Annotated in this window: 52 protein-coding genes and 2 pseudogenes; 23 read left to right on the forward strand and 31 right to left on the reverse strand. The window is 63.9% G+C overall.

From position 1 onward, the window contains the following. Nucleotides 1–227 precede the first annotated feature (227 nt). The 8 genes from AB4Y40_RS36475 to AB4Y40_RS36510 all read right to left on the reverse strand — a co-directional run bounded on the left by AB4Y40_RS36475 (nt 228) and on the right by AB4Y40_RS36510 (nt 10,283). Nucleotides 228–1,427 carry a porin gene (locus AB4Y40_RS36475; RefSeq protein ID WP_368691991.1) on the reverse strand — a complete coding sequence of 400 codons (1,200 nt, stop codon included), beginning with the start codon at nt 1,425–1,427 and terminating at the stop codon, nt 228–230. Between the two features lie 118 nt (nt 1,428–1,545). Then, the gene (araD, locus tag AB4Y40_RS36480) at nt 1,546–3,297 is read right to left on the reverse strand and encodes an L-arabinonate dehydratase (RefSeq protein WP_368691992.1); all 1,752 of its coding nucleotides are present in this window, start codon (nt 3,295–3,297) and stop codon (nt 1,546–1,548) included. Nucleotides 3,298–3,341: 44 nt separating this feature from the next. Next, nucleotides 3,342–4,268 (reverse strand): ABC transporter permease, encoded by a 927-nt coding sequence (locus tag AB4Y40_RS36485; RefSeq protein ID WP_368691993.1) that lies wholly within the window; start codon nt 4,266–4,268, stop codon nt 3,342–3,344. Then, nucleotides 4,268–5,149 (reverse strand): ABC transporter permease, encoded by an 882-nt coding sequence (locus tag AB4Y40_RS36490; protein ID WP_368691994.1) that lies wholly within the window; start codon nt 5,147–5,149, stop codon nt 4,268–4,270. Before AB4Y40_RS36490 ends, AB4Y40_RS36485 begins: the two co-directional genes overlap by 1 nt. Continuing rightward, on the reverse strand, nt 5,146–6,237 hold the full coding sequence (locus tag AB4Y40_RS36495) for an ABC transporter ATP-binding protein (protein ID WP_368691995.1): 1,092 nt from the start codon (nt 6,235–6,237) through the stop codon (nt 5,146–5,148). Before AB4Y40_RS36495 ends, AB4Y40_RS36490 begins: the two co-directional genes overlap by 4 nt. Before the next feature lie 109 nt (nt 6,238–6,346). Beyond that, nucleotides 6,347–7,447, reverse strand: a complete 1,101-nt coding sequence (locus tag AB4Y40_RS36500) for an ABC transporter substrate-binding protein (protein ID WP_368692062.1) — start codon at nt 7,445–7,447, stop codon at nt 6,347–6,349. Between the two features lie 277 nt (nt 7,448–7,724). Continuing rightward, the gene (locus AB4Y40_RS36505) at nt 7,725–9,305 is read right to left on the reverse strand and encodes an aldehyde dehydrogenase (NADP(+)) (protein WP_368691996.1); all 1,581 of its coding nucleotides are present in this window, start codon (nt 9,303–9,305) and stop codon (nt 7,725–7,727) included. A 30-nt stretch (nt 9,306–9,335) separates the two neighbouring features. Continuing rightward, nucleotides 9,336–10,283 (reverse strand): dihydrodipicolinate synthase family protein, encoded by a 948-nt coding sequence (locus AB4Y40_RS36510; RefSeq protein WP_368691997.1) that lies wholly within the window; start codon nt 10,281–10,283, stop codon nt 9,336–9,338. A 314-nt stretch (nt 10,284–10,597) separates the two neighbouring features. Between AB4Y40_RS36510 and AB4Y40_RS36515 the strand changes: the two genes are divergently transcribed. From AB4Y40_RS36515 to AB4Y40_RS36530, 4 genes are all read left to right on the forward strand, one after another. Continuing rightward, nucleotides 10,598–11,347 (forward strand): gluconate 2-dehydrogenase subunit 3 family protein, encoded by a 750-nt coding sequence (locus AB4Y40_RS36515; protein WP_368691998.1) that lies wholly within the window; start codon nt 10,598–10,600, stop codon nt 11,345–11,347. Then, complete coding sequence (locus AB4Y40_RS36520) at nt 11,348–13,123, forward strand: GMC family oxidoreductase (protein WP_368691999.1); 1,776 nt, start codon at nt 11,348–11,350, stop codon at nt 13,121–13,123. It abuts the gene before it with no gap. A 74-nt stretch (nt 13,124–13,197) separates the two neighbouring features. Further along, nucleotides 13,198–14,469 (forward strand): c-type cytochrome, encoded by a 1,272-nt coding sequence (locus AB4Y40_RS36525; protein ID WP_368692063.1) that lies wholly within the window; start codon nt 13,198–13,200, stop codon nt 14,467–14,469. A 129-nt stretch (nt 14,470–14,598) separates the two neighbouring features. Then, complete coding sequence (locus AB4Y40_RS36530) at nt 14,599–15,792, forward strand: porin (protein WP_368692064.1); 1,194 nt, start codon at nt 14,599–14,601, stop codon at nt 15,790–15,792. Nucleotides 15,793–15,884: 92 nt separating this feature from the next. Here AB4Y40_RS36530 and AB4Y40_RS36535 read toward each other — a convergent pair whose 3' ends face one another. Next, nucleotides 15,885–16,103 (reverse strand): hypothetical protein, encoded by a 219-nt coding sequence (locus AB4Y40_RS36535; RefSeq protein WP_028207581.1) that lies wholly within the window; start codon nt 16,101–16,103, stop codon nt 15,885–15,887. Between the two features lie 87 nt (nt 16,104–16,190). Then, nucleotides 16,191–16,997: a helix-turn-helix domain-containing protein gene (locus tag AB4Y40_RS36540; protein WP_368692000.1), complete on the reverse strand. Its 807-nt coding sequence runs from the start codon at nt 16,995–16,997 to the stop codon at nt 16,191–16,193. A 116-nt stretch (nt 16,998–17,113) separates the two neighbouring features. Between AB4Y40_RS36540 and AB4Y40_RS36545 the strand changes: the two genes are divergently transcribed. Continuing rightward, nucleotides 17,114–18,064 carry a DMT family transporter gene (locus AB4Y40_RS36545; protein WP_368692001.1) on the forward strand — a complete coding sequence of 317 codons (951 nt, stop codon included), beginning with the start codon at nt 17,114–17,116 and terminating at the stop codon, nt 18,062–18,064. A 36-nt stretch (nt 18,065–18,100) separates the two neighbouring features. Here the strand turns inward: AB4Y40_RS36545 and AB4Y40_RS36550 are convergent, their stop codons facing one another. Both AB4Y40_RS36550 and AB4Y40_RS36555 read right to left on the reverse strand, forming a co-directional pair. Continuing rightward, nucleotides 18,101–19,099: a fatty acid desaturase gene (locus AB4Y40_RS36550; RefSeq protein WP_368692002.1), complete on the reverse strand. Its 999-nt coding sequence runs from the start codon at nt 19,097–19,099 to the stop codon at nt 18,101–18,103. A gap of 41 nt (nt 19,100–19,140) precedes the next feature. Then, on the reverse strand, nt 19,141–20,184 hold the full coding sequence (locus AB4Y40_RS36555) for a sugar ABC transporter substrate-binding protein (protein WP_368692003.1): 1,044 nt from the start codon (nt 20,182–20,184) through the stop codon (nt 19,141–19,143). A 138-nt stretch (nt 20,185–20,322) separates the two neighbouring features. Here AB4Y40_RS36555 and AB4Y40_RS36560 point away from each other — a divergent pair, with 138 nt between their 5' ends. The 5 genes from AB4Y40_RS36560 to AB4Y40_RS36580 all read left to right on the forward strand — a co-directional run bounded on the left by AB4Y40_RS36560 (nt 20,323) and on the right by AB4Y40_RS36580 (nt 24,872). Further along, nucleotides 20,323–21,351 carry a LacI family DNA-binding transcriptional regulator gene (locus AB4Y40_RS36560; protein WP_368692004.1) on the forward strand — a complete coding sequence of 343 codons (1,029 nt, stop codon included), beginning with the start codon at nt 20,323–20,325 and terminating at the stop codon, nt 21,349–21,351. A 75-nt stretch (nt 21,352–21,426) separates the two neighbouring features. Then, complete coding sequence (locus AB4Y40_RS36565; protein WP_368692005.1) at nt 21,427–22,014, forward strand: flavin reductase family protein; 588 nt, start codon at nt 21,427–21,429, stop codon at nt 22,012–22,014. A gap of 119 nt (nt 22,015–22,133) precedes the next feature. Continuing rightward, complete coding sequence (locus AB4Y40_RS36570; protein ID WP_368692006.1) at nt 22,134–23,147, forward strand: SLAC1 anion channel family protein; 1,014 nt, start codon at nt 22,134–22,136, stop codon at nt 23,145–23,147. Between the two features lie 58 nt (nt 23,148–23,205). Beyond that, a complete protein-coding gene (locus AB4Y40_RS36575; RefSeq protein ID WP_368692007.1) occupies nt 23,206–23,841 on the forward strand; it encodes a TetR family transcriptional regulator C-terminal domain-containing protein in 636 nt (211 codons plus the stop codon). A gap of 47 nt (nt 23,842–23,888) precedes the next feature. Then, nucleotides 23,889–24,872, forward strand: a complete 984-nt coding sequence (locus AB4Y40_RS36580) for an MDR family oxidoreductase (protein WP_368692008.1) — start codon at nt 23,889–23,891, stop codon at nt 24,870–24,872. 44 nt (nt 24,873–24,916) lie between these two features. On the opposite strand, the gene AB4Y40_RS36585 is transcribed toward AB4Y40_RS36580, so the two are convergent. Continuing rightward, nucleotides 24,917–25,783, reverse strand: a complete 867-nt coding sequence (locus AB4Y40_RS36585; protein ID WP_368692009.1) for a helix-turn-helix domain-containing protein — start codon at nt 25,781–25,783, stop codon at nt 24,917–24,919. Nucleotides 25,784–25,987: 204 nt separating this feature from the next. On the opposite strand from AB4Y40_RS36585, the gene AB4Y40_RS36590 reads away from it, so the two are divergent. Next, complete coding sequence (locus tag AB4Y40_RS36590; protein ID WP_368692010.1) at nt 25,988–26,875, forward strand: NAD(P)H-binding protein; 888 nt, start codon at nt 25,988–25,990, stop codon at nt 26,873–26,875. A 74-nt stretch (nt 26,876–26,949) separates the two neighbouring features. Here the strand turns inward: AB4Y40_RS36590 and AB4Y40_RS36595 are convergent, their stop codons facing one another. After that, entirely contained in the window at nt 26,950–28,653 is a 1,704-nt protein-coding gene (locus AB4Y40_RS36595; RefSeq protein ID WP_368692011.1) for a hypothetical protein, read from the reverse strand. Nucleotides 28,654–29,021: 368 nt separating this feature from the next. Here AB4Y40_RS36595 and pstS point away from each other — a divergent pair, with 368 nt between their 5' ends. Next, nucleotides 29,022–30,038 (forward strand): phosphate ABC transporter substrate-binding protein PstS, encoded by a 1,017-nt coding sequence (gene pstS, locus AB4Y40_RS36600; RefSeq protein ID WP_368692065.1) that lies wholly within the window; start codon nt 29,022–29,024, stop codon nt 30,036–30,038. Nucleotides 30,039–30,092: 54 nt separating this feature from the next. Here the strand turns inward: pstS and AB4Y40_RS36605 are convergent, their stop codons facing one another. Together AB4Y40_RS36605 and AB4Y40_RS36610 are read right to left on the reverse strand one after the other, a co-directional pair. Continuing rightward, complete coding sequence (locus AB4Y40_RS36605; RefSeq protein WP_035514793.1) at nt 30,093–30,320, reverse strand: hypothetical protein; 228 nt, start codon at nt 30,318–30,320, stop codon at nt 30,093–30,095. Nucleotides 30,321–30,395: 75 nt separating this feature from the next. Beyond that, entirely contained in the window at nt 30,396–30,668 is a 273-nt protein-coding gene (locus AB4Y40_RS36610) for a hypothetical protein (RefSeq protein WP_368692012.1), read from the reverse strand. 388 nt (nt 30,669–31,056) lie between these two features. On the opposite strand from AB4Y40_RS36610, the gene AB4Y40_RS36615 reads away from it, so the two are divergent. Next, nucleotides 31,057–31,944, forward strand: a complete 888-nt coding sequence (locus tag AB4Y40_RS36615) for a class I SAM-dependent methyltransferase (protein ID WP_368692013.1) — start codon at nt 31,057–31,059, stop codon at nt 31,942–31,944. Nucleotides 31,945–31,979: 35 nt separating this feature from the next. Next, on the forward strand, nt 31,980–33,149 hold the full coding sequence (locus AB4Y40_RS36620; RefSeq protein ID WP_368692014.1) for a GNAT family N-acetyltransferase: 1,170 nt from the start codon (nt 31,980–31,982) through the stop codon (nt 33,147–33,149). 24 nt (nt 33,150–33,173) lie between these two features. Here AB4Y40_RS36620 and AB4Y40_RS36625 read toward each other — a convergent pair whose 3' ends face one another. From AB4Y40_RS36625 to AB4Y40_RS36650, 6 genes are all read right to left on the reverse strand, one after another. Beyond that, entirely contained in the window at nt 33,174–34,526 is a 1,353-nt protein-coding gene (locus AB4Y40_RS36625; protein ID WP_368692015.1) for an MFS transporter, read from the reverse strand. A gap of 157 nt (nt 34,527–34,683) precedes the next feature. After that, entirely contained in the window at nt 34,684–34,968 is a 285-nt protein-coding gene (locus tag AB4Y40_RS36630) for a hypothetical protein (RefSeq protein ID WP_368692066.1), read from the reverse strand. A gap of 237 nt (nt 34,969–35,205) precedes the next feature. After that, nucleotides 35,206–35,436: a hypothetical protein gene (locus tag AB4Y40_RS36635; protein WP_368692016.1), complete on the reverse strand. Its 231-nt coding sequence runs from the start codon at nt 35,434–35,436 to the stop codon at nt 35,206–35,208. A gap of 205 nt (nt 35,437–35,641) precedes the next feature. After that, nucleotides 35,642–36,445 carry an alpha/beta fold hydrolase gene (locus AB4Y40_RS36640; protein WP_368692017.1) on the reverse strand — a complete coding sequence of 268 codons (804 nt, stop codon included), beginning with the start codon at nt 36,443–36,445 and terminating at the stop codon, nt 35,642–35,644. 4 nt (nt 36,446–36,449) lie between these two features. Further along, nucleotides 36,450–37,670 (reverse strand): pyridoxal phosphate-dependent aminotransferase, encoded by a 1,221-nt coding sequence (locus AB4Y40_RS36645; RefSeq protein WP_368692018.1) that lies wholly within the window; start codon nt 37,668–37,670, stop codon nt 36,450–36,452. Further along, nucleotides 37,667–38,326 (reverse strand): RraA family protein, encoded by a 660-nt coding sequence (locus AB4Y40_RS36650; RefSeq protein ID WP_368692019.1) that lies wholly within the window; start codon nt 38,324–38,326, stop codon nt 37,667–37,669. Before AB4Y40_RS36650 ends, AB4Y40_RS36645 begins: the two co-directional genes overlap by 4 nt. Nucleotides 38,327–38,452: 126 nt before the next feature. Between AB4Y40_RS36650 and AB4Y40_RS36655 the strand changes: the two genes are divergently transcribed. The 3 genes and pseudogenes from AB4Y40_RS36655 to AB4Y40_RS36665 form a co-directional block, all read left to right on the forward strand. Beyond that, on the forward strand, nt 38,453–39,385 hold the full coding sequence (locus tag AB4Y40_RS36655) for a LysR substrate-binding domain-containing protein (protein ID WP_368692020.1): 933 nt from the start codon (nt 38,453–38,455) through the stop codon (nt 39,383–39,385). 131 nt (nt 39,386–39,516) lie between these two features. Further along, complete coding sequence (locus AB4Y40_RS36660; RefSeq protein ID WP_368692021.1) at nt 39,517–41,463, forward strand: putative bifunctional diguanylate cyclase/phosphodiesterase; 1,947 nt, start codon at nt 39,517–39,519, stop codon at nt 41,461–41,463. Between the two features lie 41 nt (nt 41,464–41,504). Further along, nucleotides 41,505–41,720, forward strand: a pseudogene (locus AB4Y40_RS36665) (hypothetical protein); the annotation flags it as partial. A 14-nt stretch (nt 41,721–41,734) separates the two neighbouring features. On the opposite strand, the gene AB4Y40_RS36670 reads toward AB4Y40_RS36665, so the two are convergent. Next, complete coding sequence (locus tag AB4Y40_RS36670; RefSeq protein WP_342924842.1) at nt 41,735–42,148, reverse strand: hypothetical protein; 414 nt, start codon at nt 42,146–42,148, stop codon at nt 41,735–41,737. Nucleotides 42,149–42,465: 317 nt separating this feature from the next. Here AB4Y40_RS36670 and AB4Y40_RS36675 point away from each other — a divergent pair, with 317 nt between their 5' ends. After that, nucleotides 42,466–42,636: a hypothetical protein gene (locus tag AB4Y40_RS36675; protein ID WP_368692022.1), complete on the forward strand. Its 171-nt coding sequence runs from the start codon at nt 42,466–42,468 to the stop codon at nt 42,634–42,636. An 8-nt stretch (nt 42,637–42,644) separates the two neighbouring features. On the opposite strand, the gene AB4Y40_RS36680 is transcribed toward AB4Y40_RS36675, so the two are convergent. Together AB4Y40_RS36680 and AB4Y40_RS36685 are read right to left on the reverse strand one after the other, a co-directional pair. Continuing rightward, entirely contained in the window at nt 42,645–43,028 is a 384-nt protein-coding gene (locus tag AB4Y40_RS36680) for a DUF2158 domain-containing protein (RefSeq protein ID WP_368692023.1), read from the reverse strand. Further along, nucleotides 43,025–43,855 (reverse strand): hypothetical protein, encoded by an 831-nt coding sequence (locus AB4Y40_RS36685; protein WP_368692067.1) that lies wholly within the window; start codon nt 43,853–43,855, stop codon nt 43,025–43,027. The genes AB4Y40_RS36680 and AB4Y40_RS36685 overlap by 4 nt, the downstream gene beginning before the upstream one ends. 205 nt (nt 43,856–44,060) lie before the next feature. Between AB4Y40_RS36685 and AB4Y40_RS36690 the strand changes: the two genes are divergently transcribed. Further along, a complete protein-coding gene (locus AB4Y40_RS36690) occupies nt 44,061–44,996 on the forward strand; it encodes a metallophosphoesterase (protein ID WP_133189457.1) in 936 nt (311 codons plus the stop codon). An 86-nt stretch (nt 44,997–45,082) separates the two neighbouring features. Next, nucleotides 45,083–45,379 carry a cupredoxin family copper-binding protein gene (locus AB4Y40_RS36695; RefSeq protein WP_069266367.1) on the forward strand — a complete coding sequence of 99 codons (297 nt, stop codon included), beginning with the start codon at nt 45,083–45,085 and terminating at the stop codon, nt 45,377–45,379. Between the two features lie 77 nt (nt 45,380–45,456). On the opposite strand, the gene AB4Y40_RS36700 is transcribed toward AB4Y40_RS36695, so the two are convergent. Next, nucleotides 45,457–47,724 carry an alpha/beta hydrolase domain-containing protein gene (locus AB4Y40_RS36700; RefSeq protein ID WP_368692024.1) on the reverse strand — a complete coding sequence of 756 codons (2,268 nt, stop codon included), beginning with the start codon at nt 47,722–47,724 and terminating at the stop codon, nt 45,457–45,459. Between the two features lie 286 nt (nt 47,725–48,010). Beyond that, nucleotides 48,011–48,316 carry a hypothetical protein gene (locus AB4Y40_RS36705; RefSeq protein WP_368692025.1) on the reverse strand — a complete coding sequence of 102 codons (306 nt, stop codon included), beginning with the start codon at nt 48,314–48,316 and terminating at the stop codon, nt 48,011–48,013. Between the two features lie 295 nt (nt 48,317–48,611). On the opposite strand from AB4Y40_RS36705, the gene AB4Y40_RS36710 reads away from it, so the two are divergent. Then, nucleotides 48,612–50,072 carry an amino acid permease gene (locus AB4Y40_RS36710; RefSeq protein WP_368692026.1) on the forward strand — a complete coding sequence of 487 codons (1,461 nt, stop codon included), beginning with the start codon at nt 48,612–48,614 and terminating at the stop codon, nt 50,070–50,072. A gap of 18 nt (nt 50,073–50,090) precedes the next feature. Continuing rightward, a complete protein-coding gene (locus AB4Y40_RS36715; RefSeq protein WP_368692027.1) occupies nt 50,091–50,843 on the forward strand; it encodes a hypothetical protein in 753 nt (250 codons plus the stop codon). Nucleotides 50,844–50,895: 52 nt separating this feature from the next. Here the strand turns inward: AB4Y40_RS36715 and AB4Y40_RS36720 are convergent. From AB4Y40_RS36720 to AB4Y40_RS36735, 4 genes and pseudogenes are all read right to left on the reverse strand, one after another. Beyond that, nucleotides 50,896–51,063: pseudogene (locus AB4Y40_RS36720) on the reverse strand (porin); the annotation flags it as partial. Between the two features lie 12 nt (nt 51,064–51,075). Then, entirely contained in the window at nt 51,076–51,978 is a 903-nt protein-coding gene (locus AB4Y40_RS36725; RefSeq protein ID WP_368692028.1) for a DMT family transporter, read from the reverse strand. Then, nucleotides 51,975–52,898 carry a GNAT family N-acetyltransferase gene (locus tag AB4Y40_RS36730; protein WP_368692029.1) on the reverse strand — a complete coding sequence of 308 codons (924 nt, stop codon included), beginning with the start codon at nt 52,896–52,898 and terminating at the stop codon, nt 51,975–51,977. The genes AB4Y40_RS36725 and AB4Y40_RS36730 overlap by 4 nt, the downstream gene beginning before the upstream one ends. 119 nt (nt 52,899–53,017) lie before the next feature. Next, nucleotides 53,018–54,307, reverse strand: a complete 1,290-nt coding sequence (locus tag AB4Y40_RS36735) for an MFS transporter (RefSeq protein ID WP_368692030.1) — start codon at nt 54,305–54,307, stop codon at nt 53,018–53,020. A 575-nt stretch (nt 54,308–54,882) separates the two neighbouring features. On the opposite strand from AB4Y40_RS36735, the gene AB4Y40_RS36740 reads away from it, so the two are divergent. Then, nucleotides 54,883–56,466: a methyl-accepting chemotaxis protein gene (locus AB4Y40_RS36740; protein ID WP_368692031.1), complete on the forward strand. Its 1,584-nt coding sequence runs from the start codon at nt 54,883–54,885 to the stop codon at nt 56,464–56,466. Nucleotides 56,467–56,601: the final 135 nt, after the last annotated feature.

Raw genomic sequence — 56,601 nt, forward strand, 5'->3', positions numbered from 1 at the left:
GACCTTTACGGCTGCCGGGACTCTGTGTTGGCTCTGACAAAGTGGTGTCCATCACTTCGAAAATGATGGACATCACTTTGATGCCGATCCCTGCAGCCGTCTACGACGGCCGCCGCGAGCCGCTTACTGTTCTACTACCTCTGCCCGCAAAAAAAACGGCGGCGCCGGTTATCAACCCGGCACCGCCGAACATACTGCTTTCGGAGCGTGAAGACTTCGATATGTGCTTAGAAGCGGTGAATGATACCGATCGCGCCCGCCACCTGGCTGCGCGACGAAGACGGCGCGCTGTTCTGGCCATCGCCGATGTCGGCAGTCGCGTTGATGATGTTGCCCGCGCCGTTCGTGCCAAGCGTCTGACCGCCTGCGCGCTGGTACGCCTCGACGAAGTACAGACCCGTGCGCTTCGACAGCGTGTAGTACTGCGACAGGTTGTACTGTGCGTACGAAGCCGAGCTCTGGATGCCGTTGGCCTTGGTCGCGCGCGTGTAGGCGAAACCAGCCGCGAGATCGAGCGTGGTGATCGGCTTGTAGTGCAGCACGACGCCGCCCGTGTTCCAGATTTGCGTGTCGTGGAAGGACGAATTCGTGCCCGGAATGTACTGGACGTTCGAGTAAGCCACCGAAATGTCCCACTGCGAGCTGAACTGGTAGCCAGCCGTCACCGCCAGGCGCTGCTGCGACTGTGTCGTCCGGAAGCCGTTCGTGAGAGCCGACACGCCCGGCTCGCCAGCGCTGTTCGCCGTCGAGTTATCACCCCACGCGCCGCCGCCAGGCGTCGAATTGTGGAGGCGTTCGAAGCCTACGGCGATGCCTGCCGGACCGTGCAGATATTGCGCGGCAAGGCTCCACGTCTGGCCTGCGCCGGTGCTGCCCGCCACGCCGCCCAGTGCATACATGCCGCTCACGGTCAGGCCCGCGATGTTCGGCGACGTATAGACCATCGAATTGTTGATGCGATAGATGGTGTCCATCGAATCGATATCGCCCGGGTGCGCGCCGTATGCGCCGGTCAGCCACGTGGTCGGGCTGTACGGCGAGAGCAGCGTGTAGTACGGGGCGTACTGGCGGCCGGCCGTCAGCGTGCCGTAGTTCGCGTTCGTGACACCCACCAACGCCTGGCGGCTGAACATCAGGTTCGTGGTCTGCTGTGCGCCCGTTGCCGAATTGAAGCCTTCTTCGAGGGTGAAGATCGCGCGCGTGCCGCCGCCCAGATCTTCGCCGCCCTTCAAGCCGAAGCGCGACCCGGCCCAGATGCCCTGCGCCATCTTGACGACCGAACGTCCGCCAGAAGTCTTGCCCAGCGAGGTGGAACTGCTTTGATAACCAATACCGTTATCGACGATACCGTACAGCGTGACGCTGCTTTGCGCGTGAGCGCCCAGCGCGGCGAGTCCAAGCGCGGAAGCGAGGATAGTTTTTTTCATCAGTCGTCCTATCTTTAGTCGTTGTGGTTTGCTACTCGTTAAAACCCTGGTTGCTACATTGCCTCCTGCCCGGCAGGGAGCGCAGCGCCCCTGAAGCGCTCCCTGGCGACGTGTCTCCTTAGTGAATCTCGGGCTCGCCGCCCGCGCTGGCGCACGAGCCGCCCGCGCCGTCACGCTGCATGAAGTCGAACTCGCAGCCGTTGTTGGCCTGCATGACGTGCATCTGGTACATCGCGCCGTAGCCGCGCTTGAAGCGCGCTTCCGGTGCGACCCACGCGGCCTTGCGGCGCGCCATTTCCTCGTCCGGAATCAGCACGTTCAGGCGCCGCTCCGGCACGTTCAGCTCGATCAGGTCGCCGTCCTGCACGAGCGCGAGCGGACCGCCGATGAACGATTCCGGCGCCACGTGCAACACGCACGCGCCATAGCTCGTGCCGCTCATGCGAGCGTCGGAAATACGCAACATGTCGCGCACGCCCTTCTGCAGAATCTTCTGCGGAATCGGTAGCTGGCCCCACTCGGGCATGCCGGGCGCGCCGACCGGTCCCGCGTGCTGGAGCACGATCACGCTGTTCTCGTCGCAGTCGAGGTCTTCGCTGTCGATGCGCGCAGCCATGTCGTTGTAGTCCTTGAACACCACGGCCTTGCCCGTGTGCACGTGCAGGTGCTTTTCCGCCGCGCCCGGCTTGATCACGGCGCCGTCCGGCGCGAGATTGCCGCGCAGCACGGCGAGGCCCGTATCCGGCATGAGCGGCTTCGCGCGGCGATAGATCACCTCTTCGCTGTAGATCTCGGCGTCGGCGATGTTCTCGCCGAGCGTCTTGCCGTTCACGGTCATCTGCGTGCCGTCGATCAGCTCGCCGAGTTCCTTGAGCATCGCGCGCAGGCCGCCGGCGTAGTAGAAGTCCTCCATGAGGTACTTGCCGGTCGGGCGGATATTCGCGAGCACCGGCGTGCGGCGCGCGATTTCATCGTACTGTGCGAGCGTGAGATCGACACCGGCGCGGCGCGCCAGCGCGATCATGTGGACGATCGCGTTGGTCGAGCCCGACAGCGCGAGACACGTGGTCACGGCGTTGTCGACCGACTTGCGCGTGATGATGTCCGACGGCTTCAGGTCTTCCCACACCATCTCGACGATGCGCATGCCCGTCTTCGCCGACATCTGCGCATGGCGCGAGTCCGGCGCGGGAATCGAGGCGAAGCCCGGCAGCGTGAAGCCCAGCGCTTCCGCGGCACTCGTCATCGTCGATGCCGTGCCCATCGTCATGCAGTGGCCCGGCGAGCGTGCGATGCCGCCCTCCACGCCCTTCCAGTCCTCGTCGGTAATCTTGCCCGCGCGCAGGTCGGCCCAGTACTTCCAGGTGTCCGAGCCCGAACCGAGCGTCACGCCGTTCCAGTTGCCGTTGAGCATCGGGCCCGCCGGCAGGAAGATGGTCGGCAGGTCCATCGAGATCGCGCCCATCAGCAGCGCCGGCGTGGTCTTGTCGCAGCCGCCCATCAGCACGACGCCGTCGGCCGGGTACGAACGGATCGTCTCTTCCGCTTCCATGGCGAGGAAGTTGCGATAGAGCATCGTGGTGGGCTTCTGGAACGGCTCGGAAAGCGTCTGCACCGGCAACTCGATCGGGAAACCACCCGCCTGCCAGATGCCGCGCTTGACCTCTTCCACGCGCTGCTTGAAGTGCGTATGGCAGGGGTTGATCTCGCTCCACGTATTGAGGATGGCGATCACCGGTTTGCCCGCGTACTCCTCGCGGCTGTACCCCATCTGCGCGGAGCGCGAGCGATGGCCGAACGACCGCAGGTCGTTCACGCCATACCAGCGGTGGCTGCGCAGTTCTTCGGGGGTCTTTCGCTTCTTGCTCATCTTGCGTTGCTCCAGGTGTTTCCAGTAAAGCCGCCGGCTTCGCGCTAGCGTTGTTCCTTCACGCGCGACACGAGCTGTGTCGGGCTGACGAATTGCAGGGCGACCAGCACCCACGCAAGCGTGATGGCCATGTAGATCATGGCCATCGCGTCGATGGATTGCGGCGCACGCACGCCCGTCGAGAAGACGGCGTAGTACAGCGCAACCACCAGCGTTTGCGTGTCGGGTCCGGCGGTAAAGAAAGTGAGTTCGAACATGCCGATCGTGCGCACCAGCACGAGCAGCCCGGCCGCCAGCATCCCCGGCACGAGGAGCGGCAGCAATACATAGCGGAAATAGCGCAGCGTGTTCGCGCCGAAAATGCGCGCGGCAGACTCGAGGTTCGGATCGATCTGCTCGATGAACGGCGTCATCACGAGGATCACGAACGGCAGTGCGGGCACCAGGTTCGCGAGGATCACGCCAGGCAGCGTGCCCGCGAGGCCGATCTGGTACATGGCAGTGGCCATCGGAATACCGTACGTGACGGGCGGCACCATGAGCGGCAGCAGGAACACGAGCATGGCAATGCGCTTGCCTGGGAACTGCGCGCGCGCCAGCGCATAGGCGGCAGGCACGCCCAGCGCGATGGAGAGCAGCACGACCGAGCCGACCACTTCGAACGTCACCCACAGCACGCTCGACAACTGGAAGTCGCGCCACGCCTGCGCATACCAGTGCAGCGTGAAGCCTTGCGGCAGCGGCGTGCCGAACCAGCGCGTGGCGATGGAGTTCACGCCCACGGTAGCGATCAGCAGCACCACGTTGAGCAGGAAGAACGCCACGCCGCCCCAGACGAACACTTTCCAGAGCACATCGGGCAGGCGCGAAGCGGGCCTGGCCTGCTCGACGTTGGCGGCGGGTGCGGAACGTTGCTCGCTCGTCGTCGCTTCCGTGCCGAGGCCGGCCGCGTTGCGTTGATGTGCGGTCATCAACCTTTCCCTCCGCTCACCGGGCCCGAGTAGAAGAAGCGCTTGGCGCTCAACATCGCGGCCACGACGATCAACTGCACGAAGCCCATCACGATGGCGATGGTCGAGGCGAGCGAGTAGTCATAGCTCTCGAACGCCGCCTCCGCTGCCGCAATGGAGATCACGCGCGTGGGACCCGCGGGCGCGCCGAGCAGCACGGCGGAAGGGAACACCGAATACGCCTGCACGAACGACAGGCACGCGGCCATCGTGAGACCGGGCGCGAGCAGCGGCAGATAGATTTGCCGGAACTGCTGCCACGGGCCTGCACCAAGCGTGGCCGCCGCACGCGCGAGCGTCGGGTCGATGCCGGTCACGTACGAGAGCGTGAGCAGAAACGCGAACGGGAAACCCGAAACGATCAACGAGATCAGCACGCCCCAATAGTTGTGCGTGAGCCGGATCTCTTCGTTCGTATACAGATGCAGTGCGTGCAGAGCCTGCGGGAACCAGCCGTTCGGGCCGAAGTAGCTGAGCATGCCGTCGGCGATCAGCACCGTGCCGAGCGTGACGGGGATGACGAGCAGCGTGGTCACGAGCTTCTGGTACGGCGACTTGCGGCGCAGCGCGAAGGCCACCGGCAGCGAGAGCCCGACGTTGACGATGGTCGCGGGCACCGCCAGCTTGAGCGTGACGAACACCGTGGGCCACAGCGAAAGGTCGTGAACGAACTGCAGGTAATTCGCGAACACGCCGCCGCCGTTCATCGGCCTGAACGACAGCACGAGGCCGTAGGCGAACGGGTAGAGGAACATCGCGATGATGAAGCCGAGCGCGGGCGTGATGAGCCAGCCGCGCGAATCGCGCGGCGCCTTGACCAGCGACGGAATGAGCGTGCTCATGACGCACGCTCCGCGTAGGCCAGCACGTGCGAAGGCGCGACGCGCAGCGTGGCGCGCTCGCCCGCTGCGAATTCGCCTTCCACGCGCGCCCACAGCTTGCCGAACGGCGCGTTGGCGAGCAGCAGCGAATCGCGGCCGCCGTATTCGACCATTTCCACTTCGACGTCGAAGGCGTTCGCATCGCCCGCGTTGGCGCGCTCGAAATCTTCGGGGCGCATGGCTACGGAAATTTCGTTGCCGCCGTTGTTGGCAGCAATATCGCCCATCGGCACGCCAGTGAGCGTGATGCCCGACGCCGACATCGCAACATGCCCGCCCTGCTCGCCCGTAATGGCGAACGGCAGCACGTTGCGAAAGCCCATGAAGCGCGCAACGTGCAGATTCGAGGGGCGGCTATACACTTCCTTCGGCGTCGCGACCTGCTGCACGACGCCCTCTCTCATCACGACGATGCGGTCCGCCATCGAAAGCGCTTCGTCCTGATCGTGGGTCACGTAAATCGTGGCGCGTTCGAGCTGCCCGTGAATGCGGCGGATTTCCGCGCGCATTTCGATGCGCAGCTTGGTGTCGAGGTTCGAGAGCGGCTCGTCCATCAGCACGAGCGGCGGCTCGATGACGATGGCGCGGGCAATCGCCACGCGCTGCTGCTGGCCGCCCGAAAGCTGGCCCGGCAGCTTGTTTTCATGGCCGACGAGCTGCACGAGCTGCAGCGCCTCGCGCGCGCGGCGCTTCGCCTCTTCGCGCGGCACGCCCTGCATTTTCAGGCCGAAGCCGACGTTTTCCAGCACCGTCATATGCGGGAACAACGCGTAATTCTGGAACACCATGCCGAAGCCGCGCTTCTCGGGCGGCAGCACGTCGATGCGCAGGTCGTCCAGCCAGATGCTGCCGCTCGTGAGCGGTTGCAGACCGGCGATGCAATTGAGCGCGGTGGATTTCCCGCAGCCCGAAGGCCCGAGCAGCGCGATGAACTCGCCGCGGCAAATCTCGAGGTCGAGGCCGCGCAGCGCGGCGAGCTGCGTCCCCTCTGCGCTGGTGAAGCTACGGCACACCGAATCGAGACGCAGACGATCGAAAGAATGCTTCATGACACGTTCCTGACCAACATCATCAACTACGTACGAATGAAACGCGGACGGCGCTCAAACCGAATGGGGTACGCAAGCACCGTCCGTCCATTGCTGATTCTTCCTCTCGTTACTGCGACTTCTGCGAACCGACTTCGCGGTCCCATTTCTGGAACGCCGCGACCATCGCCTGGGCCGAAAGCGGCTGGACATGCGGATAGGCCGCGAGCCACTTCGCGTACTCGGGACGGCCGTACTTCGCGATCACGTCCTGGCTTTCCTTCGGCGCCATCTGCAGCGTGACATCCTTCACTGCCGGGCCCGGATAGAAGTAGCCGTCGTCATAGGTCATGGCCTGCTGCTGCGGCTCGAGCATGAAGTTCATGAGCTTGAGCAGCACCGCGAGCTTCTCTTTCGAAACGCCCTTCGGCACGACCATGTAGTGGGCGTCGTTCACCCACGTCATGTTGTTGAATGCCTGCACCTTGAAGTCGGCCGGCACGATGCCGAGCGCGCGCGGGTTGATGTCCCAGCCCGTCACGGTCACCGTCATGTCGCGCGTGCCTTCGCCCAGCTCCTTCATCACCGCCGAGGTGCCGCCCGGGTAGTACGGCACGCACGAGTTCAGCTCCTTCAGGTACGCCCAGGTCTTGTCCCAGCCGTTGATCGGGTCTTGCGGGTTCTTGTCGCCGAGCAGGTACGGCAGGCCCATCAGGAACGTGCGGCCCGGACCCGAGTTGGCCGGACGTGCATAGATCAGCTTGCCGGGATTCGCCTTGCACCACGCCAGCAGTTCCTGCGGCGTTTGCGGCGGCCTGGCGACCTTGGCCGGGTTGTATTCGATCAGCGGACCGGCCGGCATGTACGACACTTCGAGGCCGTAGCCTTGCGCCAGGTCCTGCATCTTGCGCGGACCCGGCGCGTACTTGTCGAGCACGCCCGGCAGCGCGGCCTGCTGGTCGGGCAGCAGCTTCATCCACAGATTCTGTTCGATGCCGGCGGCGAGCGCGTCGGTGCCTGTCAGCACGAGATCGATGTCGGCGCGGCCGGCGGCCTGCATGGCCTTGATCTTGCCAGGCAACTGCGGTGCGGGCGCGTTGGTGTAAGTGATGTTGGAGACGAGATTCGGGTTTTTCGCCTTGAACGCTTCGGAGGCCTTCTGCGTGAGCTGCAGGTTGCCGGCCACGTCGACTATGTTCAGGGAAACGGGATCGGCCTTTGCCGCGCTCATGCCGAGCGCCGCGGCGGCCGCCACACACACGGCCAGCACGCTGGCCTTCAAGCGTCCATCGAACATCGCATCTCCTCACATCTGTTTATGGAATTTGTTCTACGCGACCCGTTGATTCTTGAATTTTCAAAGCCGGACACAGGATGCCGAACCACGCATCAAGTTGTCAAGCAACGTCAGGCTCTTTGTGAGGCTACTGTGGGCCTCTTGTCGGAATCCGCCTGGAGAAAGCGCCTGCAAGGCTTCTGCAGGCGCTTTCCCGACCGCTTTCGCGGGATTACTGCTTCACCAGTTCCCCGTCGCGCAAACGCCACAGCGCGAGCGGATTGTCGTTCTGCAGTGTGACCGGCAAAAGTTCGGCCGGCAGGTCCTGGTAGCAGACCGGACGCAGGAAGCGCTCGATCGCCATCGCGCCCACCGAAGTCGAGCGCGCGTCCGAGGTGGCCGGGAACGGGCCGCCGTGAACCATCGCATACGAGACTTCGACGCCCGTCGGGAAGCCGTTCGCGAGAATGCGGCCGGCCTTGCGCTCGAGAATCGGCAGCAGGCGCGCGGCGATCGCGTAGTCGTCGCGGTCGATGTGCAGCGTCGCCGTGAGCTGGCCTTCGAGGTGCTCCGCCACGCGCGCGAGTTCGGCTTCGTCGCGGCACGCCACGACAACCGAAGTCGGCCCGAAGATCTCGTCCGACAACGCGTGCTGGGCGAGGAACTGCTCGGCGCTCGCCTTGAAGAGGACCGGCAGCGCGTCGCAATGCGCGTCCGTCTTCGTGCCTTCGGCCAGATTCTCGATGCCCGGCAGCTGCTTGCGCGCCGCTACCGCTTCGCCATACGTCGAGGCGATGCCGGCCGTCAGCATGCTTTGCGAGGGCTTCTGCGTGAGCGCGGCGCTCGCCGCCTTCACGAAGCGGTCGAGTTCCGGCGAGTCGATCGCGAGCACGAGGCCCGGGTTCGTGCAGAACTGGCCCACGCCCAGCGTGAGCGAATCGACAAAGCCTTGCGCGAGCGCGTCGCTGCGTGCGGCCAGCGCCGCGGGCAGCACGAACATCGGGTTGATGCTGCTCATTTCGGCGTAGACCGGAATCGGCTCGGGGCGCGCGGCCGCGATGTGCGAAAGCGCGAGACCGCCGCGGCGCGAACCCGTGAAGCCCACGGCCTTGATGGCCGGGTGCGCCACGAGCGTTTCGCCCGCTTCGTTGCCGCCGCCGAAGACGAGCGAGAACACGCCTTCGGGCAGGCCGACGTCAGCCACGGCCTGCTGGATCGCGCGGCCCACGAGTTCCGAGGTGCCCGGATGCGCCAGGTGCGCCTTCACGACGACCGGGCAGCCGGCGGCCAGCGCCGAAGCCGTATCGCCGCCCGCCACCGAAAACGCCAGCGGGAAGTTGCTCGCGCCGAACACGGCCACCGGGCCGAGCGGGACGCGATGCGCGCGCAGGTCCGAGCGCGGCAGCGGCTTGCGCTCGGGCAGCGCCGAGTCGAGCACGGCGCCGCACCAGCGGCCGTCGCGCACGAGCGATGCGAAAAGACGCAGCTGGCCGACCGTGCGGCCGCGCTCACCTTCGAGGCGCGCCTTGGGCAGCGCCGATTCGAGATGCGCGCGCTCGATCAGCGCGTCGCCGATACCGAGAATGCGTTCGGCGATCGCTTCGAGCAGGCGCGCACGCGTTTCGTGCGGCGCGGCGCGGAAGGCGTCGAACGCCTGCGCCGCGAGTTCACAGGCGCGCGCGACTTCGGCCTTGCCGCCGAGGCCGAACGACGGCTCGATCTCCTTGCCGAGCGCGGGCGCGAAGGCGCGCATCTCGCCCGCCTCGCCGCGCACCGCTTGCGCGCCGAGCAGCATGGCTCCAGTAATCTGCATGTTCGCTCCGTTCAATTGCTATCTGCAGGTTTACGCGTTAGCGGTCTGGGCCGAGGCGGCCAGCTTCTGCTCGAACGCGAGCAGCGCCTTGGCCGCGTCGCCGATCGCCGGCAGCGCCTCAGCGGGCGACTGCGAGAGCAGCGGCAGGATCGGACCCATGTCGGCAATGCCCGAGAGCGTCACGGCGTCATGCAGCACGCGGATGAGCGAGATGTTGTCGCGCAGCGTTTCGAGCGGCATGAAGGCATCGTAGAGGCGCTGGGCTTCTTCCGCACGGCCCTCCTTCGCGGCCTTCAGGAGCGCCATGATGGCGCTCGAAGCGATACAGCCCGAGCCTGTGGTCCAGGCAGCCAGACCGAAGTCGCGCACGTGGACCAGCGCCGGACGCTCGCCCATGCCCGAGACGACCTTCGAGGCCGGCACGCGTTCCAGCAGGCGGCGCAGATACGGATCGTTCGCCGGGTCCTTGCGCACGATGGCGTACTTCACCGCAATGAGCGTGCCGCGGTCGATCAGGCGCACGAGCGTGTCGACGTCGACATAGTCTTCGCTCTTGATATAGAGCGTGAGCGGAATGCCGGCGGTGTCGGCGATACGCGCGAGACCGGCTTCGACGCCTGCGGGCGTGGTGAAGCCGGAGAGCGGCAGCACCATGGCCGTCTTGTATTGCGTTTGCGCGAGGATGCGCGCCTGGTCGAGCATCTTGCCGTAGTCGGGACCGATGGCCGGGATCACGCGCGTTTCGGGCGCGGTCAGGTCGGCGAGCATGTCAAGCAACTCACGGAATTCGCTCACGGCGACGTGGTACAGGTTCGCATTGCCGCCGTACAGCAGCGTGCGGATACCGCCTGCTTCCATATGGCGGATCAGCTTGCGGTTCTGTTCGACGTCGAGGGAGAAGTCGGGGCGGCGTGCGAGCGGCGGCACTGCCATCACAGTCGAGGCGAATTCGCTCTCGACAATCGGGGACACGTTCATGAGGCCTCGTGCTTGGGATGGAGGGTTGTCAATACCGTGCACAGTAGCACCGGCCCACCGTAGTTGTCAAACAACTTGTTCCATTTGTTAGGGTTTGTTCGGAGGGTATGACAACCGCGGTCCGCCCGCCCTTGCGCGCCCGGCACCGGCCCCGTAAAGGAATATTGTAGAATCGCGCTCCAATCGTGGAACCGGTTCCATTTACCATCTCCGTTCCGTTCCGTGCCGCTGCGGCGGATGTCACGCGCAGCGCACAGGATGGCTACGCGGACACGGCCGAACCACACCGCGCCGAACTCATACAGAATCCCACAATGTCTGAATCTCCTCTCACGACACGCCGCGGGTTCCTGCGCACGGCAGCGGTGCTCGTGCCCGCCGGCGCGCTGGCGGGCTGCGAGGGCGGCAAGCAGCCGTCAAGCGAAACCACTGCGGCCGGCAGCGCCGCCTCTGCGCCCAACGCCAGGCCAGAAGCCGCGCAGGCCGTCGCCTACAAGCCGCGCTTCTTCGACGCGCGCGAGTGGGCCTTCGTCGAAGCCGCCACCGACCGTCTGATTCCCGCCGATTCCGAAGGCCCCGGCGCGCTGGAAACCGGCGTGCCCGAATTCATCGACCGGCAGATGGACACGCCCTACGCCCACGGCGCGCTCTGGTACATGCAGGGGCCGTTCCAGCAAGGCGTGCCCGAACTCGGCTATCAGTTGAAGCTCGTGCCGCGCGACATCTACCGGCTCGGCATCAAGGCCGTGAACGCGTACTGCACGAAGGCCTACGGCAAGGACTTCGACGCGCTCGACGCCAGCACGCGCGACAGCGTGCTGGCCGCGCTCGAAGCGGGCAAGGTCGAACTGGACGGCGTGCCGGCCTCCGTGTTCTTCGGCCAGTTGCTGCAGAACACGCGCGAAGGCTACTTCTGCGACCCGATCCACGGCGGCAACCGCAACATGGCCGCGTGGAAGATGATCGGCTTCCCCGGCGCCCGCGCCGACTTCATGGATTTCGTGAACCAGAACGGCAAGCCCTATCCGTACGGCCCGGTCTCGATCAACGGGGAGCGTACGTAAATGGCAATCAAGAAACCTCACGTCGATGCCGTCGTGGTCGGCTTCGGCTGGACCGGCGCGATCCTCTCGAAGGAACTGACCGAAGCGGGTCTGAAGGTGGTGGCGCTCGAGCGCGGCGAGTATCGCGACACCTACCCGGACGGCGCGTACCCCAACACCATCGACGAGCTCACGTACAACATCCGCAAGAAGCTCTTTCTCGACCTTTCGAAGACCACTGTCTCGATCCGCCACGGCGTGAACGACACGGCCCTGCCCTACCGCCAGCTCGCCGCGTTTCTGCCCGGTGAAGGCGTAGGCGGCGCGGGCCTGCACTGGTCGGGCGTGCATTTCCGCATCACGCCCGAAGAGCTGCGCCTGAAGAGCCACTACGAAGAGCGCTACGGCAAGAAGTTCATCCCCGCAGGCATGACGATCCAGGACTACGGCGTCACCTACGACGAACTGGAGCCGCACTTCGACTTCGCGGAGAAGGTGTTCGGCACCTCGGGCCAGGCGTACAAGGTGAAGGGCAACGTGGTCGGCGACGGCAATGTGTTCGAAGCCGCGCGCAGCGACAATTTCCCGTTGCCCGCGCAACTGAATACTTATTCGGCGCAGCGCTTCTTCGACGCGTCGAAGTCTCTCGGCCTGCATCCCTACCGCCTGCCTTCGGCGAACACGTCGGGGCCCTACACGAACCCCTACGGCGTGCAGATGGGCCCGTGCAACTTCTGCGGATTTTGCAGCGGTTACGCGTGCTACATGTACTCGAAGGCTTCGCCGAATCTCAACATCCTGCCCGCGCTGAAGCAGGAAAAGCACTTCGAACTGCGCTCGAAATGCCACGTGCTGCGCGTCGAACTCGACGACACCAAAAAGCGCGCCACGGGCGTGACGTATATCGATCCGGCAGGCCAGGAAGTGTTCCAGCCTGCGGACCTCGTGATCGTCTCGGCGTTCCAGTATCACAACGTGCACCTGCTGCTGCTCTCGGGCATCGGCAAGCCCTATGACCCGGTGTCGGGCGAAGGCGTGGTGGGCCGCAACTTCGCGTACCAGAACCTCTCGACCATCACGGCGTTCTTCGACAAGGACACGTGGACGAATCCGTTCATCGGCGCGGGCGGCAACGGCGTGGCCGTGGACGACTTCAACGCCGACAACTTCGACCACGGGCCGCTCGGGTTCGTGGGCGGCTCGCCGCTCTGGGTGAACCAGGCGGGGGTGAAGCCGATCAGCGGCATCGCCACGCCCGCGGGCACGCCGAACTGGGGCGCCGGGTGGAAGAAGGCCGTGAAGGACCACTACGCGCACACCATTTCGATGGACGCGCACGGCTCCAACATGTCGTACCGCGACGTGTACCTCGACCTCGATCCGACCTATCGCGATTCGTACGGCCAGCCGCTCCTGCGCATGACCTTCGACTGGAAGGACAACGACATCAAGATGGCGCAGTACGTGACGGGCCAGATGCAGAAGATCGCCGAGGCGATGGGCCCGAAGGCCATCAACGTCTACACGCGCGAATTCGGCGTGCACTTCGACTCGCGCCGCTATCAGACCACTCACCTCGTGGGCGGTGCCGTGATGGGCACCGATCCGAACACCAGTGTCATCAACCGCTATCTGCAGAGCTGGGATGTGCCCAATGTGTTCGTGATGGGCGCCTCCGCGTTCCCGCAGGGGATCGGGTACAACCCGACCGGCCTCGTCGCCGCCCTCGCCTACTGGAGTGCGAAAGCCATTCGCAACCAGTATCTGAAGAACCCCGGCCCCCTGGTGAGCGTGTGAGGAGCCGCATGAAGAAGAATATTTTTTTGATGTGCGCGAACGTTGCGCGCGCAACTTTTACGTATGCGGCTTTCATGGCATTTTCGGCGCACGCGGCTGAGCAACCGAACGCCGCGCTCGTCGCGCATGGCGAATACCTCGCCCGCGCCGGCGACTGCATTGCCTGCCACACGACACTGGGCGGCAAGCCCTTCGCGGGCGGCCTGAAGTTCGACACGCCGATCGGCGCGATCTACTCGACCAACATTACGCCCGACGCCCGGAGCGGCATCGGCAAGTGGAGCTACGACGACTTCGCCAGGGCGGTGCGCCAGGGCGTGCGACCGAATGGCGAAACGCTCTACCCCGCGATGCCCTATCCCTCGTACGCGCGGCTCTCCGATGACGACATGAAGGCGCTCTACGCGTACTTCATGCATGGCGTCGGGCCCGTGCAGGCGCAGAACCGCGCCGTTGACATTCCATGGCCGCTCTCGATGCGCTGGCCGCTCGGCGCCTGGCGCGTGCTGTTCGCGCCGAAGGTGCAGGCGTTCGACGGCTCGCATTACAACGATGCGATCGTCGCGCGCGGCGCGTATCTCGTGCAGGGCCTCGGCCACTGCGGCGCGTGCCACACGCCGCGCGCACGCACGATGCAGGAACTCGCGCTCACCGACCTCGAAGGCGACGACTTCCTCGCAGGCGGCGGCCCGATCGACGGCTGGGTCCCCTCCAGTCTGCGCGGCAACCCGCGCACGGGCCTCGGCAACTGGAGCGAGGACGACATCGTGCAGTTCCTCAAGTCGGGCCGCAATCTGCATACGGCCGCCTTCGGCGGCATGACCGACGTGGTTCAGCACAGCATGCAGCACATGAACGACGCGGACCTGCTCGCCATCGCGCGCTACCTCAAGACGCTGCCCTCCAGCGACCCGAAGGAAACCGCGTACGCCTACGATCCCGTGGCCGCGCACAAGCTGCAAAACGGCGACGCGAGCGCACGCGGCGCAGCCGTCTATCGCGACAACTGCATGGCCTGCCACCGCAGCGACGGACGCGGCTACACGCGCGTCTTCCCGGCGCTCGGCGGCAACCCGGTCGTGCAGGGCAAGGACCCCACTTCGCTGATTCACGTGCTGCTAGCAGGCAGCGCGCTCGAAGGCACGCAATCCGCGCCGTCGTCGTTCACGATGCCGCCGTTCGGCTGGCGTCTGTCCGACCAGGAAGTGGCCGACGTGTCCACCTTCGTGCGTGCGAGCTGGGGCAACACTGGCGCGCCAGTGAGCGCCGCAGACGTCGCGAAGGTCCGCAAGACCATCACCGTGAGCACGCCGGGGCTGCCGCCTGGCGCAACGCTCAAGCGCTAACGCGCCCCGCGCAGCACTTTTCCCTCCCCGCGTTTCATGCCTGCGGTCTCGTTCGCGAGACCGCAGGCGTGTGCGCGCAAAACCAGAAATCGCTCAACAGGCGATCTTTAGACGTTGATACAACAAATGATGAGAAAACACCTGCTCGCCGCACCAGTCCTGTTCTCGCTCGCCGGCATCGCATCGGCGCAAGGCTCGGTCACGCTGTATGGCATTGCCGACGCCGGCATCACGTATCGCAGCAACGAGCGCACCGGCACCACCGGCGCTTACACGGGCCATTCGAACGTGGGCCTCTCCACCGGCAACCTCTCGGGCAGCCGCTGGGGCATCAAGGGCAAGGAAGACCTGGGCAACGGGCTCGCGGCCATCTTCCTGCTCGAAGACGGCTTCGACATCACGAACGGCACCTCGGGCCAGAGCGGGCGCCTGTTCGGCCGTCAGGCCTTCGTGGGCCTCTCGGACCAGCGTTACGGCGCGCTCACCATGGGCCGCCAGTACACCTCGCTCGACGACTTCGTCGGGCCGGTCGCGCCCGTGAACTTCATCGGCGGCTTCGGCGCGCATCCGGGCGACATCGACGACCTCGACCAGACCACGCGCGTGGACAACTCGATCAAGTACACGAGCGCGAACTACGGGGGCTTCACATTCGGCGCGCTGTACGGTTTCGGCGGCCAGGCGGGCAGCATGAAGCGCAAGAACACCTGGAGCGTGGGCGCGGGCTATACGAACGGCCCGCTGCGCATGGGCGTGGGGTATGAGCGCTCGGACAACAGCAAGACCGGCCTCGACGATCCCACCTACGGCAAGTGGCAAGGCACGTACGACGGCACGTTCAACTCGTCGATCAACGAAGGCTATGCGAGCGCGCAATCGCAACAGGTGGTGGCCGCGGGCGCGACGTGGGACTTCGGTCCCGCCGTGGTCGGCGTGAACTACAGCAACGTGCAATATCGCTCGGGCGCGAATTCGCTGTTCGCTGGCAATGCGATCTTCAATATCGCGGGCATCTTCACGCAGTGGAACGTGCAGCCGCGCACGCATCTGTTCGCGGGCTACAGCTATACGCGCGGCAGCGCCGTGGAAGGCGTGGATCAAGATGCGCAGTACCACAACGTTTCAGTGGGTGCGACTTACGATCTCTCGACGCGCTCGACGGTGTACCTGCTGGCGGGCTACCAGCATGCATCGGGCATGACGCTCGACGCCGCCGGCAATCCGGTCGCGGCAACCGCTTCGGTGTCCGACAAGGGCAACGGCCACTCGTCGGCCACGCAGTCGCAAGCCATCGTGAGCGTGGGCTTGCGTCAGAAGTTCTAGGCAAGGCAAACGCCTGATTCGTTGCTTACACAACGAAATCGCGGGTGCTCACGCCATGAGCACCCGCTTGCTTTATTCAGCCGCGCCGCCGCTCAGTGCAGCACCTCGGGCCGGTCCAGCAGACCGTAAAACTCGTCGATCGTCACGGTCGGTGCGAACTGCGAGAGTGTGGCGACGATCACGTCGTCGGTAATCGCCGATCCTGCCGCCGATTCGAGCTGAACCCCGGCCGCGGCGGCCTGGCTCTCGGCCAGCTCGAGGGCGATCGACAGGATGAAGCGTGCGTCGGTTTGGGTGAGTAGGGCTTTCATGCCCGCTCTAACGGCGCGCGCACGGGGAATCTTTAGGGTTTTGTGGGGTTTCGTGAGGGTTGGTAAGCGTTGCGCGCGACCCTATGCTCAACGCGTGCGCGCCACGAACTGCCCGGGACTCGTGCCCGTCAATCGTCGGAACATTGCGATGAAAGCCGACGACGTGGCGTACCCCAGATCCAGCGCCACGGCCTCGACGCTGCGCCCCGCATGCAGCATCGGCAGCGCGTTGACGAGGCGGATGCGCTGGCGCCATTCCGTCAACGACATGCCCAGCTCGTTTTGCGCGCGGCGCATGAGCGTGCGCTCGCTCATGTGAAATGCATCGGCAAGCTCCGCAAGCGAGCGATTGTCGGCGGGATTCTGGCGCAGCACCTGGAGGATCGCATTGAGATCGGCGTCTTCGGTGTGCGGCACGAAGCTGCCCGTGGTCGCGCAGGTCGACAGCTGATCCACGAGCACGCGCAACAGACGCGCGCGCTGCGCTTCGCCCTCCTCCTGGGCCGGCGTCACGCGCAGATGCTCGAGAATCGCGCGCACGAGCGGCGACACCATCACCGCGCAGCTCGTTGCCGGCATGCGCGTGCACAGGTCGCGGCTGATGTAGACCGAGCAATGCACGGTCTCCTGCTCGTTGAAGCCCACGTGCTCGGTGCCCGGCGCGATCCAGAGCCCGAGATGCGGCGGCGTGATGTAGTGCTCGTCCCCCGCCTTCACTTCGGTCGTGCCGCTGAACGCGTAGACGAACTCGCCCCACGGGTGGCACATCTGCGGATAGGTGGCGTGCGAAGGCATGTGCTCCATGCGGAAAAACACGGGCGTGGGCAGCACGTCGGTGAAGGGCGGCAGGCGCAGATAGCGCGCCGGGCGAGCACGGACAGGTGTTTTGGGCATGGCGGTCTGGGGCTATCGATTGTCAGTTTTGCGCTATATGCGCGCATCCCGTCGCATCAATACTACGCCCACTGCCACCAAACTTCAGCCGAATCCTTCAAATCAGTGAGCCCGCAATGAGAAAGCAAGTCGACGCAACGGCCGTGGCCATCATGCTGGCGCTCTGCCTCGCATGGGGTCTGCAACAGGTCGCGATCAAGGCGGTGGCCGGGGACATCCCGCCCATGCTGCAGATCGGGCTGCGTTCGGGCGTGGCGGCGGCACTTGTGTGGCTCTTCAACCGGCTCGTTTCGCGCGAGCGCTGGCTGCCGGGCGTGGCGCGCGGCGCGGGGCTCGTCACGGGCGGCCTGTTCGCGCTCGAATTCGTGTTTGTCGCCATGGGCCTGCGCTGGACCAACGCCTCGCACATGGCCGTGTTTCTCTATACCGCGCCGATGTTCGCGGCCATCGGGCTGCATCTGCGCCTGCCCGACGAACGCCTCGCGCGGCTGCAATGGGGCGGCATTGCGATCGCCTTCACGGGCATCGCCATCACGTTCCTCGGCCCCGCGCTGCTGGGCGCCGACATACCGGGCTCGCCGTTGTGGCTGCTCGGCGACTTCATGGGCCTTTGCGCGGGCGCGGCATGGGGGCTCACCACCGTTGTCGTGCGGACGAGCCGCCTGAGCGAGGCGCCCGCCACGCAAACGCTCTTTTACCAACTGGCGGGCGCTTTCGTCGTGCTGGTGCCGTTCGCGTTCCTGACCGGCCAGGCGCACTTTCACGGCACGCCGCTCGCGCTGGCCTCCCTCGCATTCCAGACCCTGCTTGTTTCGTTCGTGAGCTATCTCGTGTGGTTCTGGTTGCTGCGCCGCTATCTGGCCGCGCGCCTCGGCATCCTGTCGTTCATGACGCCGCTGTTCGGTGTGGCGTTCGGCGTCGCGCTGCTGCGCGAGCGCGTGGAGCCCGCGTTCCTGATTGGCTCGGCGCTCGTGCTGCTCGGCCTGCTGGTGGTGAACGCGCAAAGCTGGGTCCGCCAGGCTTTCGGCCGCCGCGCCGCCAACGCGAACGGCGCTCGGGTTTCCTGATTCGATCTCCCTCCGCGTGTTTGCGGTCCTGCGCGGCTAGGCCACCGCATCACCACGTTTGCCTACCGGCAGTTCGCGCACGACCACATACTCGGGATCGCGCTGCTGGCGCGCGAAAATCGCAAGAATCTCGCACCACGCGGGCCACAATCCCGCATAAGGCTTCGGCATTTGCGAGGCCACGGCGTTATGAAAACCGGGCAGCGCATGAAACGGCACGCTCGGAAACATGTGATGCTCGATGTGATAGTTCATGTTCCAGTAGAGAAAGCGCACCACGGGATTGAGCATCACCGTACGGCTCGACACGCGGTGATCGAGCACATTCTCCTTGAGCCCCGTGTGCTGCGTGAGCGCGCAGAGTTCGTGCAGCCAGGTGCCATAGGCGCGCGAGACGAACAGGAACAGGATCGGCAGCCAGCTATGCGCGACGATCGCCCAGGCGAACACGGCCACGTAGCACGCGAGCAGCACGCGTGAATTCGCGCACATCTTGCGGTACTCGGCCTCCGGCACCACCTCCTTCGCGCCCTGCGTGACGATGCCGAAACTGTGCAGCACGATCGCGCCAAGAAACTGGATGCCATGCGAAATGCGCAAGAAGTCCGTCACGAGCTTCACGTAGCTGAGCGGCCGCTTGAACGCCAGTTCGGGATCCTTATATGGCTCGGCGGTCAGATGCGTGAAGGTGTGGTGCCGCGCATGCAGCCAGCGGCTGTACACCTGCTCGCGCCACGACATGAAGCAGATGATCCAGTAAGCGGCTTCGTTCATCCAGCGCGTCTTGAACGCGGTCCCGTGCCCGAGTTCGTGCGCCGCGGCCTCGCTGAACGCGAACACCGTGCCGTACAGCAAGAAGGCCGGAATCGCCCACGCCGTGCCGAGCGAGTGCCACGCGAGCACGCCGGTCGCCGCGACGAGCGCGAGGAAACCGCCCACCTGAAGCAGCCCGCGCGCGTCGGTGCGAGTGGAGAACGCCTTGAGGCGCTTGCGGTCGATTTCGACCCGGTACCACGCATTCATGTCGATGTTCATTGGCCGTGCTCCGCGCGAGAGGGTCTCTTCCATGCCTGCCTTCACCGGTACGAACCCGCGTACTTCTGCACGGGCGCGAGGTTGTCGCGCGTGACGAAGCTCGGGCCGGAACTCACCGTCGAACCGGTATAAACGGGCTTGAGGTCGTACTTCGCGAGACGCGCCGCGACTTTCCTCTCGTCCTTGAGCGCGGCGACGATATGGGCCGCGTCATGGGTCTTGTCGCGCACCGCGATCGCCATGGCCGCCACCGAGAGGTAGCCCTGAAGACAGGGCTGCTGATCAATGGCGAACTGGATCTGCCCGGCCTGAATCGCCTTGAGGATGTCCGGCGAAAGATCGAACGTCGCGACATAGAGCTTGCCGGCCTTGCCCGCGTCGTTCACGCCGCGCAGCACGCCCATGGCCTGATCGGGGCCGAGCGCGAGAATCGCCTGGGTGTTGGGATGCGAACGCAGAAAGGCGGCCACCTTGCTTTCGATGACGGTCGGGTCTTCGCCGCTATCCAGCGTGGACTTCTTGTAGTCGGCGCCGATGGCGTCCGCAAAGCCCTTGCAGCGGTCCCACAGCGCCTGGATGTCCGCGCCGTGATTCACGCAGAGAAAGTCGTGAATGCCGGCCGCTTTCGCACGCTCGCCCGCGGCCTTGCCGGCTTCGTATTCGGGCTGACCGATGTGCAGGATCGCGCCGAGCTTCATGCCCGCCTCCGGGCCGCCATTGATCGTGATGAGCGGAATGTGCTTGGCTTTCACGCCTGCCAGCCCCGTCTGGATCATCTCCAGATTCGGCACGGTGGTGATGACGCCCGCGTAATTGCGCGCCGAGGCCTGCTCGAGAATGCGCACCATGTCGCCGGTGTCGCCCGTGGGCGGATTGCGGTAATCGACGGGCACGCCGAAATCTTCGCTCGCATCGCGCATGCCGTTTTTCACGGTGTTCCACCACACGTTCGAATCCGAGCCATGGCTCACCATCACGAAGCGCTCTTCGGCGCGCGCCGTATGCACCACGAATCCGCTACTGAGCGCCACTGCCGCGAGCGCGGCCGCGCACACGCGGCCCACGCGAAATCTCGTCATGTTCATGGGGATGTCTCCAGTTTTGTAGTGTCGATGCCCGTGCAGGACGCTTAGAATGTAGTTGAATGAATTTCCGCTCTCAAACGGATTCTTGAGGAGAAATCCTCAAAACGAATCCTCTAATGAAAAGCACGGAAAGCACGCATGAGCACGAGACGCAAACCCACGATGGAAGACGTCGCGAAGGCCTCGGGCGTGAGCTATTCCACGGTCGAGCGTGTGTTGAACGGGCGAGGCGGCGTGGCGCGCGACAAGGAAGCGCGCGTACTCGAATGGGCGCGCAAGCTCAAGATGGATCGGGCGCTCGACGAAGTGTCCGTGCGCTGGCTGCGCATCGCCATCGTCACGCAGAAGCCCGATTCGCCCTACTACATCGCCTTGCGTCACGGCTTCGAACTGGCGCAGAAGTCATTCGAAACCTACCGCGTGATGTGTCAGCTCACGTTCTTCGACGACCTCGAACCGAAGTCGCTCGCGCGCGTAATCGAGCGCGCCGCGCAGAAAGCGGACGCCATGATCGTCGTGGCGTACGAGCATCCCGTGGTGGTGGACGCGCTCTCGCGCGTGGCGCGCAAGATGCCGCTCGTCACGATTGCGAGCGATCTGCCCGACACGGGCCGCCTCGCTTACGTCGGTATCGACAACCGCTGCGCGGGGCGCACGGCGGGCGAACTGATGGGCCGCTTTCTGGGCGATGCGGGCGGCCAGGTCATGGTCATCGCGGGCCTGCGCACCTACCTCGGCCACGAGGAGCGCGACGGCGCATTCCGCTCGGTGCTGCGCAGCCGCTTTCCGGCCTGCGAAGTCGTGGCCACGGTGGAAAGCCGCGAAGACGCCGCCTCGACCGAACGCCTCACGCGCGACGCCTTTAAAAAGTACCCGGCATTACGCGGCATCTACAACCTTTCGGTGGGCGACGAAGGCATTGTGCGCGCGCTGAAGGCGCTCAAGCGTGAGCACGCAACCGTCCTGATCGGCCACGAACTCACCGCGATCAGCCGCTCGCTGCTCGCCGAAGGCGTGATGGACGCCGTGCTGGACCAAAGCCCATTCGTCGAAGCCGTGCGCGCCGTGGAGGTGATCCTCGCCCACTACAACCGCGGCGCAGCCGCGAGCCTGCCGTTGCAAACGCCGATGTCGATTTATCTGCAGGCGAATTTGCCGCCAGCGTGATGGCGTCTCGCCGCACGCCTGCGCTTTCTGAGGTAAAGTCGCTCGGGTTCCGACCCACAGCGATTCCAGCACCCGATGCGAACCCTCTCCACTTTCACGCCCGTGGCGCTCGAACACGCGAGCCGCCTCATCAATCACGGCCCCACGGTGCTCGTCACCAGCAGCGACGGCGAGCGCCGCAACATCATGGCGGCCGCGTGGTCGATGCCCGTGGAATTCACGCCGCCGTGCATCGCCATCGTGATCGACAAGCGAACGTTCACGCGCGAACTCATCGACGCGAGCGGCACGTTCGGCGTGATCATTCCGGGCGCCGCCGCAATCGATCTGACCTACGCCGTGGGCAACGTGAGCGGCCGCGAGACCGACAAGTTCCAGCGCTTCGAGATCGCCGCCATTACGGGCCCGACGCTCGGCTTGCCCCTGCTCGAAGCAGGTTGCTCCGCGTGGATGGAATGCCGCCTGATTCCCGAACGGCACACCGAAGACGCCTACGATACGTGCTTCGCCGAAGTGATCGCCGCCGCGGCCGACCCGCGCGCCTTCCGCAATGGCCACTGGGAACTCGACAGCAGCAACGCAGATCTGCACACGATTCACCATCTGGGCGCCGGCAATTTCGTGCGCGCCAGCGACACGATCAAGGCGCGCGAACTCGCGTAAGCGCGCCGACGCGATCAGGCCGCTATGATCGCGTGTGGCGTGAAGTCGCCACGAATATTTCGCATTGCATATATTTGAAAACATCCAGCAGCGCGTTTTCAAACGGCCAGGAGCCACGCATGAGCGATCTCGATACGCCGGCCTCATTTGGCAGCCCCAAGGCGGCCGCGCAAGCCGGACGACTCGGTTACCTGCCCGTAGCGCTGTTCGGCTCGGTCATGGGGCTTGCCGGGCTCTCGTCGGCGTGGCGGCTTGCGCACCGCATGTACGGCATGCCGCTGTGGATCGCCCAGTTGATCGGCGTGCTCGCCGTGCTGGCGTTCCTGATGATCGGTTTCGGCTACGCCGTGAAATGGGTCACCGGACCCGATGCCGTGAAAGCCGAATTCAATCATCCCATCGCGGGCAATCTCTTCGGGACCCTGTTCATCAGCCTGCTTCTGCTGCCCATCCCGCTTGCCGACGTGAGCGTGCCGTTCGCGCGCGCGATGTGGATCGTCGGCACGATCGGCATGATCGTGTTTGCGTGGTTCGTCATCATGCGCTGGCTCAGTCAGCGTCAGCAGCCGTCCCACGCCACGCCCGCGTGGATCGTGCCCGTCGTCGGGCTCATCGACATCCCGCTCGCCACGCCCGCCATCCAGATCACGGGCATAGATGGCGTCCTGATGCTCGCGCTCGCCGTGGGGCTCTTTTTCGCCGTGCCGCTCTTCACGCTGATTTTTTCGCGTCTCATGTTCGAGGAGCCCATGGCCAACAATCTGCAGCCGACGCTCCTCATTCTGCTCGCGCCGTTCGCCGTGGGCTTCTCGGCCTATGTGACCGTGACGGGCGAAGTGGACCGCTTCGCCGACGCGCTCTACATGCTCACGCTGTTCCTGCTCACGGTGCTCGTCGGCCGGTTGCGCTATCTCGCGATCACCTGCCCTTTCCGGCTCTCGTGGTGGGCCGTGAGCTTTCCGCTCGCGGGCTCGGTGAGTTGCGCCGAGCGTTACGCCGATCATGCGCCGGGCCCCGTCACGCATGGCATCGCGATCTTTCTGCTCGCGACGGTCACGCCGCTGCTGCTCCTGCTGGCCGCCCGCACGTTGTGGGGCGTGCTGCGAGGAGAACTGGAAGCGCTGGCCCACTAGCAACCCGAACACAACGGCGCGCTTGAATTTTATAGACGATCGGTCTAATATCGGCGAGATGGAACCGACCATCGCCAAACCGCGCCGCGGCAGACCGCCGAAAGACCCGCGCGCGCACGCCGACACACGCGAAACACTGCTTCGCGCCGGCATGGAAATGCTGACCGAACAGAGCTTCGCGGCCACGGGGCTGGATGCCCTGCTCAAGCGGGTGAACATTCCCAAGGGCTCGTTCTATCACTACTTCGACAGCAAGGAAGCCTTCGGGCGCGAGTTGATGACCGCGTACGACGCATACTTCTGTGCGAAGCTCGACCGTTGGCTGCAGGACGACACGCGCCCTGCCCTGGAGCGGCTCGGCGCCTTCGTCGACGACGCCAGCAAAGGCATGGCCCGCCACCGCTATACACGCGGCTGCCTCGTAGGCAACCTCGGCGTAGAAGTGGACATCCTGCCCGACGACTTCCGCGACACGCTCGAACGCATTCTGCAGGGCTGGCAAGCGCGCATCGTGGCCTGCCTGCACGAGGCCCAGCGCGAAGGCGTACTCGCAAAGCGGATCGACCTTGCGTCGCTGGCCGCTTTCTTCTGGATAGGCTGGGAAGGCGCCGTGCTGCGCGCCAGACTCGTGCGCAGCGCGGCTCCACTCGATACATTTTTTAGAGGTTTCATCGCGGGGTTGCCGCGCGCGTGAGCCCGTGGCAACGCCAGCCGTTTACTGTTTCAGGAGCAAGATCCATCATGTTCAAGGCCATTCTCGTTGATAAGGAATCCGGATCGTATGAAGCACGCATTACCGAACTCGACGACGCGCGCCTGCCGGAAGGCGACGTGCTCGTCGACGTCGGCTACAGCACGCTGAACTACAAGGACGGCCTCGCAATCACGGGCAAAGGCCCGGTCGTGCGCAGCTTTCCAATGGTTCCCGGTATCGATTTCGCGGGGACGGTCGCGCAAAGCGCGAACCCTGCCTACGCGGCGGGCGACGCGGTCGTGCTCAACGGCTGGGGCGTTGGCGAACAACATTGGGGTGGCCTGGCGCAGAAGGCGCGCGTCAAGGGCGACTGGCTCATTCCGCTGCCGGCGGGCTTCACGCCGCGGCAAACGATGGCCGTCGGCACGGCCGGATACACGGCCATGCTCTGTATTCTCGCGCTGGAACGGCACGGCATCACGCCCGCGCACGGCGACGTGCTCGTCACGGGCGCGAGCGGCGGCGTGGGCAGCTTTGCCATCGCACTGCTCACGCGCCGAGGCTATCGCGTCGTGGCGTCGACCGGCAGGCTGCAAGAGGCCGGGTATCTGAAGCAGCTCGGCGCCGTCGAAGTCATCGACCGCGCCTCGCTATCGGAGCCGGGCCGCCCGCTGCAAAAAGAACGCTGGGCAGCCGCGATCGATTCGGTTGGCGGTCACACGTTGGCCAATGTCTGCGCGAGCCTGCGTGCGGATGGAGCGGTGGCTGCCTGTGGCCTCGCACAAGGCATGGATCTTCCCGCGACGGTCGCGCCATTCATTCTGCGCGGCGTGAGCCTCCTCGGCATCAATAGCGTCACGCGTCCATTCGCGCATCGGCAGCAGGCCTGGCACGCGTTGGGAGAGACGCTCGATCTGAAGCAGCTCGACACGATTACGCGAGAGATCGGCCTGGCCGAGGCCATTGCGGCCGCGAGCGATCTGCTCGCCGGGCATGTGCGCGGACGGCTCGTGGTGGACGTCAACCGGTAACGTGCGCAGCCGCGGCGATTCAACGCTTCACGATTTCGCCGCGTTCACGAACCCTTCGCGAACGCGCGCGGCGTGACGCCGAGAAGCCGCGTCATCCAGTGCGCCATATGGCTTTGATGCGCGAACCCCGCTTCGAGCGCCACCTGGCTCAGGCTGAGCTTGCCTTCGATGAGCAGCGCCCGCGCGCGTTCGACACGCCGCCGCACGACATATTGATGCACCGGCATGCCCAGCGTTTCGCGAAACAGGGCCTTGAAATGCGGCACGCTCAGGTCGGCGAGCGCGGCGAGTTCGCCGAGCGTGAGGCGTTGATCGAGATGGCTCTCGATGTAGTCGGTCACGCGTGCCGCCTTGGGTGCCGCAAGCACGGCTGCGCCCCGGCCTTCTGATGCGCCCGTGCCGCCGAGCAGCCGTACGACCATTGCCGTGGAAATGCTCTCGGCGAATAGCGGGTCGCAAGCCGTTCCCGCATCGATCTCGGCCAGCAGCGCGCCCGCCAGCGAATTGATGCGCGGGTCGCGCAACTGGAGAGACGGCCGGATCTCGCGCTTGCCCTGCGGGTTCTCCATCTGTTCCGCAATCGATCGCACGAAGCGGTCGTCGAACCACACGCGCAGAATCGTGCAGTCCGCGTCATCGGTCCATTCGCCTTCGACCCCGGCGGGCACCACATCCGCATCGCCGTGCGCCTGAAGCCGCGCTTGACGGCGGCCGTCGCACGCGCATCGCGCACGCACCGGCGTGCCGACATGAATGCCGATGCGGTGATACCCCATCGCGGGAAAGCGATGCTGCCCCGCGCTCACACGCAGCAGTTCGGCGCCACCGCCCTGCCAGCCCAATCCGGCGCTCGAACGCAGGATGACGCTCGTTCCAGCGTGCCGGTTCGAATCTGCAGTCAGTGCGCTCATGGCAATCCTTTTCGACGCTCAAGCCGTGCGGGAATTCGTGCGATGTTTGCGGCCAGTTTACTGGATTACGGCGACGCTCGCGCACCGCGCAATGGTGGACGTATTCAATCATCCGTTTCTGCGCAACGCCATCCGTTCCTGCGCGCCATGCGGCGTGCGTCTGCCTACGATGACGCAGACCACGCACACCAGGAGAAAGCGATCATGTTCGTGATTTTTGGAGCATCGGGAAAAGCCGGGCGTGTCACCGCCGCCGCGTTGCGCCGTGCGGGCAAGCCCGTGCGCGCCGTGGTGCGCCACGCCCGCCTGGGCGAGAGTCTCGCGGCGCTGGGCTGCGAAATCGCGCTCGCCGATCTGACCGACGCGCAATCGGTTTCGGCCGCGATCAAGGGCGCTCACGCCGTCCATCTGCTATGCCCCGTTCCATCCGGTGATACGGATCCCGAAACGACCATGCGTACGATGATCGACATCGCGACCGATGCCCTGCGCGAAAACCCGCCCGCCACGCTGCTCGCCATTTCCGATTATGGCGCGGAGCTGCCGTTGAATACGGGCATCACGCGGCTCTATCACTACCTGGAAAAGCAGCTGAAACCCATTGCTACGCAATTGGTGTTGCTGCGCTCGGCGGAACATATGCAGAACTGGGCGGCGTTCATTCCCGGCGCGCTCGCAACAGGTACGCTGCCGAGCCTCCATCTGCCTTTGGAGCGCCGCTTTCCCACGGTCGCTGCGCAGGACGTCGGCGCAGCGAGCGCCGGGCTGCTGCTCGAATCGCATCAGTCCGGCGCGCCGAGAATCGTGAGCATCGAAGGACCGCAGAGGGTCAGCGTGAACGACATCGCGGCGGCACTGAGCGTTGCGAGCGGCCGCACGATCACGCCTCATGCGCTGCCGCGCGAAGCGTGGGCGCCCATGCTTCTCAAAGCCGGACTCAGCGAGAAACACGGCCGGCTCATCACCGATCTGTACGACGTTTACAACACCGGCCGCATCGACGTCGAAGCGAGCCGCAGCGAGCGGCGCTTCGGCACGACCGCGTTGAGCGACGTGTTCGGCCCACTCGTTGCGAAACTCAACAGCCAGTAGCGCGCACGCCGCGATGAGAAAAAAACGGCCGGGCGCTACGCACGCCCGGCCGTTCCCGGAAGACTATGCAGCAATCAGAACCACTTGCCGAACTGGCTGCCCGGCGCAAGCGACACCCCACGCAGCACTTCGCCGAAGCCCGCGTTGCGCAGCGTCACGAAGCGCTCGTTCGCAGCACCCGAAACCGTGGTGTTGCGCAGCACGTCGCGCACAGCGACGAGGCGATTCGGGTCCGCGCCCTGATCGCCGTTGCCGCTCACCGTCGAGGTGATCGCCCAGATCGTGACCGTGCCGTCCTGCCCGACGTGGCCCGTGATGTTACGCAGGCCGTCGGTGGCGGGCGACCACGGCAAGCTGGTCGCGCTGTTCGTGCCCATCGGATAACCGGCCACGGTGTACGAAGTCCCCAGATTCAGGCCGTTCTGGAGCGTGTAGGCGAGCTTCCATGACTTCGTTCCGGCGTTGTACACCCACTTCTGCAGGCCCGCGCCAGTCTGCTGCGCGGCGTGCGTGTACAGATCCGTACCGCCCGAATAACCATCGCCCTCGTCGGCCACATAGAGCGTATTCGCGTCGGCGAACCACAGGCCGAACGGGTACGAAAGCGTCGTCGCCGTCTTGTTCGGCGTAGCCGGGAAGCCCGCGAGCACGCATACGTTGCTCGGCAAGCCGCTGGTCGTCAACGTGGAGGCGTCGTACGCAAGCGGGTTGGACGGCAGTTTCGCGCCCGCCACCGGCACGCCTACGCCGCCCGAGGGGCACGCCTTGCCCGTGGTGTCGACGAAATACACCGTGTTCACGCCGTTGCTGCCGCTGCCCTTCGTGAAGTACACCACGTTGTTGAAGACGGTGAGCCCGCGGTAGTTGTCGTCCTTGCCCACCTTGTCGGCCTTCGCACCAAGTTGCGTGACCGAGAAGCTCGCGAGCGGCGTGGGCGTGCCCGGCGTTTGCTGCGCCTCATGCTGGTGCGTCGCCGCGATGAATTGCGCACCCGCCCCGAGAATCACGCCTGCCGGCTGCGGGTTCGATCCGTTGCCTGCGTTGCCCACCGTGTAGTAAAAGCCGTTGCCTTCGCCGTTGTCCTTGCCGTTGTTGAGCAATGCGGCGCGGCCGTTATTGCCGCTGTATGCATTCGTCTCCGTAAAGGAGAAGTGCCCTTCGGCATCGAGCCGCGCCACCGCGCGATAGAACGCCTGACCGTCCGGATTCGTCGGATCGATCGCGCCCGGCGTATTCGAGTTCGATACGTCGATCGTGTTGACCGGCGCAACGTAGCCCATGAACGTCAGGTAGCGGCCGTCGCTCGAGAGGTTGAGCGCGAGTTCGGACTTGGAGCTGAAGCTCGTCACGAGCTGGTCGTGGCCATGGCCCGGATGCAGACTGTTGGGCACTTCCAGCGTGTGCACGACCTGGCCGCCCGGCGTAATGGTGTCGAGGAAAATGCGCGCCGTGATGCCGAAGCTCGGATCGTAGAGCACGTTGTTCCAGACAGCCGGATAGGTGCCGTCCGTGGGCGCGCCGCCCGTGGGGCAGCTCGCCTGCGCGCTATTGCAATTGGGCGGCAGCGTCATGCCGGGGGTAACGTTGCCCGACACATTGTCGTAGACACTGCGGCTCACGACGAGCAGGTCCGAACCGCCGAAAAATGCGTTGGTGTCTTGCGAGGCAGCGGCTGCGCCTGCACTGGCGCAAACCAGAGCAGCGGCAATGGCAAGACGGGAAGGACGCGCGGCAAAACAGGCGCCGCAAAATGCCGGGCGAAGGGTATTGATGGCCATCTGTAGCGTCTCCGAAAGGAATTACAAGCGTTTTGTCAAGACGAACTTGGGGTCAATCCCGCTTACCGTAGCGAAAGTTTGTGAAAGATTCGTTGCAGACAATGCGGCTTCGTTCGCGCGTTTTCCTCTGCGGAAATCGATCGGCTCAGCCTGTTTTTCGATGCGGTGGATTTCGTTTGTTATCCTCATCATCTATTCGCGCATAAAGACGCAACGCTTCGTCATAAAACCGCCGCACGATAGCAGGATTCAATTTGAATCCGGCCTGTCACCATCCTGTAATTGACAGTACGCGGACCAGACAGACTCCGCGACTTCCCAGAGAACATGAATAACGGGAGAGGCTCGTGAGACCATTACGCCCCCTGATTGCCGCGCTCGTTTGCGGCGTTTTCACGTTGTCGGCCCGCGCCGACGGCGTGACCGGATGCGGCAGCACACTCGCCGCGCCCCTCTACACCCACTGGGCCACCGCCTACCAGAAGTCCGGCGGCGGCAAGGTGATCTACCGCAGCACCGGCTCCACCGACGGCATCAAGCAGATCGTCGCGCACACGGTCGACTTCGCCGGCTCCGACGCTCCGCTCACGAGCGAGCAATTGAGCAAGGACGGCTTGCGGCAGTTTCCCACCGCGATCGGCGGCGTGGTTCCGGTCGTGAATCTTCCGGGCATCAAGGCCGGGCAGTTGATGCTGAACGGCGAGGTGCTGGGCCAGATCTTTCTCGGCAAGATCCTGTACTGGGACGACCCGGCCATCGTACGGCTCAATCCGAAGATCAAGATGCCCAACACGCCGATCGCTGTCGTGCGGCGTCTCGATGGTTCGGGCACGACGCTGATCTGGACGCATTATCTCTCGCAGGTGAGCCCCGAATGGAAACGCAAGGTCGGCGAAGGCACCAGCGTTCACTGGCCGCTAGGGATAGGCGGCAACGGGAATGAAGGTGTCGCCACGTTCGTCGGCTACCTGCCCGGGGCGATTGGCTATGTCGCCTGGGACTTCACGAAACAGAATCATCTGACCTACACGGCGATGACCAACGCGGCGGGCGCGGTCGTGGAGCCGGGCATCCAGACATTCAGCGCAGCGGCCGCGAATGCGGACTGGTCAAGCTCGCTCTTTCAGGTGCTCACCAATCAGCCGGGCAAGGACGCATGGCCCGTGATGGGCGCGACCTACGTGTTGTTGCAGGCGACACCGGACGACTCGGTGCGCAACGCTGAAACGCTGAAGTTCTTCGACTGGGCGCTCATGCATGGCGAGCCGACGATCCAGGCACTGGACTATATTCCGCTGCCTGCCGTGGTCGTGACGAAAATCCGCGCGCAATGGCACGACGATAAAAGCAACGACGTCGCGCCCAAAACCGTTAGCACACAGTAGCGTCCACATACGCCGCTGGAAATCGTGGCGTCATGTCGATGCCACGCGCATGAATCAACGCTTGCCTGCTTTGCGCCGGCGGGAATCGGATTTACGGCAAAGGTCCGTCAACACCCAGCGCGCGATGATCTCCGGACGATTCGTTCCATACTGCGCGAACTTGATTTCGTTTTCGAAGTAGACGATGACGCTTCCGGCCATGACGCGGTAAGCACCCGCGTAGTTCACGCCATCCAGTTCGACGCTCAGGGGATGAGTGGTTTCGTATTCTGCAAGAGCCAAGGTAAACGCGGAAATGTCTAAATTATGACAATATCGTTTCGCGGCCCCATTGGTCAATTAAATATGCGTTTTGTTTCATATCGACGATCGCCGTCCCGATTTCAGTACATTACGGGAACCTGTCGCGCCTTTTAACGGGGCACGCATTAACGCCGCCTGACTCAGCCTGCCATACGGGCTTGCCGCGAACCACCGCTCGCCGACGGAAGCGCTCCAGGCGTTCACCCAGCGCGTCGCCATCATCTTTTCGGGTTCTGCTTCGGCATTCATCAGCCGCTTCATTGCCAGGCCAAGGCGGTGCATTGCATACCGCTTGCGGCGCGCTTCAGCATCCACTCGCGCGTTCATCGTCTCGCCTCTTCCGGTTGGGCATTGCATAGACAAAACCTGGAGACCCACCTGCACCGATACCTTGCGAAGCCGGAGCATGACTCCCGCCGAACCACGCGAGAACGCTCATTAAGGCACGGAAAAAAAGGCGGAAACATCAGGGAGAGTATTGAGGTAGTCGCCATGAAAGCGCTTTCGCCGGCCGGCGGGAAAAAGGGCACGCCACCCACGACGATCTGGCTCTCTGCTCACCACCCTACGCCGGCCATATGACACTCGTTAGTAAGCCACGAATTCCGGCCTTTTTGTCGAAATACAACCGGTGAATGGCGGCGACCTGGCGACGCACCGCGCGATCATGACGGATCGGCAACCCCTTTCCAGAAGGTTCACAGCGCATCGATCCATGCGAACAACGACACACGGCGGCCCCCGATTTGCGCTCGGACGCGCACTGAAGCAACCGTTGCTGAATGTGGTGGCCCGGTTGCCCGACGGCGTGCAGCGCGCGATGTTCATCCCGCCGATACGGCGCATCTGCATTCGCGTTCCGGTATTGCGCGCGGTGTATTCCGGCTGCCTGCGGCGCCACCCCATCGATCTCCTGTACGGCACGAACACGAGCGGACTGGTCGACTCCAACGCGCTGCAGCGCGACGCCGATCTCGCCGTCCAGCTCAGGCCATACATGGGCTCGCAGCCGACCATCATCCGCCGCGCGCTCGACACCCTCGGCGATATCACCGGCTATACGTTCATGGACATCGGTTGCGGTAAAGGCCGGCCGATGATCGTCGCCTCCGAGTATCCGTTCTCTTTGGCGCTGGGCTACGACATCAGCGCGGACCTCGTGCGAACGGCAAACGCGAACGCGGCCGTCATGGCGCGGCGCTTTCCGCAACGGCCGCCCATTCGCGCGTTGCACGCCAATGTCGCCGATCTGAAAGTGCCGGCGGGCAAGGTAGTCGTCTTCCTGTTCAATCCATTCGGGCCGGAACTGATGGCGTCGCTGCTCGAGAAACTCGAAGCGGGCCTCGCGAGCGGCACCATCGAACATCTTTTCGTCGTCTACGACAATCCCGTGTGCGGCGAAGTCTTCGACGGCTCCCGCCAGTTGCAGCGCTGGTTCGCCGGCGTATTTCCGTACGATCACGACGAAGTCGGCTTCGGACCCGAGGACCACGAGAACGTCGTCGTCTGGCAAAGCGTGCGCGGCGCGCGCCCTGACACGTTCGCGGACCGCAATCGCCGCATTACGACGAAAGACCGCCTCAGCACTTCCATTGAAGGCTGAATCACAAGCACCACGAATTCATTCAGGAGACGCAAGTGCCGACCTCCGTCGTGGCGATATACGAGTCGTCGCCGGCTGCTTCCTTCCGGTACGCGTTGCGCACGTGCGAGACCGTCGATGCGTTTCGTGCCTTCGAACCCCAATGGCGTGCGCTTTTATCCGGAGCCGAAGCGTATTCGCCTTTCATCAGTTTTGCCTACTGCGAGGCAGCCGTCGCGGCGGCGCTGACAAGCGGCGCGAAGGTCGAAGTCGCGACGGTGCACGACGCCCGTGACCTTCTGGCGCTATGGCCCGTCGTCATCACGCGCAAAGGCGCGTGGCGAACGGCCCAGGCGCTGGGCTGCGGATGCGGCGAGGAGTACGGCGGCCCGCTGATCGCCGACACCCGGCGCCCGGAACTTTACGATGCGGCGGTCCAGGCCGTCTTGCGGATTCGCGCCGACGTGCTCCACATTCCGATGCTCGAAAACGGCAGCGCGCTGCAACGTGCGCTCGACGCCGCCCCGCAGTCCTGGGTTCAGCGCGCGCTACCGCAGCGCTGGCGCGTGATGCCCGGCTATTCGATCAACCTGCGCGCCGCGCCCACATGGAACGATTTCCTCGCAACGCGGCACTCGACGCTGCGCGCCGCGCTGCGTTCGAGCGCGAAGCGGTTGCGGCGCGAAGGCGAAGTCAGTTTTGGATGGTGCAACAGCGCCGCCGACACCGAGCGCGTATTGAGGTGGCTATTCGCCAACAAACGCCAATGGGCGCTCAAGCGCGGCATCGAATCGCCCTATTTGATGGACGACCGCGTCCGCGACTTCTTCATCGAGCTTGCAAAGCGAACCGACCTGACCACCCTGCCGCTCGTCGCCTATGTGCAGGTCAACGGGCAGCCGGTGGCGGCATCGGTCAATCTCGTCGGCGCGCGCAGCGTCGAGTATTTGATCACCACCTATGACGAGGCGTTCAGCGTGTTCTCGGTGGGGAACCTGCTGATCGAATTCATCGCGCAATGGGCCCAGGCCCATGGCCGCGATTTCGATTTTCGACCGCTGCATGGCGACTACAAGGTGCGTTGGGCGGATCGCGAAACCAGGCACGAATCGCGCATCGTCGTGCTCAATGCACGCGGGCGGCTCATCGAGCTGGCGTTGTCGTGGGCCCAGGCCAGGCGCGTCTATCGAAAAGTCACGACGCTCGTGATGGCGCGCCTGAAATGAGCCAATTGCGTCCATAGACGCCGCTCACTGCCTCACCACACCGCCCTCGCCGTGCGTTTCGGTTCGTGGTGCATCGTCGAGCGTTTCCAGCGCCGGATTGTGATGGAGGACGAGCGCCGCGCCCGCGCCCACGAGCCCGGCTCCCGCCAGACATAGCAGGCCCGCGCCGAAGCCACCGGTGCTGTCCTTGATCCAGCCCATCGCGTAGGGGCCGAAAAAGCCCGCCAGATTGCCGAGCGAATTGACAGCCGCAATGCCGCCGGCCGCAGCCGCGCCCGACAGGAACGCGGCCGGCAGCGTCCAGATCACCGGCAGGCAACCGAAAATACCGAAGCCCGCGATGGAAAGCGCCAGCATCTTGAGCACGGGGTTGTCGAGTCCCGCGGCAGCCGCAATCCCGGCGGCCGCGACGGCGAGCGCAAGTGCGACGTGACGCTTGCGTTCCAGCCGGCGGTCGGAATGCCGGCCCCACAGCACCATCGAAACGACGCCCACCGCGTAGGGCAGCGCAGTCACGAAGCCCGTCTGCACATTCGTGAGTCCGAACGCCTTGACGATCTGCGGCAGGAAGAAGCTCAGGCCGTAATTGGTTGCGTTCGCACCGAAATAGATCAGCGCGACCGCCAGCACACGCGGATTGATGAGCGCCTCCAGCACGCTGAACGTGCGCACCTTCTCGCGATGACGGCGCTCCTGCGCCTGGCGATCGATGAGCCAGCGGCGCTCGTCGTCGGCGAGCCAGCGGGCGTCGGCGGGTTTGTCGGTCAGATAGAACAGCACGCAAACAGAGAGCACGAGCGCGGGTATCGCCTCGATCAGGTAGACCCACTGCCAGCCCGCCAGCCCCCCTCTGCCGTCGAGCGACAGCAGCGAGCCGGAAACCGGGCCGCCGATCACCGTCGACAAGGGAATGGCCGCCATGAAATAGCCCACCACGCGCGCGCGGTATTTGGCGGGAAACCACAGCGTCAGCAGAAAGATGATGCCGGGGAAGAAACCCGCCTCGGCGATGCCGAGCAAGATACGCAGTCCATAGAATACGTGCGCGTTCGACATGCCGGTGATGCGGGCGAGGTCCGGAATGAACGCCATCGCGCCCGCGATAATGCCCCACGTGAACATGATGCGCGCGATCCAGCGCCTTGCGCCGAAACGCTCGAGCAGGAGGTTCGACGGTACTTCGAAGAAGAAATAGGCAATGAAGAAGATCCCTGCGCCAAAGCCGAACGCGCTCGCGGAAAGATCGAGTGCCTTGTTCATCTGCAGTGCAGCAAAGCCGACGTTGACCCGATCGAGATACGCCACGAAATAGCAAACGATCAGGAACGGCACGAGCCTGGCCATCACGCGCGCCATGGTGCGGGTTTCGAGCTCCATCTCTGTCTCCTTCGGGGCCGGCTGCGCGGTGCGGTGCACCAGTCACGGGCCGGACCGTTCGTCCGTTTGGAATCGTTAAAGACTAGTCGCAAGCGGCGTGATACGAAAGGACGGTTCACATGGTGGGATATGGACCGGAAACGGCATGACAGCGTAGTTAAAGCTTCGGACAGGACAGCACTTGCAATGGCTGCGTGGCGACGCCGGGCTGGGCGCCAGGGGTCGGTGTGCCCTGCGGAGGCGTCGAAACGAGGCGCACGCTGTCTGGACCGGCGTTGGCGAGTGCGTACTTCTCTTCGCTGCCTTCGGGTTGCCAGTACGCGCGGAAAACGGGTCCATCGCTGAAAACGAGCAGCGTGCCGTGCGTGGCCTGCCCCGCGGAAACGAAATCGACCGGTTCGCCGCTGCGTAGCGCGAAGCCGCCGGCGGCGTGGCTCCCCACGAGCTTGCCGCACGGCGGCGCGGCGTCGGGTGTGGGAGTGGGGGTGGGATCTGCGCCATGTGCTGGCTGCGTCGTGAGCAACGCCACGCCGAGACAGGACGACAACGCGAGCGTAAGAGTCGTTTTCACGCGCAACCTCGTGAACTCGTCATCGGTCGTTTCGGGGCGCGCAAACCGCATTCCCGCGCGTGCAGGGGACGAATGGCGACCCAGCGCCGGGCGGCCGGACGGCAAGCCTTAGAAGTCGCCGGCGTCCTTGCCGAGCGTGTTGATATCGATCTCGAGGGCGCGGCAGACGTCGCGCACGAACTCATCCATGGCAGCCGTGCACTCGGGGCTTCCCGCCGGGAAGTCCTCGGGGTTCTTCTTGCCTTGGGCGCGGCGGATGGCGCGAATGCTCGCCTCGAGCGCGCGCGCCTCTGCCCAGATGGGAGGTTTGTCGGGATAGTCGGGATGTTTGCGCGCCATGGCTGGTATTTCGGCAATGGCTACGCGAACTTTAGGCCGCGGCAGCGAGCGAACGGTAGCACGCCCATATAGCTGAGGATGCCAAACGTTTGCGCCGTCCGCATTGCGTTGCGACGGGCCGCGCTGCTGCCATCAAGGCCGCCGTTATCCAATGCGCATCGTGAGTAACAGCGGCAGGATCGTTTCGTACGCAACGCGCGGCTCGTCAAACGCGCCGCTGAAATCCGGCAATCGCCCGCCACATTGCAACCGGGTTCGAATACATGGGAAAGTGCCCGCAATCCGCAATTTCGGCCAACACCACGCCCTGATCGCGAATGTGATCGAGGTACGACAGCGCAGCGTTCTGCTGCCCGTACATGAACATGCGCGGAAACGGCAAACCGAGGAATTTGCGCATCAAGTCGCCATTATCGGAGAGATCGACCATCGAGCGGAAAATTGGCCCCACTGCCGCGGCCCTGACCTTGTAGCGCACACTCGCGGCATAGAGGGCACTCGCATAGGCCGGCGCATGGCGCGTGCGCTCGATGAAATCGCTGAAGAAGCGCTCGGCGTCCGCGTGCGGATACTCCTCGATCTGTCTGCTGAGAAAGCAGTCCTCGGGCGCGATATTGCCTTCGATATCGACGAAGCTGAGCACGCGCTCCGGGTGCCGGTGGGCCAGCATGAGCGCCGTCAGGCCGCCCATGGAGTGACCGACCAGATGGAAGCGGTCGAAGCCGACCCGTTCGAGCACGGCGAGCGCGGTCTCGACGAGAAACGGTATGCCGACTTTCGAAAGATGGGCACACTGCGTTTCGCCGCAGCCCGGGGCGTCGTACGCGACGAACGGGTGCCCTTCGAACGCCGCGTATCGCACGATATCCGCGTAGTCTTCTTTCGTGGACCCGAACCCGTGAAGGAACACGATGGGCGCCTTGTCGCCGTCGCGATGGATAGCGGAAAGCTCGAGCGCCGTGCCATCCACATCGAACGAGAACACCGAACGGGAAAATTCCTGAGGCATCGGATCACTCCGCGAGCGTGTGGAAAAAATTCTGGATGGCGGCGCAAGCGTGCCGCAACGACACGTCGTCCAGCGCATAGGCAATACGAATATACGGACCCAGTCCGAACGCGCTGCCGTGCACCGTTGCCACACCGGTTTCGTCGAGCAGTGCGCTGGCCACTGCTTCGTCATCCTTGAGATATGCCCCGCCTCGCGTCGTCTTGCCGATCAGGCCGGCGCACGAGGCAAAGGCGTAGAACGCGCCTTGCGGCGCTTCGCAACGCATGCCCGGCGCCCGGTTCAGTTGCTCGACCACGAGATCGCGCCGTTGCTGAAAGGCCCTGCGCGAGCGCTCGACGAAATCCTGCGGCCCGCTTAGCGCCGCCAGCGCGGCATGCTGCGAAATGGTCGATGCGCCGGACGTCTGCTGGCCCTGCAGTTTTTCCATCGCGTCGATGAGCCAGCGCGGACCGGTACAAAAGCCGATGCGCCAGCCCGTCATCGCATACGCCTTCGAAACGCCGTTCATCGTCAGCACGCGCTCGCGCAACCGCGGTTCGACCTGGGCAAGCGTGAAAAATTCGAGCCCATCGAAAATCAGATGCTCGTAGATATCGTCGGAAAGCACGAGCACCTGCGGATGGGCGAGCAGCACTTGCGCAAGCTGCTGCAGCTCGGCACGGCTGTACACCGCACCGGTTGGATTGGATGGCGAATTCAGAATCAGCCAGCGTGTGCGCGGCGTAATGGCGGCGTGCAGCGCATCGGCGGTCAGCTTGAAGCCACTCTGCGCACCGCATGGCAGGATCACGGCGCGGGCGCCGCACAACTGCACGATCTCGGGGTAGCTCACCCAATACGGCGCGGGGACGATGACTTCGTCATCCTCATTGAGTGTCGCGGCGAGCGCGTTGAAGATCACCTGCTTTCCGCCGCTGCATACGAGTGTGTCGCGCCAGTCAACGTCGAGGCGGTTTTCGCGCTGGAACTTGCCGGCGATGGCTTCACGCAAAGCCCGCAGCCCTGCGACCTGCGTATAGCGCGTATGACCCGCTCGAATGGCGGCGACGCCGGCTTCGCATACGTGCTGGGGCGTGTCGAAATCCGGCTCGCCGGCGCTGAGCGAAATCACGGCTGCGCCGCTCGCGCGCCGTGCGGCCACACGGTCCATGACCCTGTAAGTGGCCGAAGGCTTCGCCGCCGCGAGGAAGCGGTTCAATGCGGGGAGGTTGGCGTCGCTCATCGAACTGCAATCGCCTCGAATTGCTTGTCGTGCATGACGTCCGCAACCGGGCGTCCGGCGCGCACCGCCGCCACCATGCCGTCCTGGCGGCGCGCGATCCGCTCGCCCAGCGCCAGCACCGCTTCGATATGGCCTTCGGGAACGAACACCGTGCCGCATCGATCGGCGATCACATAGTCGTTTTCGTGCACGGTGACACCCGCCATTTGCACCGGCTTGCCCGAGTCGATCTGGACCACGCGATTGCGCGCGCTGATCATCGTGACGCCGCGGCCATAGACCGGGTAGCCGATCGCCTCGCTGCCGTCGATATCGCGGCTCATGCCGTCGATGACCGAGCCGCGCACCTGCTTCGCCGTGGCGGCATTGGCGAGGATGTCGCCCCAGCAGGAAATGCCCTCCACGCCGCCCGCGATCACCAGCACGCGATCGCTCGTCGTAACCGCGTCGACGACGGGAGAGATCAAGTGCACGCCGGGTTCGGCGTCCTGCTTCGGCCCGAGCAGGACGGTGCTGGCGCGGCCGACGATCTTCGGACAGTCCCAAAGCGGACGCAGGCCGCAAGTCGCGCCGGGCAGGCCGAGAAAGTCGAGCGCATCGGAAACCGTGTTGGTGTCCAGTGACGCAAGTCGATCGAGGAAGGAAGGCGTGGTCATCACACTCGGCTCCGTTGAATAGTCCGGCAATCCTCGCGTGGATCGGCTGATATGTAAATTTCGCATTTCGTATCTCGGTGATACGATTTCTGGAACAGCAACCGGCCACCGGAAAATGCGCTCACCATGAACAATACGATCGACTTCAGGCTGATACGGCAGCTATGGATGTTCCTCGCCGTTGCAGAGGAACAGCATTTTGGGCGTGCCGCCCAGCGGCTGAACATGTCGCAGCCGCCGCTCACGGAGCAGATCAAGGTGCTCGAGCAATCGCTCAAGCTGGAGCTGTTTTACCGGTCCCGCCAGGGCACGCAGCTGAGTCCGGCCGGCGCCGCGATACTGCCGGCCGTGCGCCAGTTCGCCGGGCAGGTCGAGCGGCTGGAGCGGGTCGTGCGCGAAGTCGCCGCCGGTCAGTCGGGTGTGTTGCATGTCGGGGCCATCACCTCCGCGATGCTCGAAACGGTGCCGCCCGTGCTGGACGCGCTCAAACGCGCTCACCCGCACCTGACCGTGCTCGTCAAGGAAATCGATAGCGTCGACGCCATTCCCATGCTCGAAGCCGGCGAACTCGATCTCGCGTTCGTGCGCATCGACGGCGAGGTGCGGAGCGGCATCGCCACCTTGCCGCTAGCCGAGGACCGGCTGGCCGTGGCGCTGCCGAAGGGCCATCCGCTGGCCGCCCTGCCCCGCGTGCGGCTGCAGGCGCTAGCCGGCGAGCAACTGGTGATGTCGTCGCGACAGGTCAGCCCGGTGTATTTCGACTTCCTGACTTCGGTTTGCCGCTCGCATGGCCTGACGCCACACGTCACGCACGAGGTGCGCTCCGTCACTTCGCAAGTTGCCTATGTCGGCTGCGGCCAGGGCGTGGCGCTCGTGCCGTCGTCGATGCGCAAGCTTGCGCCCGGCAATGTGGTCGTGCGGCCGCTGAAAGAAAAGATTGCGGTGGTCACGGCCGCGCTGCTGTGGAACACGCATCGTCATCACCCCATGGTCGACGAGGTCGTCGCGTCGTTGAAGAAACGTAAGGCGCGAACCCTGGCCGTCGTGTTGAAAGCCTGATGAAAAATGGGGCGCGCGTCGACCATGAAAAGCACGCGCGTTGCCTCCAGAAATAACGCGAGCGGTCGTAAACGGGGGTATTACATTTCATTCCCGGCAGTTGCAGCGGGACCGCACCGACTCGCAAGACAATGTTCAACGTACTGGCCCAGTATTGGGGAACGATTCGGCGCACTTTCCTCGCCGGAAACAGCGCGGCCCTGAAGCTGGCGCAGTTGCGCGTGATGATCTATCAGCTGCCCATGATGTATGGGCTGCTGGTCGTCAACACGTGGGGCATGGTGCTGCCCCACGAGAACGAGATTCCCGCCTGGCAGGGCGTGATCTGTCCGCTCGTACTCACGGCATTTTGCTTCGTACGCGCCGTCTCCTGGCTGCGGCTCTCCAGGATGCGTGTCAGTGCGGAAGATGCGGCAACGATCCTGCGCAATTCCGGCAGGCTCGCCTGGGTCTTCTCCATTTCGTTCACAGCATGGTCGCTGTCCCTGCTGCCTCATGGCGGCGCGGCATTCAAGCTTCATGTCGCCTTCTACATGGCCATCACGGTCGTCGGCGTCATCTTCTGCCTGATGAACGTCATCAAGGCAGCGTTCACCGTCTCCGCCATTGTCAACGGCGCCCTCGTCATCACGTTCCTGAGTTCGGGAAACGGTGTATTCCAGGCGATCGCCATCGATACGTCGCTGGTTTCGCTGGCGATGCTGGTCGTTGCGTTCACGCAATACAAGAACTTCGCGGATCTCGTGGCCACGCAACGCGAAAACAAGCGCCTCGCGAATATCGACAGTCTCACGAATCTCCCGAACCGGCGGGCCTTTTTCACCTCGCTCGACAGGCATTTCGATGCCGCCATGGCATCGGGCGGACGGCTCGCGGTGGGCCTCGTCGATCTCGACGGCTTCAAGTCCGTCAACGACATTCACGGCCACTCGCTGGGCGACCACGTGCTGGCCGAAGTCGCGTCGCGGCTCGCCAAAGCGGCGTGCGGCACGATCACGCTGGCGAGGCTGGGCGGCGACGAATTCGGCATCATCGTCACGGACGACTGCACGGACGCCGGCCTCTCGCAACTCGGCCGCACCATCTGCGATGTTTTTCAATATCCCATACTGGTCGGCGAGATTTCCGTTCGTCTTGGGGCGACGATCGGCTTTTCCACCTATCCGCACATTTCACGCAACAAGGCGGATTTGTTCGAAACCGCAGACTACGCGCTTTACGAGGGCAAGCGCCGCTCGCGCGGCTCGGTGACGATCTTTTCGGAGACGCACCGCAACGCCATCATTCGCGAGTCGCAGATTGCCCAGGCGCTACGCTCCCCCGATCTCGCCAGCGAACTCGATCTCGCGTTCCAGCCGATCTACTCGCTCGAGCGCCAGCGCACCGTCGGTTTCGAAGCCCTGGCGCGCTGGCGCAGCGCGTCGCTCGGCACGGTCCCGCCCGGCGAATTCATTCCCGCCGCGGAGCGCAACGGTGTCATCAACGGCTTGACCCTCGCTCTGTTTACCAAGGCCCTGGCCTGCGCGAAGCAATGGCCAGCGCATATCCGCTTGTCCTTCAATCTGTCCGCGCATGATTTCGCCAGTGAGTCCGCGGTGAAAGAGTTGGCCCGGTGCATCGTCAGCAGCGGCATCGACCCGGCCCGGCTCGACTTCGAGATCACCGAAACCGCGATGGCCAAGGACTTCGACCAGGTCCAGAAGGCGGCCAAGGTGCTGCGCGCGCTGGGCTGCGGTTTGTCGGTCGACGATTTCGGCACTGGCTATTCGAGCCTCTCGTACCTGTGCAAACTTCCGCTCACGCGCCTGAAGATCGACAGGATGTTCGTGAGCGGTCTCAAGGAGCGCACGACGGCGTTCACCGTGGTTCGCACGCTGCTCAATCTCAGCCGTCAGATGTCGCTCGACTGCATCGTCGAAGGGGTGGAAACGGCGGCCGAACTGCAGACGGTCGCGGCGCTCGGGGCAACACTTATTCAGGGCTACTATTGTTCTCGCCCGATGGAGGCTTCGGCAGTGGCCGGTTTTCTGGAGCGTGAAAGCGAGGGCGAAGCGGTGGCTCGCCTCGCGGGAGAATGACGAGTAGTCCGCATACCAGAATGGCTGCTTAACTGTTTGTCGGCCAGTACGCGATGTGGCGTACCGATCTCCTCAACTTTTCGATCAATGAGCAGCCGGCGCAAGCGGGAATGTTGCGCCACGTTGGATTCGAGGACGACGCGGCAACCGGCTATTCGAGAAGCTTCGACGTGAACGGTCTCGAATGGGAGTTGTTTTCGGCAGCCGAGCAGGACGCGCGCATCGTCAGCGCTTACGGGGTTCCGGTCAAGTCGTGACGAGTGCGCATCGCTTAGCCGGTTAAAGCGCCGAGGCAGCGGCCGCACGAACGCGCCTGGCCCAGTCGCAGGCGCCCGGCGCTCACGGTCACCTCATTGCCGCAATCGCACCGGCAAACCCACTTGCCATCGCCGGCATAGCGATCCGTCGTCAACTGGCCGAACACCTCGCCCCCCTTCAGCGCAGGCGAGCCCGGCCGCGACCGCCACACGCGGCGCTGCTCGCCGCAGCCGCAATCGCGCGTCTGGCCGCTCTCCACCGCATCCAGCGCGGCCGTGACGTGGGCGCCGCAGCGGCACCGCCAGAGCCACACGCCGGCGCCGCGATATTGAAGCGCGACAAGATCGCCGAACGCGCGACCGGAAACGTCGCGATACGGCGGAAATGGCCATTCAGGCGGCAAGGGGGGACGGATACGCGGGTTCACGACAGATAGATGGGATTCGGCGTCCTGGTCTCAAGGGTGTCCGTTCGTCTTCGATGTGCGGGCACGCGGCCCGGCAAAGAGGGGCGGATCATCCTGCACGGCCGGCGGGTCACCGCCTCGTTACGGGTTATCTGAGTATTTTGGCATCTCACGTCACGAATGATAAATCGTGAACGTCCTGGCAGCATGGGCGGACGCGGTTGGAGCCGGCCAGGTCGGCCCGGCCAGGTTGGCCCGGTCAGGCCTGGGGTATGCGCATCATCGTGCGCACCGTAGACAGACAGATATCCGGTCTGATCTGATCAGCCAGGAGCAACATGATGTTGACCTTACCGATCTTTCTAATTGCTTTCTTCGCGATCATCGTGGCCATGCACCGCGGCGTGACGCGCAAGGCAGACTCGAAGCTCCGCGAGCAATTCGACGCGCAAGGCGTGGGCGGTGAGGTGTCGCGTCAGTTGATGCGCGCTTCGGGCTACAGCGTCTGAGTTTCCGACTACGCGCAAGCGAACTGAACTGCATCGGTACTGAACACGGCCCGAACGAGTTTGGTCGACTCGGGCGACTCGAACCACGCACAGGAAAGCTGCGGACCGAATGCCGTCGGCACGACCTGGTTCACCGTCATTAACGGCCCGCCTGAGCACAGGCGCACCGTCCTGCCTTTAAATCGCGCAGCAACCGAACTCAGCGTCTCGGAACGCAAATCCCTGTGGATCGCACAAACTGCGGACATGTTACCTCCCGGATGCTCGCGACTCGCTGACCGGCGCCCACCGCTCTCGTCAACGACTGGAACCCGTATATTCGCCCTTGTCCGCATGGGCTGAATATAAGGTTTTCGCCTTCGTATCGGAACAAATTCGACATCGAAAGTCATTCGCGAACTTCCTGTTCGCACGATGCACTGCGCGCCAGCAAACGGACGCCCACCGACTCGCTGCGCAGCCTGCGGCGCTCGAGCGCGTTGCGCAGCTGGCCCAGGATCAGCGTGCCGGCAATCAGCGCGAGATAGAGCGTGACGAGCGTGTGACGTGCGCCGTTGAGGGCTGCCTGATGGACGACCAGCGCGGCATCGACAGGCGGAAGCAGGTGGCTCGCCCCCTCGACGGCTCGCATCATGTGGATGAAGCCCCCTGCGGAAAGCAGCGGCAGCAGGATGAAGACGATCAGCAGCGCGAGCCGCATGCGACGCGCCCATGCATGGTGGCGCAAGCGGAACCACAGCCCAAGACATCCGTGTATCCAGCCGGGCGCTAGCAGCGCGAGTTGCAGACCCTGCGTGCCGCTCGTCAGCAGCACGACGATGACGCGCTCGTAGTTGGGTTCGAAACCATAGAGCGAAGACGCGAGCCGGGTCGTCACCGCGTGGCGGATCAGCAGCAGCGGCAGGCTGAGCCCTGCCAACAGGCGGATCCATTCCGCGGGCGGCAGCGCCCAGTGGCGACGCCCGTATATCGTGTGCAGCGCCAGCACGAAATGCACCGATGCGGCGCCATACAGTGCGATCGTGCCGGGCGTGCTGCGCCAAAGCCGCAGCGCGAGGACGAGACCGTGTCCGGCAAGCTCGAGCGACCAGATGCCGAGCGCGTGATTGACCAGATGCAGAAAAAGATACGTCAGCATCACGAGGCCCGACGTGAGTTGAAGCCGGCGCAGAAGATATTGAACGTTGATGCTCGCTGCGCTGGCGCGGCGACGGGTCATGCCGACGATGTCCATATTGGTTTCCGCCATTTCGTGTGCCACGCCTGCCATACCGCGAACCCACGCCGGTTATTCCCGCGCTCGACTCGCGAAAAAAATCCGGGAATAAAACAGCGGCACTCGCGGTATTGCACGTGAAGCCCGCCCTGGAGGCACTCCGAATTGCACCGGCGGTCGACTTCCTGAACCCAGCCGAGAGGACATCATGTCGTCAGATCTTCCTTCCCAACCGTCACGCCGCAACGCCCTGAAATGCCTCGCCTTCGGTGGCGCCGGCACTGTGTTCGTTCTGGCCGGAGGCGTCCTCACGCCCGTGGAGCTGGCTTTGGCGGCGAGCAGCAAAGAAAACGCCGGCGTTCCGCTCTTTCTGCAGATCAGCGACTCGCATATTGGCTTCAACAAGGAAGCCAACCCCGATGTCGCGGGCACGCTCAAACAGACCATCGACTACGTGAACGCCATGCCCGTCAAACCCGCCCTGGCGATTCACACGGGCGATATCACCCATCTCTCCAAACCTGAGGAATTCGATCTGGCGGCGCAATTGCTGTCCGGCCTCAGCATTACGGAGTTGCACACCACGCCCGGCGAACACGATGTGACAGATGGACCGCAAGGCGAATACTTCAAGCGCTTCGGCAAGGCGTCGGACAACCGGGGCTATTACAGCTTCGACCACAATGGCGTGCATTTCATCGCGCTCGTCAACGTGATGCATTTCAAGCCGAACGGTCTGGGCAACCTGGGCGAGGACCAGCTCGCCTGGCTGGAAAACGATCTGAAGGGCCGCACGTCGAGCACGCCGATCGTCGTGTTTACGCACATGCCGATGTGGACGATCTATGAACCATGGGGCTGGGGCACCGGCGATGCGGGCCAGGCCATGGATTATTTAAAGCGCTTCGGCTCGGTGACCGTGCTCAATGGCCACATTCATCAGATCGTTTCCAAGGTGGAAGGCAACATCACGTTCCACACGGCACGCTCGACGGCCTATCCGCAACCGACGGCCGGCGACGGGCCCGGACCCGGGCCGCTCAAGGTCGCGAGCGATCAGCTGCCGAAGATGCTTGGCGTGACCAGCATCCGGATCACGCGCCATCCTCTCGCGGCGACGCTTTCCGACACGTCCCTCGCCTGACCTTGCGTTTCGCTCATTCAACGAGGATCCGAGCCATGCTCTCCATTCACTATCGTCGCGCCTTCGCCCTCTTCTACGGGATCGGGATGCTCATGGCGGGGGCGTCCCTTGGTGTGCCTGCCGCGCAGGCGCAGGAGCCCAATGAGATCGACATCAAGAATTTCATGTTTTCGCCGATGGCGCTCACCGTGAAGGCGGGCACCACGGTGACCTGGAAGAATATGGACGGCGAACCGCATACGGTCGTCAACGATGCGGGCGTCTTTCACTCCGCCGCGCTCGACCAGAACGATACGTATCAGTTCAAGTTCGACAAGCCGGGGGTATACAAGGTGTTCTGCGGCATTCACCCTTATATGAAGGCGACCATTACGGTGCAGTAGAGACCCAGACGACGGTACAGAGCGTCGTCGCGCGTATTGCAACTCGCTTGCGTGACGCGACGACGCCTGGTCGCGGTTCAAGGATTCGGTAATAAGGTCGGAGAAATCTGTGCTGCGTTGCTGATGAAGACGTTCGTCGCATCGTCCTGCAGCAAGTAGCCTTGCTTGACAAGTGCGCTCGCCGCCGTCGCAACCGCCGCCTGGTAGCGCGATCGGCTGCCGCCATAGAGCGCGTTCAGCGTGGCTCGGCTATCGACGCCGCCTGACTGCGCGGACGCGTTCACCGCGAACGGAATCGCCGCGCCGTTGGAGATGCAGCCTTCGCCGATCGCGTGGCCCGCACCGCGATAGTTCCACCCGGTGTACGTCGCGAGCGGCACGCTCACATCCGGCACGAGTACGCCCGTGGTTTCGTTGCCGTTGGCGTCGACCTTGGGCACGAGAATCGTGTAGGGCTGCGCAGTGCTAACGACCGGCACGGCCTTGCTGTAGTCGGTCACGAAGACCTGATTGTATTCGCCGTTGAACGTAAGACTGAGCGCTGTCGGCGTCGCGGCGGGTCCGCTCGGCACGGTCACGCTCTCGAGATCAGGGAAGCCCGTCGCGGCTTGCGTCGGCGCGACCAGATTGCCCGATGCAACGGTCGGATATTGCGAGGCGGGCGGCTCCGTGCCCTTGCCGGCCCACGCGACCAGCGCGGGAATCAACGCGCGCTCGACGGGCGTTTCTTCCACGGGCGAGCCCGGCAACTGACACAGACTGCCTGTCGCTGGCACCGTGAAGTTGCCCGTGGTCACGCCGCTGCCGCCGCCGTGCTGCGTGCCCGGCACGAGGTAGTAACGCACATTCGGCGGCAAATGGACGTCGTTACCCCGTCCATCGGTGACGACCAGCGACGCGGCCCCGCCCCACCATTCGAATGCGCCGTCGAGTTGCATGATCTTCGGACACGTACCGGAGGCCTCGCAACGCTTTAGCAGGCCATCGGTCGCGCCGCTGACCGGATCGGTCGTGACCGCGTACGTGAAGGGGAACTGGAAACCCGGCATGAAGTGGTCTTCATGCTGTTTCGACCACCGTCCCGGCTGTGCGAACGCAGCGTTGGTCCACGTGCGGCGTGCAGCGGAAATGATCGGAAATAGTCCGTCGAAAACGATCCTTCCGTGCTTGTCCTCGTTGAACCCTTGATAGAGAAAGTCCTTGATGAAGCGGCCCGACTGCGAAATGCCCTCCCCGATCGCGACGTCGAAGTTCGTATCCCGGGAGCACTTCGACGCTGCGCACGCCGCATCCTTCAGATCGTTGAGCGGATTCTTGACGCCTCGCGCATCGGCCCTGTCGTAGCGCAGCCATGAAACGAGATCGCGCAGCGCCGCAAAGCCGATGCCGTCGATCGTCGGCGCCGCGGCCTTGTAGACGAAGCTGTATATCGTCCCGGCATCGGGCGGGACAGTCCTGCCGTGGGGACCCGGCACCGACGCGGGCGGCGTGAACTTGACCGAGTAATTCCCTTCATAGACATTGTTCGGCGTGCTGATATAGCTCCACGTACTCACTTTCGCCGAAGGCGCCATGTAGGTTTGCACGCCGCCCGGAATGCTGCCGTAGGCCGATAGCCACGATTGCCGCGCGGTGAAGGTGACACTGCCCGTGTCGTTGAGATCGGCGGGCGGGTAAGTGAGCGGAATCGTCGTCGGATCGCCTCCCGCATAGTCGGGAATGAACTCTTCGCGCGATAGCGCAGTCATCGGCGAACCGTCCTTGTTGGTAGCCACGGGAAATCTCGTGCCGACCAGACCCGTGCCGGCCAGCGTACTCGTCCCGTTGAGCGGAATGTCGCCTTGCCAGCCGCTCCAGAGAATCGTATAGCCATGGCGCAGCAGGGACGGGAAGGTAGACGGCGGGGGTGCGCCGGTATCGAGCGCGCCTCCACCAATGAAGGACCCGTCGGCGAGCTTGTTGCCGCGATTCACGACGTCGTAGAAGAGCACGCGAGTGGCACTCGCCGCGCTTTGCGGACGCAGGATCACGACATCGGTCCAATAGTCGACGTAACCATCGACGCCGACCGGCGCGTTCCTGATGTTGACAATGCCCGCGTTGAGCGGAGAGCGCGGATCTAGGGCGCCGTGCACGACGGCGGTGATGACCTCGTACGGCCCAGCCGCGCCGGCAGGCGTCGCACCGCCAAACGCCGGTTCAGCAGCAATAATCTGAAAGCTCTTGATGAAGCCCGCGCCCCGCTGGCTAGGTTGCGGGCCGTGCGGATCGCTGTGGGCGATTCCGCCGACGAACATACCACTCGCACCGACAATCAGTAGCATTCCTATATTTTGAGTCTTCATCGTAGAATCTCCTAACCGTGGCGAACATGGCGGAAGCGGAGTCTCGCGCCGTGTCCCTTGAAGAACGGCGAACCCGAGAGAGGCAAGGCTTTCACGCGAATGGTCCAGCATTGCGCATGCATGCTGGACCGACACGCGTGATCAGGCGTGGCGGAAGTCGAATGCTTACGATTGACCGAAATCGTTTGATATATCTTGCGCGGCCTTGTGTATTTATAATTCGCGCAAAGACGATTCCAACTGTCGTTTACGCGTACGCTGGAGGTGCCCGCGCGGGCCCCACAGGTCAGCGTTTCGCGATATCGTCGCCGTGGGAGTCCTTGTACACGACCTCGACGTCGACGGTCCGGCCGTCGTCGCCGAACTCGCGCGCCTGCCGGCGCAGCGCGCGGATCTTCCACCACAGATAGCCGACGACAATCACGCCCACGCCGAACAGCACGGCAAGCAGCACCAGCGACAGCATCGCTGCCACCACCAGCACGATTGTGCTCACGACGACGGCCGCAAGCCGGCCGAACCATCCGTATTCGCCGATCCGGATCCCTTTCTCGAATGTCGCGCGCCGCGGCGACGGTTTGTCGTTGTCCATTCCACTTCTCCTGGCCGCCGTCCGGCTGAACTGCCCGCGCGAGCGTGGACTTTGCCGGGACGGCGAACCATCAATGATGCCGACGAATCCTGCGATACGCGTGGCGCATAGTCCGGATCCCCCATCTTGCAGATGCACATGAAGCGTTCCGAAACATCTCTGCCCACGCAAGCCGGTCGTCGTTGTTCGGTTAACTGAAAACTTACCCTTCCCACTCGCGCCTGTGTCTATTCTAAAGAAGTAAGGCAAGGCGAATCGAGTCGTTTCCACTCACAGTTGAATGGGACAACCTATCATGGCTGACACGAGCTACACGGCGCGCAAGTCCATCGCCGACATAGCAGGAAGCGCCGATGCCGAAAGCGGCGGTGGGCTGTCAAAGACCCTGGGGGCGCCCAGCATCACGGCGATGGGAATCGGCGCCATTATCGGCGCGGGTATTTTCGTCCTCACCGGCACGGCGGCGGCACAATTTGCCGGGCCGGGCATCATCCTGTCCTTCGTGCTGGGCGGCATTGCGTGTGCGTTTGTCGGCCTCTGCTACTCCGAACTGGCCGCCATGCTCCCCGTATGCGGCAGCACTTACACGTATACCTATGCGACGCTTGGCGAAGTGTTTGCGTGGATCATCGGCTGGGACCTGATTCTCGAGTACGCCATGGGTGCCGCGACGGTCGCAGTCGGCTGGTCGGGGTATATCGTCAGCCTGTTGCACAACGCCGGAATCAACATCCCGCCTACGCTTGCTGCCGCGCCCGGCACGACAATCCAGCTGCCTGACGGCTCGACTGTCGCCGGCATCATCAATCTCCCCGCCGTGCTGATCATCGCGATTCTCACGACGATGCTGGTGCTCGGCACGCGCGAGTCGGCACGCGTCAACAACGTTATGGTCGTCATCAAGCTGACGGTCGTGGTGGCCTTCATCGCCATCGGCGGGTTCTTTGTGCATCCCGCCAACTGGCATCCCTTCGTTCCGCCCAACACCGGTGCGTTTGGCAGCTTCGGAGCAAGCGGTATTCTGCGCGGCTCCGCAGTCGTGTTCTTTGCCTTCATCGGCTTCGATGCGGTATCGACCGCCGCACAGGAGGCGAAACGGCCACAGCGCGACATGCCGATCGGGATCCTCGGCTCGCTCGTCATCTGCACCTTGCTCTATATCCTGGTGGCCGCCGTGCTAACCGGACTCGTTCCATACGCACAACTGAACGTACCCGATCCGATCGCCAAGGGCGTCGACGCCATCGGTTTCACCTGGTTTTCCGTACTGGTCAAGATCGGCGCGCTAACCGGGCTGACCACCGTGATACTCGTGCTGCTCTATGGGCAGAGCCGTATTTTCTTCACGATGTCCGAGGACAGGCTGCTTCCCCATCTGTTCTCCACTGTCCATCCACGCCTGCACACACCGCATCGAAGCCAGATCATGATCGGCACGGTCGTCGCCATCGTGGCGGCCCTCACGCCGATCGGCGTACTAGGCGAGATGGTCAGCATCGGTACGCTGTTTGCGTTCGTGCTCGTGTGCGGCGCCGTCATGTACCTGCGGCGCAGCGACTCCGACGCGAGCCGTCCATTCCGTGCGCCCGGCGTGCCGATCGTCCCCATTCTCGGCATCGCGTTTTGCGTGCTGCTGATGGTGGGACTGCCGCTCATCACCTGGGTACGGCTGGTCGTCTGGCTGCTGATCGGCATGCTGATCTACATGTCGTATGGCCGGCATCATTCGCGCCTGCGTCATCCGGAGCGTGAATGAGGGAACCGGTGGGCAACCATGAACGCTCAGCACGCGTGTTTCGTTCGCCCGGCGCGGGCTGCCGTGTGCGCGGCTTCACTCGCAATGCTGGCCGATTGCGGCGGAAGCGCATGCATTGGCCTCAACGGCTGCGGCGGCACAACCGTGACGCCGAACGTCACTATCTCCGGCACGGCCGCGACCGGCACAGCGATCGCCAGCGCGACGGTCAACCTCAGTTGCACGCAGGGCTCGGGATCCACCCTGTCCGACGGCGGTGGACACTACGCGATCACGTTCGATGCCACGCCTTCCTGCATCCTCAGCGTAAGCTCCGGCGGTGTGAGCCTGCATTCGGTGGCGTACGCCGGGGGCACCTTCAATACGACGCCGGAGACCGAGCTGATGCTCGTCTACCTCGCTGCACAACTCGGCACGAGCGAGAGTGGTTTGATTGCGGGCTTCCCGACCAACTCGCAGTACCAGCAGGTACTGGGTAACCCGTCCGACGTGCAGGCAGCGCAATCCGCAGTCGTCACGAATCTGCAGCAGCACTATGCGGTCACGCTGACGGTGCCGGCGTTTTTAACGACACCCTTTACGGTTGGCCAGCCAGGTGTCGATAGTGATTCAGGCACGCTGGCGGCGGCAGGAGCGATCGACGCGAATGGCATGCCCGATCCCGCTGCCGTCTCGCTGCTGACCGCGGCGGGCGCCGCGCATCCGCTTAGCGCGACGTCCGCCCCCTCTTCCGGCGCTGGCGGCACTGGCAGCGGCAGCGGAACGATGTGACGTGGACCTGCCAATGTCCGAACGGCGTCGGACCGCAGCGCCCAAAGGCAGGTTAGAGCCGCGTGCGAAAGCCCACCGTTGCCACGACCTGATTCCCCGTTGACGATGCGCCGCCGGCGGTGTTGATGAAGGCGACGTACTGGTGACCCGCGACGTGCTGGTACATCGTTTCGGCGTAGACGTCCGTGCGCCTGGAGAACATGTACACCTGTTCACATGACTGAACTAGCAGCTACGAGTCGGCGAGCGCACGCGCGATTTTCCGTTCTGGTTTGCGCCATTGACTGACGAGAAGCCCACTGACCACGAGAGCGACTGCAGCGACCAGGGTTGAAGATGGCCACTGGCGTGTCACGACGACTTCCATCACAGCGGCAGTGACAGGGCCCAGTGCCTGAAAAGCGACGACGCGGCTTGCATCGAGCCTGCTCAATGCCCACAACCAGCAGAAGTACCCGACACCGCTCGACAGTCCTATAAAGCCGACATTCCCCCATTGCGTCATGGACAGGTTGGGCACCAACGGTTGGGCCGTTACCCAGCAAAGGCCGACGAGAAACACCACGGCGGCGCTCATGGCAAGCGCGCTCGTCGGCAATGCAGGATAGCGCCTCAGAAGCGGCCGATATAGAAGGCTGCACACGGCGCCGATCAACGTGGCACCGATCAGCGCGCATAACGCACCGATGTCCACGGATCCAGCGTGGGCAGGCGGTACACGCAACAAGACCGACACACCGGCGAGCGCGATCACGAGACCCAATAGTTTGTGCAGGCTGAATGCTTCGCTCCGACTTGCTACAGCCAACGTCATTGTGAAGAGCGGCATGGTCGAAAAGACGAGCGCGCACGTAGCGGCAGGAAGGATCGCTAACGCATGATTGAGCAGCACGATGAGCACGGCAAACTGGAATATCCCGAGCAGGCCGATAGCAAACGCATCTCGCCGTGCGAAGCGAGGGCGCGTGCCGAGCCAGACGGGTGCTACCAGCACGCCCATGCCGATGGAATAGCGGAGAAACGCCAGCGTGGCGGGCGAAGCCTCTTCAGACACTGCCCGGGTAGATACCATCGCCGCACCGACCAGGATTCCGGTGGTTGCCGCGGCAAGCGTGGCCGACGCCTTCGCGCTCACAGATCACGGGCCCAGATCTGACCAGTCAGATCCTTGCCGAAGCTGTGGTGCGGCTCCTCTTCCACAAGCTGAAAGCCTGCTTTCTCGTAGATTCGCCGCGCGTCCGTCAAGACGCTGTTGGTCCACAGGATCATGCGCTTATAACCAACGGAGCGCGCAAATCGCAGACATTCGTCGACCAGCCGATGGCCGATTCCCAACCCGCGGGCGCTCGCATCGACATACAGCAGCCGGAGCTTCGCAGTTTCCGCGTCATGACGAACCACGAAGACCGAGCCCACTGGCTTGCCGTCCCTCTCGGCGATCCAGCAACGCTCCGAGGTGGCATCGTAATCGCGGATGTATTGGGCAACGATTTCCGCAACCAAAGCTTCGAACTCGGCGTTCCAGCCGTACTCTTGCGCGTAGAGCACGGCCTGCTTATGAACAATCCATCCCATATCGCCCGGCTGGGGATCTCTCAAGACATAGCTTGCGGTCGATTCCCCTAACAAGCCGTGGACCTGCGCCATGGCATCGACGAGTTGCTGCTGTTCGGCGTCCGTCAGGCGCTCGAGCATCGCCATGACCTCGTTCCGGGACGCGACGTTCAGCGGTTCGAACGTGTCGCGGCCAGCCGCGGTGAGCGCCAGTTCGCTGACCCGCGCATCCGTCTCCGATCGCTGCTTGACGACCAGCCCCTTTTTTTCAAAGCCGGCGATGACACGGCTCATGTACCCGGCGTTCAGCCCGAGTTCCCGGCAAAGGTCCGAGGTCGTGAGCCCGTCCCTGTGGGCGAGTTCATACAGGATGCGGACTTCGGTCAGCGAAAATTCACTTTCCAGCAGGTGCTCGTGAAGCACGCCGATCTGGCGTGTGTAGAAGCGATTGAATCGCCGGACGAATTCGGCGCGGGCGATAAGTTGCTCTCGGCTGGGCATGCGACACCTCATAGTTGCCTGAGGCAAATTATTGCTTGCCTCAGGCAACTATGCAAGTTGTTTGTGTTGAATGCGGATTACGCCTGCGGCACTGGCAGCCGCGATTCAGCTACGTCACTTCAACGTACGTTGCCCAACTCGCGCTCCTCGCCCACGCTTTCCGCGTCGCTCGCTTGCGTGACTTCAGCGAGGTCGCGGCCACGCGTTTCGGGCAGCAGCAACGCAGCGGTCACGACCAGCAGATACGACACGCACGCGCAAATCCCCATTGCCGCGCCGAGGCCGAGTTTCGCGCTGAACAAGCCGACCATGGTCGGCATGATCGCGCCGATTGCGCGGCCCGCGTTACCGCACAGCCCCTGCGCCGAGGCGCGGATGCGGGTGGGGAACAGCTCCGCGAGATAGGCGCCCGTCCCCGCTGCCGTGCCCGACTGCAAGGTGCCCAGCACGAAGCCCAGGACGAGCGTTACCGGCAGCGTGATCGACGCTAGCGTATAGGTCGCCACAGCGACCGCCTGAAGGCACGCGATCACGATGAACGTGCGGCGGCGGCCGAATCGGTCCGCCATCCAGCCGTTGAGGAACGCGCCCGAAAACGAGCCGAGAATGTTGATGGCCAGATAGCCGCCCACATTCGCGATCGAGAGATGCAGCGCAAGCTTCAGATACGCGGGCAGCCACGTGATCATCACGTAGTTGCCGCCGTAAATGCCGAACGTCAACAGAATGGCCTTGAGCGTCGTTACGCGCGTCGGCGCTTCGAACACGGCCCAGATGCTCGGGCGATCTGCGGCATTCGCGCGGCGCGTCTGCTCGAAAACCGGCGCTTCCTTGATATGGCGGCGAATCCACAGCACGAGCAAGGTCGGCACGAGACCGATGGCAAACAACACGCGCCATGCGAGCGAGGGTTCGAGCGTGCTGAAAAGCAGTGTCGAGAGCAGCACTGCCATACCGTAACCGACCGCCCAGCCCGCCTGCAGCGAGCCGACGGCGCGGCCGCGTACCTGCGGGCGGATCGTTTCGCTGATGAGCGCGGCGCCCACGGCCCATTCACCGCCGAAACCCAGGCCTTGCAGCCCGCGCGTAATCATCAGCTGCCAGAACGAATTCGTGAACGCGGAAAGCAACGTGAACGCGGAGAACCACAGGATCGTGATCTGCAGCACCCGCACGCGTCCGTAGCGGTCCGCGAGAATGCCGGCGATCCAGCCGCCGAGCGAAGCCATGATCAGCACGGTCGTACCGAGAATGCCGGCCTGGCCACGCGTCATGCCCCAGACCGCGAGCAGCGTGGGAATGGCGAGCGCGTACATCTGGGTATCCATCGCATCGAGCCCCCAGCCACTGAAGCACGCCCAATAAGTGCGCTTCTCGCCCTTGGTCAACTCGGTGTACCACTTCAGCATGACTGTCTCTCCTGCAGCTATGACGGCCGTCTGGCGGCCGACTGTTGCGGGCACGTCGATGCGCGGTCCCATCCATGGGGTCGGCACATTCGCGTGCGTTTGTAGGTTGGGGTTTCGTGGGCGGGCGAACCTGCCGTTGGCCGGAGCGCTCCGTGTGAGGTCCGTGACACAAGCGTCGCCCGGTTAGGGGGAATGAGATACCTGCGCCGCCTCGTACTGATGGGACCGAAGCCGATCAGCGTCGTTATGCTATTACGCATCGCCTGCCGGGGATATGCGAAGAGGCGAATTAGCCATCTATTTTAGTTATTGCGATACGAAGCTGGGTGCATCGAAGAAAACAAAATTCGATGGACGCGAACCCAGCCTGCAAGGACCATCGAGCAATAGAACGAGCGTACTGTTCGATCCGCTAGCGTCGCTTCCCGCCAGCGCAAAGGCGTCTCATCTGCACAACGTTTTGGTTATCGCCGCTAAAGCCATCGCGGCATCCGTCGTTAATGCGTACTGCACTAGCTGGCTTCGCGCCCCGCAGCCATTCCCGGACGAACGCAATACCAAGGTATTCATTTTCCATGTCTATGGTCTCAACTCGCGAGCGCGCATCGCTCACGCTCAACCAGAAGCTCACATCGACGATCGTCGTGCTCTGGATCGGTCTGCTACTCATCGCGGCAATCGGTATCTGGCAGACGCGCACTGCCATCCTCGCCGAAAGACGGCTGCAACTCACGACGCTCACCGACGAGGCGACGAGCGCAGTCACCCGTTTTCATGACGAAGCCGCGCGTCAGGTGATCAGCGAGGACGAAGCGAAAAAGCAGGCGATCGCCGTGATTGCGTCTCTGCGCTACGGAAAGGACGGGTACATCACGGTCTGCGACCCGCAGGCCGTGATCGTCGTGAATCCGCTCAAGCCGGAAATTACCGGCAAGAGCATGGCGGCAATGGCCGATACCAACGGCAAGCGCTTCTACACTGACCTCATCGCGGCCGCCAGCGATCCGCAAGGCGGCTTCGTCTCCTACTACTGGCCCAAGCCCGGCGGCTCCACGCCCATCGAGAAACTCGCCTACTCGCGGCGGATCGGCGACTGGAACTGGATCTTGTTCACCGGCGCCTACATGGACGACATCCGCGAGACGGTGGTGGCTTGCGCTATTCGCTGGCTGGCCGGCATCGCGGTGCTCGGCGGTCTCGCGACGCTCGTCATGTCGCTGGCGCTGCGCAGCGCGCGCCGTGCTATCGGCGGCGAGATCGAGTCCGCCGTGCAGACCGCGCATCGGGTGGCCGACGGCAACCTCGGCGTGCGCGTGGCCGTCGCGCCTGGCGACACCGGCAGCCTGATGTACGCGCTCGAGAAAATGCGGGTTGGCCTCGAGACTGCGATGACAGGTGTACGCGCGAGTGCCGAAAGCATCGCACTCGGCTCGGCCGAGATCGCGGCCGGCAACATCGATCTATCGCAGCGCACAGAGCAGCAAGCTGCGGCGCTGCTCGAGACGGCATCGAGCATGAATCAAATGACGGAGAATGTCCGCAGCAACGCCGAAAGCGCGACGGTCGCGGCCAGGCTCGCCGAAGACGCCGCCGATATCGCTTCGCGCGGCACCAGCGTTGTTAAGCAGGTCGAACAAACCATGGAAGCGATCTCGGCGAGTTCGAGCAAGATCAACGAAATCATCACCGTCATCGACAGCATTGCGTTCCAGACCAACATCCTCGCCCTCAATGCGGCCGTCGAGGCCGCCCGCGCCGGCGAGCAGGGCCGCGGCTTCGCCGTCGTGGCCGCCGAGGTGCGCAACCTCGCACAGCGCTCGGCGACGGCAGCGCGGGAAATCAAGCAACTGATCGAGTCGTCGGCGAATACGGTCCAGCAAGGCGCCGTGCAGGTGGCTACAGCAGGCACCACCATGGGCGAAATCGATCAGGCGGTGCGGCAGGTCAACGACATCCTGCGCGAGATCAGCCATGCATCGCGGGAGCAAAGCGAAGGCATCAACCAGGTCAATACGGCGGTGAGCCAGATCGACAAGGTCACGCAGCAGAACGCCGCGCTCGTCGAAGAGGCGGCAGCGGCGGCTCAGTCGCTGAACGACCAGGCGAGCGCGCTACGCGAAGTGATTGGGCGGTTCTCGCTCGCGGGGAGTGGGGACTGAGGTGAATCCTGTGCGGCATCGGGTGGGGAGATTGCTATCGTGCGTTGGGGATGAGTCGGCGGTTTGAACAACAACTGTAGAGTTCACCAATTCATGTCGCGCCATGACAACCAATTCTTGTCGCTTTGAAGGGTG

It is taken from the genome of Paraburkholderia sp. EG287B (assembly GCF_040965595.1).
Lineage (GTDB): Bacteria > Pseudomonadota > Gammaproteobacteria > Burkholderiales > Burkholderiaceae > Paraburkholderia.

Coding starts and splice junctions, on each gene's coding strand:
- AB4Y40_RS36475 (WP_368691991.1), bottom strand. CDS start 1,427: ATGAAAAAAACTATCCTCGCTTCCGCGCTTGGACTCGCCGCGCTGGGC.
- araD (WP_368691992.1), bottom strand. CDS start 3,297: ATGAGCAAGAAGCGAAAGACCCCCGAAGAACTGCGCAGCCACCGCTGG.
- AB4Y40_RS36485 (WP_368691993.1), bottom strand. CDS start 4,268: ATGACCGCACATCAACGCAACGCGGCCGGCCTCGGCACGGAAGCGACG.
- AB4Y40_RS36490 (WP_368691994.1), bottom strand. CDS start 5,149: ATGAGCACGCTCATTCCGTCGCTGGTCAAGGCGCCGCGCGATTCGCGC.
- AB4Y40_RS36495 (WP_368691995.1), bottom strand. CDS start 6,237: ATGAAGCATTCTTTCGATCGTCTGCGTCTCGATTCGGTGTGCCGTAGC.
- AB4Y40_RS36500 (WP_368692062.1), bottom strand. CDS start 7,447: ATGAGCGCGGCAAAGGCCGATCCCGTTTCCCTGAACATAGTCGACGTG.
- AB4Y40_RS36505 (WP_368691996.1), bottom strand. CDS start 9,305: ATGCAGATTACTGGAGCCATGCTGCTCGGCGCGCAAGCGGTGCGCGGC.
- AB4Y40_RS36510 (WP_368691997.1), bottom strand. CDS start 10,283: ATGAACGTGTCCCCGATTGTCGAGAGCGAATTCGCCTCGACTGTGATG.
- AB4Y40_RS36515 (WP_368691998.1), top strand. CDS start 10,598: ATGTCTGAATCTCCTCTCACGACACGCCGCGGGTTCCTGCGCACGGCA.
- AB4Y40_RS36520 (WP_368691999.1), top strand. CDS start 11,348: ATGGCAATCAAGAAACCTCACGTCGATGCCGTCGTGGTCGGCTTCGGC.
- AB4Y40_RS36525 (WP_368692063.1), top strand. CDS start 13,198: ATGGCATTTTCGGCGCACGCGGCTGAGCAACCGAACGCCGCGCTCGTC.
- AB4Y40_RS36530 (WP_368692064.1), top strand. CDS start 14,599: ATGAGAAAACACCTGCTCGCCGCACCAGTCCTGTTCTCGCTCGCCGGC.
- AB4Y40_RS36535 (WP_028207581.1), bottom strand. CDS start 16,103: ATGAAAGCCCTACTCACCCAAACCGACGCACGCTTCATCCTGTCGATC.
- AB4Y40_RS36540 (WP_368692000.1), bottom strand. CDS start 16,997: ATGCCCAAAACACCTGTCCGTGCTCGCCCGGCGCGCTATCTGCGCCTG.
- AB4Y40_RS36545 (WP_368692001.1), top strand. CDS start 17,114: ATGAGAAAGCAAGTCGACGCAACGGCCGTGGCCATCATGCTGGCGCTC.
- AB4Y40_RS36550 (WP_368692002.1), bottom strand. CDS start 19,099: ATGAACATCGACATGAATGCGTGGTACCGGGTCGAAATCGACCGCAAG.
- AB4Y40_RS36555 (WP_368692003.1), bottom strand. CDS start 20,184: ATGAACATGACGAGATTTCGCGTGGGCCGCGTGTGCGCGGCCGCGCTC.
- AB4Y40_RS36560 (WP_368692004.1), top strand. CDS start 20,323: ATGAGCACGAGACGCAAACCCACGATGGAAGACGTCGCGAAGGCCTCG.
- AB4Y40_RS36565 (WP_368692005.1), top strand. CDS start 21,427: ATGCGAACCCTCTCCACTTTCACGCCCGTGGCGCTCGAACACGCGAGC.
- AB4Y40_RS36570 (WP_368692006.1), top strand. CDS start 22,134: ATGAGCGATCTCGATACGCCGGCCTCATTTGGCAGCCCCAAGGCGGCC.
- AB4Y40_RS36575 (WP_368692007.1), top strand. CDS start 23,206: ATGGAACCGACCATCGCCAAACCGCGCCGCGGCAGACCGCCGAAAGAC.
- AB4Y40_RS36580 (WP_368692008.1), top strand. CDS start 23,889: ATGTTCAAGGCCATTCTCGTTGATAAGGAATCCGGATCGTATGAAGCA.
- AB4Y40_RS36585 (WP_368692009.1), bottom strand. CDS start 25,783: ATGAGCGCACTGACTGCAGATTCGAACCGGCACGCTGGAACGAGCGTC.
- AB4Y40_RS36590 (WP_368692010.1), top strand. CDS start 25,988: ATGTTCGTGATTTTTGGAGCATCGGGAAAAGCCGGGCGTGTCACCGCC.
- AB4Y40_RS36595 (WP_368692011.1), bottom strand. CDS start 28,653: ATGGCCATCAATACCCTTCGCCCGGCATTTTGCGGCGCCTGTTTTGCC.
- AB4Y40_RS36610 (WP_368692012.1), bottom strand. CDS start 30,668: ATGAACGCGCGAGTGGATGCTGAAGCGCGCCGCAAGCGGTATGCAATG.
- AB4Y40_RS36615 (WP_368692013.1), top strand. CDS start 31,057: ATGCGAACAACGACACACGGCGGCCCCCGATTTGCGCTCGGACGCGCA.
- AB4Y40_RS36625 (WP_368692015.1), bottom strand. CDS start 34,526: ATGGAGCTCGAAACCCGCACCATGGCGCGCGTGATGGCCAGGCTCGTG.
- AB4Y40_RS36635 (WP_368692016.1), bottom strand. CDS start 35,436: ATGGCGCGCAAACATCCCGACTATCCCGACAAACCTCCCATCTGGGCA.
- AB4Y40_RS36640 (WP_368692017.1), bottom strand. CDS start 36,445: ATGCCTCAGGAATTTTCCCGTTCGGTGTTCTCGTTCGATGTGGATGGC.
- AB4Y40_RS36645 (WP_368692018.1), bottom strand. CDS start 37,670: ATGAGCGACGCCAACCTCCCCGCATTGAACCGCTTCCTCGCGGCGGCG.
- AB4Y40_RS36650 (WP_368692019.1), bottom strand. CDS start 38,326: ATGACCACGCCTTCCTTCCTCGATCGACTTGCGTCACTGGACACCAAC.
- AB4Y40_RS36655 (WP_368692020.1), top strand. CDS start 38,453: ATGAACAATACGATCGACTTCAGGCTGATACGGCAGCTATGGATGTTC.
- AB4Y40_RS36660 (WP_368692021.1), top strand. CDS start 39,517: ATGTTCAACGTACTGGCCCAGTATTGGGGAACGATTCGGCGCACTTTC.
- AB4Y40_RS36675 (WP_368692022.1), top strand. CDS start 42,466: ATGATGTTGACCTTACCGATCTTTCTAATTGCTTTCTTCGCGATCATC.
- AB4Y40_RS36680 (WP_368692023.1), bottom strand. CDS start 43,028: ATGACTTTCGATGTCGAATTTGTTCCGATACGAAGGCGAAAACCTTAT.
- AB4Y40_RS36685 (WP_368692067.1), bottom strand. CDS start 43,855: ATGACCCGTCGCCGCGCCAGCGCAGCGAGCATCAACGTTCAATATCTT.
- AB4Y40_RS36690 (WP_133189457.1), top strand. CDS start 44,061: ATGTCGTCAGATCTTCCTTCCCAACCGTCACGCCGCAACGCCCTGAAA.
- AB4Y40_RS36695 (WP_069266367.1), top strand. CDS start 45,083: ATGCTCATGGCGGGGGCGTCCCTTGGTGTGCCTGCCGCGCAGGCGCAG.
- AB4Y40_RS36700 (WP_368692024.1), bottom strand. CDS start 47,724: ATGAAGACTCAAAATATAGGAATGCTACTGATTGTCGGTGCGAGTGGT.
- AB4Y40_RS36705 (WP_368692025.1), bottom strand. CDS start 48,316: ATGGACAACGACAAACCGTCGCCGCGGCGCGCGACATTCGAGAAAGGG.
- AB4Y40_RS36710 (WP_368692026.1), top strand. CDS start 48,612: ATGGCTGACACGAGCTACACGGCGCGCAAGTCCATCGCCGACATAGCA.
- AB4Y40_RS36715 (WP_368692027.1), top strand. CDS start 50,091: ATGAACGCTCAGCACGCGTGTTTCGTTCGCCCGGCGCGGGCTGCCGTG.
- AB4Y40_RS36730 (WP_368692029.1), bottom strand. CDS start 52,898: ATGCCCAGCCGAGAGCAACTTATCGCCCGCGCCGAATTCGTCCGGCGA.
- AB4Y40_RS36735 (WP_368692030.1), bottom strand. CDS start 54,307: ATGCTGAAGTGGTACACCGAGTTGACCAAGGGCGAGAAGCGCACTTAT.
- AB4Y40_RS36740 (WP_368692031.1), top strand. CDS start 54,883: ATGTCTATGGTCTCAACTCGCGAGCGCGCATCGCTCACGCTCAACCAG.